The organism is Enterococcus raffinosus (genome assembly GCF_018917525.1).
Lineage (GTDB): Bacteria > Bacillota > Bacilli > Lactobacillales > Enterococcaceae > Enterococcus_A > Enterococcus_A raffinosus_A.
The window spans coordinates 1-57,671 of sequence record NZ_JAHLOS010000029.1 but is presented as its reverse complement, the minus strand read 5'-3'; the positions used below and the strand labels follow the sequence as shown (position 1 = coordinate 57,671).

The 57,671-nt window shown below is 39.9% G+C and carries 55 protein-coding genes and 3 pseudogenes (1 of these 58 running past the window's edge); 47 read left to right on the top strand and 11 right to left on the bottom strand.

Annotated elements, in window-relative coordinates; translation table 11 throughout:
* Nucleotides 1–692, bottom strand: partial view of a glycyl-radical enzyme activating protein gene (locus KQI58_RS16125; protein WP_216410059.1) — the 5' portion only. 85 nt of this gene lie to the left of the window's left edge; the window shows 692 of its 777 coding nt (coding positions 1–692); the start codon lies at nt 690–692; its stop codon lies off the left edge, out of view.
* Between the two features lie 148 nt (nt 693–840).
* Between KQI58_RS16125 and KQI58_RS16120 the strand changes: the two genes are divergently transcribed.
* The 10 genes from KQI58_RS16120 to KQI58_RS16075 all read left to right on the top strand — a co-directional run bounded on the left by KQI58_RS16120 (nt 841) and on the right by KQI58_RS16075 (nt 12,252).
* On the top strand, nt 841–1,587 hold the full coding sequence (locus KQI58_RS16120; RefSeq protein ID WP_216410058.1) for a DeoR/GlpR family DNA-binding transcription regulator: 747 nt from the start codon (nt 841–843) through the stop codon (nt 1,585–1,587).
* A 141-nt stretch (nt 1,588–1,728) separates the two neighbouring features.
* Nucleotides 1,729–4,170, top strand: a complete 2,442-nt coding sequence (locus KQI58_RS16115; RefSeq protein ID WP_216410057.1) for a glycyl radical protein — start codon at nt 1,729–1,731, stop codon at nt 4,168–4,170.
* A 297-nt stretch (nt 4,171–4,467) separates the two neighbouring features.
* Nucleotides 4,468–5,415 carry a serine hydrolase domain-containing protein gene (locus KQI58_RS16110; protein WP_216410056.1) on the top strand — a complete coding sequence of 316 codons (948 nt, stop codon included), beginning with the start codon at nt 4,468–4,470 and terminating at the stop codon, nt 5,413–5,415.
* A gap of 485 nt (nt 5,416–5,900) precedes the next feature.
* A complete protein-coding gene (locus tag KQI58_RS16105) occupies nt 5,901–7,457 on the top strand; it encodes a mucin-binding protein (RefSeq protein ID WP_216410055.1) in 1,557 nt (518 codons plus the stop codon).
* Nucleotides 7,458–7,780: 323 nt separating this feature from the next.
* Nucleotides 7,781–8,794, top strand: coding sequence for a Gfo/Idh/MocA family protein (locus KQI58_RS16100; RefSeq protein ID WP_216410054.1), 1,014 nt, complete (start codon nt 7,781–7,783; stop codon nt 8,792–8,794).
* A 29-nt stretch (nt 8,795–8,823) separates the two neighbouring features.
* On the top strand, nt 8,824–9,300 hold the full coding sequence (locus KQI58_RS16095) for a PTS sugar transporter subunit IIB (RefSeq protein WP_216410053.1): 477 nt from the start codon (nt 8,824–8,826) through the stop codon (nt 9,298–9,300).
* 110 nt (nt 9,301–9,410) lie between these two features.
* A complete protein-coding gene (locus KQI58_RS16090) occupies nt 9,411–10,172 on the top strand; it encodes a PTS mannose/fructose/sorbose/N-acetylgalactosamine transporter subunit IIC (RefSeq protein WP_016178997.1) in 762 nt (253 codons plus the stop codon).
* Between the two features lie 4 nt (nt 10,173–10,176).
* Entirely contained in the window at nt 10,177–10,992 is an 816-nt protein-coding gene (locus KQI58_RS16085) for a PTS system mannose/fructose/sorbose family transporter subunit IID (protein WP_102866220.1), read from the top strand.
* A 17-nt stretch (nt 10,993–11,009) separates the two neighbouring features.
* Nucleotides 11,010–11,411 carry a PTS sugar transporter subunit IIA gene (locus tag KQI58_RS16080; protein WP_216410052.1) on the top strand — a complete coding sequence of 134 codons (402 nt, stop codon included), beginning with the start codon at nt 11,010–11,012 and terminating at the stop codon, nt 11,409–11,411.
* Between the two features lie 31 nt (nt 11,412–11,442).
* Nucleotides 11,443–12,252, top strand: coding sequence for a MurR/RpiR family transcriptional regulator (locus tag KQI58_RS16075; protein WP_216410051.1), 810 nt, complete (start codon nt 11,443–11,445; stop codon nt 12,250–12,252).
* 375 nt (nt 12,253–12,627) lie between these two features.
* Here the strand turns inward: KQI58_RS16075 and KQI58_RS16070 are convergent, their stop codons facing one another.
* Nucleotides 12,628–13,095, bottom strand: coding sequence for an Rrf2 family transcriptional regulator (locus KQI58_RS16070; protein ID WP_216410050.1), 468 nt, complete (start codon nt 13,093–13,095; stop codon nt 12,628–12,630).
* Between the two features lie 102 nt (nt 13,096–13,197).
* Here KQI58_RS16070 and KQI58_RS16065 point away from each other — a divergent pair, with 102 nt between their 5' ends.
* From KQI58_RS16065 to KQI58_RS16045, 5 genes are all read left to right on the top strand, one after another.
* On the top strand, nt 13,198–14,043 hold the full coding sequence (locus KQI58_RS16065) for an SDR family oxidoreductase (RefSeq protein ID WP_216410049.1): 846 nt from the start codon (nt 13,198–13,200) through the stop codon (nt 14,041–14,043).
* 66 nt (nt 14,044–14,109) lie between these two features.
* Nucleotides 14,110–14,892, top strand: a complete 783-nt coding sequence (locus KQI58_RS16060; protein WP_216410048.1) for a protein-ADP-ribose hydrolase — start codon at nt 14,110–14,112, stop codon at nt 14,890–14,892.
* The gene (locus tag KQI58_RS16055; protein WP_216410047.1) at nt 14,867–15,709 is read left to right on the top strand and encodes an SIR2 family NAD-dependent protein deacylase; all 843 of its coding nucleotides are present in this window, start codon (nt 14,867–14,869) and stop codon (nt 15,707–15,709) included. The genes KQI58_RS16060 and KQI58_RS16055 overlap by 26 nt, the downstream gene beginning before the upstream one ends.
* Before the next feature lie 30 nt (nt 15,710–15,739).
* Nucleotides 15,740–16,192 carry a pyridoxamine 5'-phosphate oxidase family protein gene (locus KQI58_RS16050; RefSeq protein ID WP_216410046.1) on the top strand — a complete coding sequence of 151 codons (453 nt, stop codon included), beginning with the start codon at nt 15,740–15,742 and terminating at the stop codon, nt 16,190–16,192.
* 18 nt (nt 16,193–16,210) lie between these two features.
* Nucleotides 16,211–17,068, top strand: coding sequence for an SDR family oxidoreductase (locus tag KQI58_RS16045; protein ID WP_216410045.1), 858 nt, complete (start codon nt 16,211–16,213; stop codon nt 17,066–17,068).
* 65 nt (nt 17,069–17,133) lie between these two features.
* Here the strand turns inward: KQI58_RS16045 and KQI58_RS16040 are convergent, their stop codons facing one another.
* Nucleotides 17,134–19,473, bottom strand: a complete 2,340-nt coding sequence (locus tag KQI58_RS16040; protein WP_216410044.1) for a transcriptional antiterminator — start codon at nt 19,471–19,473, stop codon at nt 17,134–17,136.
* A gap of 286 nt (nt 19,474–19,759) precedes the next feature.
* Here KQI58_RS16040 and KQI58_RS16035 point away from each other — a divergent pair, with 286 nt between their 5' ends.
* The 11 genes and pseudogenes from KQI58_RS16035 to KQI58_RS15990 all read left to right on the top strand — a co-directional run bounded on the left by KQI58_RS16035 (nt 19,760) and on the right by KQI58_RS15990 (nt 26,718).
* Nucleotides 19,760–20,245: a PTS system mannose/fructose/N-acetylgalactosamine-transporter subunit IIB gene (locus KQI58_RS16035; RefSeq protein WP_216410043.1), complete on the top strand. Its 486-nt coding sequence runs from the start codon at nt 19,760–19,762 to the stop codon at nt 20,243–20,245.
* A gap of 103 nt (nt 20,246–20,348) precedes the next feature.
* A complete protein-coding gene (locus KQI58_RS16030) occupies nt 20,349–21,101 on the top strand; it encodes a PTS mannose/fructose/sorbose/N-acetylgalactosamine transporter subunit IIC (protein ID WP_216410042.1) in 753 nt (250 codons plus the stop codon).
* The gene (locus KQI58_RS16025) at nt 21,094–21,912 is read left to right on the top strand and encodes a PTS system mannose/fructose/sorbose family transporter subunit IID (RefSeq protein WP_216410041.1); all 819 of its coding nucleotides are present in this window, start codon (nt 21,094–21,096) and stop codon (nt 21,910–21,912) included. The genes KQI58_RS16030 and KQI58_RS16025 overlap by 8 nt, the downstream gene beginning before the upstream one ends.
* A 12-nt stretch (nt 21,913–21,924) precedes the next feature.
* Nucleotides 21,925–22,335 (top strand): PTS sugar transporter subunit IIA, encoded by a 411-nt coding sequence (locus KQI58_RS16020; RefSeq protein WP_216410040.1) that lies wholly within the window; start codon nt 21,925–21,927, stop codon nt 22,333–22,335.
* A gap of 17 nt (nt 22,336–22,352) precedes the next feature.
* Nucleotides 22,353–22,985: a ketohydroxyglutarate aldolase gene (locus tag KQI58_RS16015; RefSeq protein ID WP_216410039.1), complete on the top strand. Its 633-nt coding sequence runs from the start codon at nt 22,353–22,355 to the stop codon at nt 22,983–22,985.
* A 12-nt stretch (nt 22,986–22,997) separates the two neighbouring features.
* Entirely contained in the window at nt 22,998–23,975 is a 978-nt protein-coding gene (locus KQI58_RS16010; protein ID WP_216410038.1) for a D-isomer specific 2-hydroxyacid dehydrogenase family protein, read from the top strand.
* Between the two features lie 129 nt (nt 23,976–24,104).
* Entirely contained in the window at nt 24,105–24,488 is a 384-nt protein-coding gene (locus tag KQI58_RS16005; RefSeq protein WP_216410037.1) for a helix-turn-helix domain-containing protein, read from the top strand.
* 74 nt (nt 24,489–24,562) lie between these two features.
* A pseudogene (locus KQI58_RS22770) lies at nt 24,563–24,727 on the top strand (helix-turn-helix domain-containing protein); the annotation flags it as partial.
* Nucleotides 24,728–24,780: 53 nt separating this feature from the next.
* Nucleotides 24,781–25,329, top strand: a complete 549-nt coding sequence (locus KQI58_RS16000) for a DDE-type integrase/transposase/recombinase (protein ID WP_216410062.1) — start codon at nt 24,781–24,783, stop codon at nt 25,327–25,329.
* 18 nt (nt 25,330–25,347) lie between these two features.
* A pseudogene (gene mazE / locus KQI58_RS15995) lies at nt 25,348–25,550 on the top strand (type II toxin-antitoxin system PemI/MazE family antitoxin).
* A gap of 520 nt (nt 25,551–26,070) precedes the next feature.
* Complete coding sequence (locus KQI58_RS15990) at nt 26,071–26,718, top strand: YczE/YyaS/YitT family protein (RefSeq protein WP_216410036.1); 648 nt, start codon at nt 26,071–26,073, stop codon at nt 26,716–26,718.
* Nucleotides 26,719–26,982: 264 nt separating this feature from the next.
* Here the strand turns inward: KQI58_RS15990 and KQI58_RS15985 are convergent, their stop codons facing one another.
* On the bottom strand, nt 26,983–27,873 hold the full coding sequence (locus tag KQI58_RS15985) for a DMT family transporter (protein ID WP_216410035.1): 891 nt from the start codon (nt 27,871–27,873) through the stop codon (nt 26,983–26,985).
* 117 nt (nt 27,874–27,990) lie between these two features.
* Here KQI58_RS15985 and KQI58_RS15980 point away from each other — a divergent pair, with 117 nt between their 5' ends.
* From KQI58_RS15980 to KQI58_RS15950, 7 genes are all read left to right on the top strand, one after another.
* Nucleotides 27,991–28,872 (top strand): helix-turn-helix transcriptional regulator, encoded by an 882-nt coding sequence (locus KQI58_RS15980; protein WP_216410034.1) that lies wholly within the window; start codon nt 27,991–27,993, stop codon nt 28,870–28,872.
* Between the two features lie 324 nt (nt 28,873–29,196).
* A complete protein-coding gene (locus KQI58_RS15975; RefSeq protein WP_216410033.1) occupies nt 29,197–29,388 on the top strand; it encodes a hypothetical protein in 192 nt (63 codons plus the stop codon).
* Between the two features lie 81 nt (nt 29,389–29,469).
* Nucleotides 29,470–30,363, top strand: a complete 894-nt coding sequence (locus tag KQI58_RS15970) for a LysR family transcriptional regulator (RefSeq protein ID WP_216410032.1) — start codon at nt 29,470–29,472, stop codon at nt 30,361–30,363.
* A gap of 158 nt (nt 30,364–30,521) precedes the next feature.
* On the top strand, nt 30,522–31,274 hold the full coding sequence (locus KQI58_RS15965) for a carboxymuconolactone decarboxylase family protein (RefSeq protein ID WP_216410031.1): 753 nt from the start codon (nt 30,522–30,524) through the stop codon (nt 31,272–31,274).
* A 26-nt stretch (nt 31,275–31,300) separates the two neighbouring features.
* A complete protein-coding gene (locus KQI58_RS15960) occupies nt 31,301–32,146 on the top strand; it encodes an SDR family oxidoreductase (RefSeq protein WP_216410030.1) in 846 nt (281 codons plus the stop codon).
* Between the two features lie 3 nt (nt 32,147–32,149).
* Nucleotides 32,150–32,788: an NAD(P)H-binding protein gene (locus KQI58_RS15955; protein ID WP_253295982.1), complete on the top strand. Its 639-nt coding sequence runs from the start codon at nt 32,150–32,152 to the stop codon at nt 32,786–32,788.
* A 36-nt stretch (nt 32,789–32,824) separates the two neighbouring features.
* Complete coding sequence (locus KQI58_RS15950; RefSeq protein ID WP_216410028.1) at nt 32,825–33,856, top strand: zinc-binding dehydrogenase; 1,032 nt, start codon at nt 32,825–32,827, stop codon at nt 33,854–33,856.
* Nucleotides 33,857–33,932: 76 nt separating this feature from the next.
* Here the strand turns inward: KQI58_RS15950 and KQI58_RS15945 are convergent, their stop codons facing one another.
* Nucleotides 33,933–34,817 (bottom strand): MurR/RpiR family transcriptional regulator, encoded by an 885-nt coding sequence (locus KQI58_RS15945; protein ID WP_216410027.1) that lies wholly within the window; start codon nt 34,815–34,817, stop codon nt 33,933–33,935.
* A gap of 266 nt (nt 34,818–35,083) precedes the next feature.
* Here KQI58_RS15945 and KQI58_RS15940 point away from each other — a divergent pair, with 266 nt between their 5' ends.
* The 4 genes and pseudogenes from KQI58_RS15940 (at nt 35,084) to KQI58_RS15925 (ending at nt 40,681) form a co-directional block, all read left to right on the top strand.
* A complete protein-coding gene (locus tag KQI58_RS15940; RefSeq protein WP_216410026.1) occupies nt 35,084–36,934 on the top strand; it encodes a beta-glucoside-specific PTS transporter subunit IIABC in 1,851 nt (616 codons plus the stop codon).
* A 16-nt stretch (nt 36,935–36,950) separates the two neighbouring features.
* A pseudogene (locus tag KQI58_RS15935) lies at nt 36,951–38,417 on the top strand (6-phospho-beta-glucosidase).
* Nucleotides 38,418–38,792: 375 nt separating this feature from the next.
* A complete protein-coding gene (locus KQI58_RS15930) occupies nt 38,793–39,971 on the top strand; it encodes an MFS transporter (protein WP_216410025.1) in 1,179 nt (392 codons plus the stop codon).
* Nucleotides 39,968–40,681: a dihydrofolate reductase family protein gene (locus KQI58_RS15925; protein ID WP_216410024.1), complete on the top strand. Its 714-nt coding sequence runs from the start codon at nt 39,968–39,970 to the stop codon at nt 40,679–40,681. Before KQI58_RS15930 ends, KQI58_RS15925 begins: the two co-directional genes overlap by 4 nt.
* Before the next feature lie 86 nt (nt 40,682–40,767).
* On the opposite strand, the gene KQI58_RS15920 is transcribed toward KQI58_RS15925, so the two are convergent.
* Nucleotides 40,768–40,971: a sugar-binding domain-containing protein gene (locus tag KQI58_RS15920; protein WP_253295981.1), complete on the bottom strand. Its 204-nt coding sequence runs from the start codon at nt 40,969–40,971 to the stop codon at nt 40,768–40,770.
* A gap of 233 nt (nt 40,972–41,204) precedes the next feature.
* Here KQI58_RS15920 and KQI58_RS15915 point away from each other — a divergent pair, with 233 nt between their 5' ends.
* The 3 genes from KQI58_RS15915 to KQI58_RS15905 all read left to right on the top strand — a co-directional run bounded on the left by KQI58_RS15915 (nt 41,205) and on the right by KQI58_RS15905 (nt 46,523).
* Nucleotides 41,205–42,296, top strand: a complete 1,092-nt coding sequence (locus KQI58_RS15915; protein ID WP_216410023.1) for an AAA family ATPase — start codon at nt 41,205–41,207, stop codon at nt 42,294–42,296.
* 316 nt (nt 42,297–42,612) lie between these two features.
* Entirely contained in the window at nt 42,613–44,634 is a 2,022-nt protein-coding gene (locus KQI58_RS15910) for a S8 family peptidase (RefSeq protein ID WP_216410022.1), read from the top strand.
* 53 nt (nt 44,635–44,687) lie between these two features.
* Nucleotides 44,688–46,523 (top strand): DUF4365 domain-containing protein, encoded by a 1,836-nt coding sequence (locus KQI58_RS15905; RefSeq protein ID WP_216410021.1) that lies wholly within the window; start codon nt 44,688–44,690, stop codon nt 46,521–46,523.
* Nucleotides 46,524–46,628: 105 nt separating this feature from the next.
* On the opposite strand, the gene KQI58_RS15900 is transcribed toward KQI58_RS15905, so the two are convergent.
* A complete protein-coding gene (locus tag KQI58_RS15900) occupies nt 46,629–47,549 on the bottom strand; it encodes a sugar-binding transcriptional regulator (RefSeq protein WP_216410020.1) in 921 nt (306 codons plus the stop codon).
* A 148-nt stretch (nt 47,550–47,697) separates the two neighbouring features.
* Between KQI58_RS15900 and KQI58_RS15895 the strand changes: the two genes are divergently transcribed.
* The 3 genes from KQI58_RS15895 to KQI58_RS15885 are packed head-to-tail and all read left to right on the top strand — an operon-like array spanning nt 47,698 to nt 49,769.
* Nucleotides 47,698–48,534 carry a class II fructose-bisphosphate aldolase gene (locus tag KQI58_RS15895; protein ID WP_216410019.1) on the top strand — a complete coding sequence of 279 codons (837 nt, stop codon included), beginning with the start codon at nt 47,698–47,700 and terminating at the stop codon, nt 48,532–48,534.
* A 15-nt stretch (nt 48,535–48,549) separates the two neighbouring features.
* The gene (locus tag KQI58_RS15890) at nt 48,550–49,245 is read left to right on the top strand and encodes a triose-phosphate isomerase (RefSeq protein WP_216410018.1); all 696 of its coding nucleotides are present in this window, start codon (nt 48,550–48,552) and stop codon (nt 49,243–49,245) included.
* A 5-nt stretch (nt 49,246–49,250) separates the two neighbouring features.
* Complete coding sequence (locus tag KQI58_RS15885) at nt 49,251–49,769, top strand: YjbQ family protein (RefSeq protein ID WP_049219418.1); 519 nt, start codon at nt 49,251–49,253, stop codon at nt 49,767–49,769.
* Nucleotides 49,770–49,830: 61 nt separating this feature from the next.
* Here KQI58_RS15885 and ndk read toward each other — a convergent pair whose 3' ends face one another.
* Together ndk and KQI58_RS15875 are read right to left on the bottom strand one after the other, a co-directional pair.
* Nucleotides 49,831–50,232, bottom strand: a complete 402-nt coding sequence (ndk, locus tag KQI58_RS15880; RefSeq protein WP_216410017.1) for a nucleoside-diphosphate kinase — start codon at nt 50,230–50,232, stop codon at nt 49,831–49,833.
* A 77-nt stretch (nt 50,233–50,309) separates the two neighbouring features.
* On the bottom strand, nt 50,310–52,691 hold the full coding sequence (locus tag KQI58_RS15875; protein WP_216410016.1) for a phosphoketolase family protein: 2,382 nt from the start codon (nt 52,689–52,691) through the stop codon (nt 50,310–50,312).
* 514 nt (nt 52,692–53,205) lie between these two features.
* On the opposite strand from KQI58_RS15875, the gene KQI58_RS15870 reads away from it, so the two are divergent.
* The 3 genes from KQI58_RS15870 (at nt 53,206) to KQI58_RS15860 (ending at nt 55,304) form a co-directional block, all read left to right on the top strand.
* On the top strand, nt 53,206–53,880 hold the full coding sequence (locus KQI58_RS15870; RefSeq protein ID WP_216410015.1) for a hypothetical protein: 675 nt from the start codon (nt 53,206–53,208) through the stop codon (nt 53,878–53,880).
* Nucleotides 53,881–54,178: 298 nt separating this feature from the next.
* On the top strand, nt 54,179–54,562 hold the full coding sequence (locus KQI58_RS15865) for a hypothetical protein (protein WP_216410014.1): 384 nt from the start codon (nt 54,179–54,181) through the stop codon (nt 54,560–54,562).
* A gap of 58 nt (nt 54,563–54,620) precedes the next feature.
* Nucleotides 54,621–55,304, top strand: coding sequence for a hypothetical protein (locus KQI58_RS15860; RefSeq protein ID WP_216410013.1), 684 nt, complete (start codon nt 54,621–54,623; stop codon nt 55,302–55,304).
* Nucleotides 55,305–55,658: 354 nt separating this feature from the next.
* Here the strand turns inward: KQI58_RS15860 and KQI58_RS15855 are convergent, their stop codons facing one another.
* Nucleotides 55,659–56,663, bottom strand: coding sequence for a phosphate acyltransferase (locus KQI58_RS15855; RefSeq protein ID WP_216410012.1), 1,005 nt, complete (start codon nt 56,661–56,663; stop codon nt 55,659–55,661).
* A gap of 37 nt (nt 56,664–56,700) precedes the next feature.
* Entirely contained in the window at nt 56,701–57,078 is a 378-nt protein-coding gene (gene acpS, locus KQI58_RS15850) for a holo-ACP synthase (RefSeq protein ID WP_216410011.1), read from the bottom strand.
* A 217-nt stretch (nt 57,079–57,295) separates the two neighbouring features.
* Between acpS and KQI58_RS15845 the strand changes: the two genes are divergently transcribed.
* Nucleotides 57,296–57,538: an acyl carrier protein gene (locus KQI58_RS15845; RefSeq protein ID WP_216410010.1), complete on the top strand. Its 243-nt coding sequence runs from the start codon at nt 57,296–57,298 to the stop codon at nt 57,536–57,538.
* Nucleotides 57,539–57,671 lie beyond the last annotated feature (133 nt).

The following is a 57,671-nucleotide window of genomic DNA, read 5'->3' as shown; positions in this document are numbered from 1 at the left end:
TGCATCGTGTACTCTCGTTCAAGATAGTCGTATTTCTTTTCTCCAAACTGATGAAAAGGCAGCAGCTCGACAGTAGTGATCCCCATCTGATTAAAGAGCTGAGCAAACGCTTCAGCATTTTCTTCTCCGTCATTATAGTTCGGGATGACTGGGATTCTTACTACTAGATTCGGATGTTCGTTGTGGGCGTAGGTTAAATTATTCAAAATAGGCTTCAACGATACTCCCGTTCCTTTTTTATGTTCGTCTTCATTATGGTGCTTCACATCAAAGTATAAGATATCGACTTGTTCAATATATTTTTTAAAGACTTCGGATCTAGCGAATCCCGTTGTTTCACTGGCAGTATGAATACCCTTTTCTTTTAACTGTCTAAGCAATTCGGTGGCGAACTCTGCCTGATAAAGGACTTCGCCACCAGACAAGGTGACCCCGCCGCCAGACTCTTCATAGAACGGTTCATCCTTCATCACTTCATCAATGATTTCGTCTAAGGTTTTGTATTCACCAACTGTAGTGACAGCTTTCTTTTGGTTATCCCACATATTTTCTGGCTTGCCATCTTGTGACTCAGGATTTGAACACCAGTAGCATTTCAACGGGCAGCCTTTGAAAAATACGACGGTTCGGATACCTGGACCATCATGAATACTAAATTTTTGGATATTAAAGATACAGGCTTTGTCTTTCATGGTAAGACTCCTTTCGTTGCTCATTTGTATTTTAGCAAATAATATTGTATTCGTAAATATAATATATTACGTACGAAACTAAATAGTTATAAAATATTGTTGCGTGATAGGAAATATGGTAATCTAAAAGGGATAAAGGAGGTTGACTATGACAAGGGAAGAAGAAATTATTTCGATAGTAAGCCAAAAGAAAAAAATTGAAGTAAATGAACTTTCAGAATTACTAAACGTGTCGAAAGTAACCATTAGAAAAGATCTCGATAAATTAGAATCACGAGGCCTTTTACATCGCCAGCACGGGTTTGCTTTATTAAATAATATGGATGATATCAACTATAGATTGGCGCAAAATTACGATTTAAAACGAAAAATTGCCTTAGAAGCCAGTAAAATCGTTGATGACGGCGACGTGGTCATGATCGAATCAGGCTCTACCTGTGCGCTGTTAGCGGAAGAATTAGCTTTCAATCGAAACGATATTACGATCATTACGAATTCATGTTTTATTGCTTCTTATATCAGAAAAGCGGATTCTGTGAAGGTGATCTTAATCGGTGGCGAGTATCAAAAGGATTCTCAGGTCAATGTCGGACCATTAGTGAAGCAAGTGATCAGTGAGTTTTACGTGGATAAGCTATTTGTGGGGATCGATGGTTTTGATCTGAAGCGAGGGTTTACAGGTAGCGATATCACGAGATGCGACACAACTAGAACCTTAGCAACCGCGGCGAAGCACACGATTGTCTTAACGGATTCCAGCAAATTTACCCAAAATGGCGTTGTTTCTGAGTTTGGGTTTCATGAGATTAGCAAGGTTTTTACCGATGCTGGGATTGAAGAATCCACCCGCGATTTCTTAAATGAAAACAAGGTCGACGTCATCACTGTGAAGTAAGTATTCAAGAATTGCACAAATGTGCAGTTCTTTTTTTTGTTTTGAATATCCCTACTTCATATTGACTGATTTTACAAAAGCGTGATACGATTACTTCGAAAGAATAATATATGAGTTACGAACGAAACAGGAGGGCTAGAGATGACGATTCAAACAAAAGAACGGGAAAGTGCAAGCAGTCAACCGTATTTCGGCTATTTAACCAACCGTATGAACCAGTATCGGGAATCCGTGTTAACCAAGAAACCTTATATTTGTGCAGAACGCGCATTATTAGCTACTGAAGCCTATAAGGAAAACCAACATCAGACAAACGTCATGAAGCGTGCCTTAATGCTGAAGAATATTTTAGAAAAAATGTCGATTTACATTGAAGATGAAACCTTGATCGTCGGAAATCAAGCAGCCTCCAACAAGGATGCACCGATTTTTCCAGAATATACGATGGAATTTGTGTTAAACGAACTTGATCTATTTGAAAAACGTGATGGCGATGTCTTCTATATAACTGAAAAGACCAAAGAGGATTTACGTTCGATCGCGCCTTTCTGGGAAAACAATAATTTACGAGCAAAAGCGGGCTGCTTACTGCCTGATGAAGTTTCTGTATTTATGGAAACGGGCTTCTTCGGAATGGAAGGAAAGATGAATTCTGGCGATGCCCACCTAGCCGTGGATTATCGGACTGTTTTAGAAGTTGGCTTGGAAGGCTATCGCAAACGGACCTTGCAAGAAAAAGCGAACCTAGATCTGACAGAGCCGGAAAGCATTGATAAATACCAATTTTACAATGCAATTTTGATCGTATTAGATGCGGTTCAAACCTACGCAGAACGTTTCTCTGCCTTAGCAAAACAGCTGGCCGAAACAGCGACACCGGAAAGAAAAGCGGAGCTGTTAGAGATTAGCCGTATTTGTGCAAAAGTTCCCAATCAGCCGGCGGAAACCTTCCAAGAAGCAGTACAATCAGTTTGGTTTATTCAATTGATCTTACAAATTGAATCAAATGGTCATTCGCTTTCTTACGGACGCTTCGATCAATATATGTATCCATATTTGAAATCTGATCTAGAAAAAGGCGCCATTACTGAAGCGAAGGCAGTTGAACTGTTAACCAACCTTTGGATCAAAACACTAACCGTCAATAAAGTAAGAAGCCAAGCACATACCTTCAGCAGTGCAGGCAGTCCCTTGTATCAAAATGTGACCATTGGCGGCCAAACGCGGGATAAGAAGGATGCCGTAAATAAGTTATCTTATCTTGTCCTTCGAAGTGTTGCGCAAACAAAATTGCCGCAGCCTAACTTAACGGTTCGTTATCATTCAGGTTTAGATAATAACTTTATGAATGAATGTATCGAGGTTATGAAGCTAGGCTTTGGGATGCCTGCTTTTAACAATGATGAAATCATCATCCCTTCATTTGAAAAAATCGGTGTCACAGAAGAAGATGCCTATGATTATAGTGCAATCGGCTGTGTCGAAACGGCGGTTCCAGGTAAATGGGGCTATCGCTGTACCGGAATGAGCTACATGAACTTCCCTAAAATCTTAATGATTGCGATGAATGACGGGATTGACCCGGTTTCTGGTAAACGTTTTGTTAAAGGTTATGGTCATTTCAAAGAGATGAAGTCCTTTGAAGAGCTGCAGGACGCTTGGGATAAGACCGTACGTGAATTAACTCGCATGAGTGTCATCGTAGAAAATGCCATTGATATTGGCCTTGAACGAGAAGTCCCAGATGTTTTGTGTTCTGCACTAACAGAAGACTGTATCGGTCGAGGGAAGACATTGAAAGAAGGCGGAGCCGTTTATGACTTTATTTCAGGCCTTCAGGTTGGGATTGCCAACTTAGCGGATTCCCTGGCAGCGATTAAAAAGCTCGTTTATGAAGAGCAAAAAGTTACGCGAGAAGAACTTTGGGAAGCGTTGATGACGGATTATGCCAGTGAACGTAGTCAAGAGATCCAACAAATGATCTTAAACGAAGTTCCAAAATATGGGAACGATGATGACTATACCGATCAGCTAGTGACAAAAGCTTATGACAGCTATATCGAAGAAGTCAAAAAATATCCAAGTACCCGTTTTGGCCGCGGACCAATCGGCGGTACGCGTTATTCTGGAACGTCATCGATTTCAGCGAATGTCGGGCAAGGAAAAGGAACGATGGCTACACCGGATGGTCGTAATGCATGGGTGCCTTTAGCTGAAGGCTGCTCGCCATCGCATAATATGGATAAAAACGGTCCGACTTCCGTACTTAAATCAGTTTCTAAGCTTAGAACAGAGGAAATCATTGGCGGTGTCTTGCTCAATCAAAAAGTCAATCCTCAAACGTTAGCCAAAGAAGAAGACAAGCAAAAATTGATCATGCTGCTTCGCGCCTTCTTTAATAAATTGCACGGATACCACATTCAATACAATGTCGTCTCTAGAGAAACATTGATCGATGCGCAAAAACATCCTGAGAAGCATCGTGACTTAATCGTTCGCGTTGCCGGCTATTCTGCTTTCTTCAATGTCTTATCAAAAGCAACCCAAGATGACATTATTGAACGGACCGAGCATGTATTGTAAGAGATTCTAGTAAATCTGGGAGACATTGTCTCTCAGGTTTATTTTAGGTTTAACCGTAAATGAAAGTTATCTATTAAAAAAGGAATTCATGTTAGGTATAGCTGAAAATGATCACCGACTCAATTAATAGATTCAAAATCCTTTACATATTTACACATCACCATTCTTCATGCTATCTTTATTGAAAAATCATATAAAAACTGTTTGAAGCTTATCGGCTAAGATAATCCAATGCTTTTCTATCCATGATCACTTTATGCAGATGTCAAGACAAATAACAACTAGGAGGCTGTTCCGATGACAGGATTGGTAGAGGGATTTTTAAGGAAGACAGAGGAAAAGAAGCTGTATGTTACTGCTGCTCAGATTCGAAAAGAGGGTCAAGTTATTGATGAATGGACGAGATTTCCGGGAAAGCCAAGATTTGAAGCATATTCTATTTCGAAAACATTTGCGGCGGCAGGTGTTGGGATCGCCATCAAAGAAGGATTGATCACCTTAGACGATCGAATTGTTGATAGTTTTCCGGAAGAGAGCTACGACCTCACGAATAAAAACGCTTTAAAAATAACGGTTAGAGATTTATTGACGATGACTTCGGGTGTGAGTGAACGAATGCTTCGCAGGGCTGGATATGAGCGAAAGCATGAACGAGATTGGGTGCGTTACTTTTTTAAGCACGCGCCATTTCTTAATGAGCCGGGAACGACTTTTCTGTATAACAACGCAAACGCCTATATCTTAGGCTGTTTAATCGAAAAGAAATCGGGTCAGAATCTGCGAGAGTATTTGAGGTATCGACTTTTTGAACCTTTGGAAATTCACAATGTCGAATGGACCAGCTGTCCGATGGGGCATACAATCGCGGCCAATGCGCTGCAGCTAAGTGTGGATGAGGTTGGGAATTTTGGTCAGCTTCTACTAAATAAGGGAGTATACAAGGGGAAACGTATTTTGCCGGAGGCGTTTATTGATGACATGCTTATTCCACATTATGAAAGCACAGAGTTTGTGCCTAACGATCCTCCGGTTAAGGCAGGCTATGGTTATCAAATATGGATTGATGAGGCCAATGATCTAGTATTTATGTGGGGGATTCTCGGGCAATATTGCATTTTGATCCCTAAGAAGAATGTAGTGATTAGCGTGTTATCCTTGGAACCCACAGATGAAATGGGACACGAGCTGTATCCTTTGTCGCCGCTTCGTCAGATAATATGGGAAGAATTGGTTATGAAAGTGTGATTGGATAGGTAGGACAAACGATAGAACATGGTTTGTTCGATAGACTACCTGATCATATAACTTTAACTTGATCAATAAAAATCTAGCGTTAAATAGCAGCATACCGTTCTGGTGTATGCTGTTTTTTTGGTTGGAATGATTTTAAATCAGTAGTTTTATGACTGAAAACTATTTTGAAAAATGAAATGTGCCATAAAAATAAAAAATTATTTATTGTAACTGTCTCTTTCAGAAAAAGACTAGAAATACTCGCATTCTTGTCCTGTTTTTTTAGGTAGTTGAATGATGAAATGAAGGAATCGTTCACTTTGATTGAGAGAATAGTGCTAATCAATCTTGGAAATAAACCTGATTTCATTGATATTCAGTAAAACAAGCCGGATATTTTATTATTTTTAATAGATTATGACGTTTTCGTGATAGAAAATTATCACATAATAGCATTGGAATCGAATCCAGTAAAAATTTAGAGAGAAGGCTTATATATGAAAAAGACGACTAAACAGGAAATTGTTTCACGTATGTTGGTTTGTTCTTCCTTACTTGTGTTATCTGTACCAATGGTTACACAAACAATGGCTGCTATTCCAGCCTCAGCTGAAATAGTCAATCACTCGAACAGCCAAGAAGAACAAATGACAACTGGAGAAATTATGGCGTCAGAAACTGAAGTGGCAGAACAAAAGGCAACACCACTAGCTGAGGATAATGAGATTAATGCTAGGAAAACAGCAGTCAACGTTCATTATCTTAATTTAGACGGACGAGAATTAGCTAGCAGTATCACCATGGAAGGATTGCCAACAAATAAGGTCAATGATTCGGGAGCGTTTTCTTATGATTCTGCTTCTATAGCTCCTGAAGAGTTATCAGGATACACCTTAGTAGAGGACTATAATAATCAACTGCCTTTGATACAAAAAATGCAGCTCAAATGGACCCTTTCAGACATGGGATTGGATTCGGGAACAGTTGATGCGTGGGAGGATAAGAGTATCTTGGCAACAGAATCTCATGATGTACCCTATCCAGGATACGCTGACAAAAGATATTACTCTGATGGGACAATTGTACCTTCTTATGTCGAAGGCGCACCAGGCATTCAAGGCTATGGACAAACAGATGTCTATTATTTCTATGCTGGTAATCAACAAAAGGTAGTTTACAACGTTATCGATGATATTGATGGGAAGACATTGGAAGAAAACGTTACTTTTGATAGTGGCGCTACGAATGAGAATTTAACGATGAATCAGGCTGATTTACAAAAGATTGCAGATAATTATCTGTCCAAAGGCTATGAAAACGTTACGGTCGATTCTGTACCAAGTACTTTCGACAATAATGATTCCGAGGATCAAGCTGTCACTATTCACGTGAAACATCTATCCGAGGTTAAAGAGGAAAGCAAAGAAGTAACACGTACGATTCACTACCTATATGAAAACGGCAAAAAAGCGGCCGATGTTCATACCGATAAAGTTATCTTTAACCGCTCAGAAACGAAAAATCTAGCGACTGGCGAAGTAACCTATGGTGAATGGACCGCTCAAGATGAAGATACGACATTTGATGCTGTAACAAGCCCTAAAATTGATGGTTACACAGCAGATCAGAAAGAAATCGAAGAAGTTACAGGATTGACGGCCGAGGATGAAAATTCTGACGTAACGGTTACCTATACGAAGGAAGCAACAGAACCTTCTACTTCGGAAACAGAAACAACCACTTCCTCGTCGGAAACAACACAGACTACCCAATCCTCGACAGCAACAACCAGCACAACCACATCTTCTACGACAAGCGGCAAGGCAACAGCGAATTCTGGAGCTAAGAGCAATTCAACAACCGCAGGATCAAGAAGTTCAGGAGGAACGGCGAATCAAGCAGCCGGAACAGCCAAAACCACGTCTTCTGCAAAGACGTATCCAAGCACTGGGGAAAAGACAAGACGTTACCTTACCTGGATAGGTGGTCTAGCAGTGATTGCAGCGGCGGTCTTTGGTGTGTGGATCAATCGTTCGAAACGTAAATCAGAATAATGGACGATAAGGTGTATCTGTAAGGGAACAGCTGATTGCTTACAAAAAAACTGAACGGAGTTGCATCTATTCATTTTATCAGACTGTAGGGAGCATCCAATTACTGGATGTTTTCTACAGTCTGTTCTCACTATATAAGAAGTATCAGTCTAAAAAGCGTTTCCGACATTCAATGTGCACTCACCAAGTGTAACCTGTGTTTGTTACTGGTTTTTCGTTATCAGAAATTATTCTCCATTTCTATATTGACATAAAATAAAAACCTGCTAAACTTGTCTTATGGATAATTAATCCATAATTGAATAAAATGGAGGATAATTTTTATGGAGAAGCTGAATGTTGCAGTTATTGGTGTCGGGATTTATGGGATTCATCATGTGGATGTGTACAAGCAAAATCCATTTGTAGAGTTAACTGCTGTTTGTGATTTCAGTGCGGATATTCGAAAAATGGCGGAAGAGAAGTATGGTGTAAGGACGTATGAAACTGTCGATGAATTGTTAGCAAACGAGAAATTGGATGCGGTTTCAATCGCGACACCTGATCATCTTCATGTGGAGCCAGCGCTGGCGTGTATCAATCATGGGCTTGATGTATTGATTGAAAAGCCATTAGCCATAACGGTGGCAGATTGTACAGCAATTAAGGAGGCGGCCGAGAAAAATAATGTGCGTGTTGCGGTTGATTTTCATAAACGCTGGGACCCAGCAGCGATTTATACCTTCAATCAGTTGAATGAATCTGAAAACGGTTATCCGATTCGCGGATACATGAACATGGACGATATGATTGATGTGCCGACAAAATGGTTCAAATGGGGTAATTCCTCTGACCCAGTTGATTTTTTAGGCGTTCACTGTGTGGATCTGATGCGGTGGTATATGGGCTGTGAAGTTACCGAAGTTTATTCAGTTGGTTCAAAGAAACTCTTACCTAGCATGGGGGTCGATACGTATGACAGTGTTCAATCGATGATTGCTTTTGAGAACGGTTGCACGTGGATGCTTGAGAATTCTTGGGTTTTACCATCAGGATTTGCGAAAGCGAATGATAGTCGGACATCGATTTTGACTTCAGAAAAATACATTCGCATCAACAATCAGGATCGTGGAGTTGAAATGGTGGACAAGGAGAGATCACATACACCGAATGTCTTTTTCTTCAATGATTTCAATAATAAAGTTGTTGGTTTTGGGGCAGATCCAATCAATAGTTTCGTTGATTGCTTGATTGATGGTTCTGATTTTGTGGCAGATGTGTATGATGGACTGCAGGCAGCAAGAGTGACCGAGGCGATTCATAAGAGTTTGGAAATAGGTGACCGAGTGAAACTTTAGTCAAAAAAAGAAAAAAGGAGAGAGGAACGATGGCAAAGCAGAAAATTGTCAGAATAGACTACCGATTGATTCACGGGCAGGTTGTAGCAAAGTGGATCAAGTATTATCCCGTGAATCGGATCATCGTCGCCGATGACGAATTGAAAAATGATGCGTTCATGTGCGATATCTACAAAATGGCCGCCCCAGGAAATGAAGTGGAGATCGTCTCTTTGGCGGAATTGCAGGCAGCACTGGATAAGAAAAATGATGATGTCATGCTGATCTTCAGAGACATCAAAAACGCGAAGCAGGCATTAGATAGCGGAGTGGGTCTGTCGGAAATAAATGTTGGGGCGGTTCAGACTGGAAAGGATCGTCAATTCGTGACATCAGGTGTGGCATTGTCCAAAGAGGAGTTTGATTGTTTGCAGGAAATTCAACAAACAGGCTTGAAGGTATATATTCAGCCAATTCCTGAAAATGAAAAATTATCGTTAGAAAGTATTGCGAATAAAATCAAGTAGGCAGGATGTCCGTTCCACACTTTTAATAATTTTTCATTTTAGTGGAGTGAGATATGTGGTGAAAATCACACCTATTTTCCTGGAAAATAAAATCAGTAGGAGGAATTACTATGGATAATAGCGTAATGATGGCTGTTGCAATGGCGCTGGTTTATTGGTTAAGTCGCGGAATGATCGGGGGATATTTCGCGCTGTTTTTCATTGGAAATCCAATCTTTATCGGGATTATTTCTGGTTTGATTTACGGGGATGTCAAATCGGGGCTAATGATTGGCGGGGGGATCGCGGCTGTTTTTGCAGGGATTATCGCACCAGGAGGCAACCTGCCGACGGATCAAGGGATGGCTGCGGCCACCATGATTCCCATCGCTTTAAATACCGGCTTATCAGTGGAGCAGGCGATCGCCTTTGCTGTTCCGTTAGGTCTTTTGGGCGCGCAATTATTGAATTTACGTAAAATCATCAATGTTCCTTTGGTTCATAAGGCCGATGAATATGCTGAAAAGGTGGACACAAAGGGAATCGCTCGAGCAGCAATCTGGTATCCGGTGGCGACTTCTTTCTTATTATTGTTTTTACCCGTTTTTATCGTTGTATTGTTTGGTCAAGATGTGATGCTGAATCTTTTAGAAGTCGTTCCAGAATGGATCATGCATGGACTAGAGGTTGCCGGCGGAGTCTTACCAGCGGTTGGGTTTGCGCTAATCATTAATTCGATTGGAAAACCGCGGCTGATCCCTTATATTATTATCGGTTTTGTCTGTGTTTCTGTGTTAGGTATGAATTCTCTAGTAACTGGGATCATCGCGATTTCGATCGCCTTTATTACTGTGCTGAATCGTAAGCAGCTGTCTGAGCTAATGGGAGGGTAAGCAAATGGAAAAGAATGAAAAGAAACTGACGCGTTCGGATATTAATAAAACGATGTTTCGCTGGTATTTTTCAACAGAGATCTCCTTAAACTATGAAAGAATGCAGTCCATTTCCTTTACGTATGCGTTAATGCCTGTATTACAAAAGCTGTATGATACAAAAGACGACCTGAAGCAGGCTTTGCAGCGGCATTTGGCTTTGTACAACACGAATTGTACAGCTGGAGGATTGATCTTAGGAACGGTTCTTGCGATGGAAGAAGAAAAGGCCAATGAGGGAACCATCTCAGATGAGGCAATTATTGGGATTAAAACAGGATTGATGGGTCCGGTTGCGGCTTTTGGGGATTCATTCAGTGCAGGCACATTGCAAACACTGTGTATTTTAGCGGCGAGTACCTTGGCAGCGGGCGGGTCATTTTTTGGTTTGCTAATGCTGTTTTTAGGGAATTTTATTTTGATGTGCGAGCTTGTTTTGACGACGAATCTTACCTATATTAAAGGTCGTGAGGCCATCAAGGATGTTTTGTCCTCTCGCTTGATGACCGATGTACTGGAGGGTGCGAATATTCTTGGCATGATGATGATGGGGGCACTGACTGCTTCGATGGTCACATTGGTTACACCATTAGCAGTGACATTTGGTGAGACGAAAATGAAGATTCAAGATAATTTTGACAATCTGATCCCAGGACTCTTCGCCATTTTGGTCTTGTTTTTATTTTACTTCTTGATTGGGAAGAAAAAAGTCAGCATTTCGAAAGTTATTTTCGGAACTATTATCGTATCGATCGCGCTGTCATTCTTTGGAATCGTATAGGGAAAGGAATTGTGTCTATGAAGGGAATTTTATTAGTCAGTCATGGCGGATTGGCTGAGGGCATGAGAGAATCGCTAGAATTGTTTTCAGGAAAATTGGAGCAATTAGCTGTTTTATCGTTATCCGCAGGGCAGGACATTTCGGAGTTTAATGAGCATTTAGTTCAAAAAATTGCTTCTATTGATTCAGGAGACGGTGTGGTCGTTTTTTGTGATCTTGCCTTTGGGACGCCGGCGAATGTGGTGGCACGATTGCTGACCGATCCTAAGTATAAGGGCAAACTTCAGATCGTCACCGGAATGAATCTGCCGATGGTTTTAGAATATAGCCAATTAAGGGCGGAAACAATTGATTTTAATGATATGATTAAGGTAGGAAAAGATGGTATCATAAATTTGAATGAAAGCCTAAATCTGTGAGGAAAATATAACTGTTAAAGGAACGAACACAATGAATGCTGTTGATATGATAAACAATCATTATGACGAATTAACCAAATCTGAGCGAAAAGTGGCAGACTATATCGTCTCAAACAAAGACAAGGTCATTCACAACACGATCAGTGATTTGAAGCAACTCTTGAATGTTGGCGATGCAACGATCAATCGACTTTGTAAAAAGGTGGGCTTTTCCGGCTTTACTGATTTAAAAATCTCGATTGCTAAAAACAATGTCAAGCTGGAGCATGACAGCTTCAATAACACCGACCTGTTGAACAAAATCAAAGAAACTCTGGATAGAACCCATGAGCTAGTTGACAAAAATGACTATCGTGAAGTCGTGCGTTTAATCGAAGAGAAACGCCATATTTATATTCTTGGCAAAGGTCAAAGCGGCTTAGCGGCAACGGATTTGGAGAAACTACTTTTAAGAAACGGTGTACAATCAACAGCCCTGTTAGATTCCGATTTTCAAATCAATGCGGCAACGGTAATGACGTCAGATGATCTGCTTATCGTTTTTTCTTTAACCGGCAGAACAGCGGATCTGATTGATACGATCAACATTGCTAAAGAAAACGACGTAACAGTTATCGGTATTACCAATTATTTGCTATCTCCTATCGCGAAGCTGAGTAATGTTGTGCTGCAAAGTTCTTATGATGAGTTGTTCAATTCACCTGTACCTGGGAGAATGAGCCAAATGTATATCTCCGGATTGATCGTTGATATTTATGAAAACAATCAACACGCTTCAGAAAGCATCGAAATCAGAGAAAAAACACTCAAAAGAATCATGAGCAGACGAGTAGAGGAGTAAAGGTATTTGTTGTGACTCAATTCCTTTTCTAAAGAAGGATTTCCTACTTATGAAATTCGCAAGGTTTTCTAGGAGCTTCACAAAAGAACTGTTAGAGAATTTTAAATCGGATTTACTTGTTACTACGATTTACAATTAATTACTACTCTTACGGGAAGGCTGTAGCAAAAGTCTTTTTGTTAATCAAAATAATTCGTTTGATATTTTAAAGTAGAGAATACTATAAAAACAGTATTTCATAAATAAAAAGATGATTTCAAATTTCTTACTCGGAAATTGAAGTCATCTTTTTTTTATGAACAGTCTCATTTTTTCGTCTGAAAAAAGGGTCAAACAATATCACTGCTGAAAGAGAATTCCTGCATATTTTTTAGATTAAAGATAATCACTGATAATGGTCCTATTTTGAGGTCGTTTCTCAATTTCTAGGTTGGCGATTTTATGGATTAGAGAGTCTAAAGTGATTCCTCGCATTTCTTCTTCGACTTTCTTTTGCAATCGATCATAATTTTCTGCCAATACTTCCTGAATATTTGCTCCGACGATACAATCCGGATTTGTTTTGGGATCAACTTGAATCAGATTGGTATTTCCTTCAATGCTTTTATAAACGTCTAGTAAAGTGATTTCTGCAGGTGATTTGGCAAGAAGCGGCTTTGGTTTTCCTATCTGGGTAATGATCAAGTTTGCTTTTTTTAGTTGGCTCATAATTCTTCGGACATTCGCAGGATTTGTTTCTACACTTTTTGCGATCATATCACTTGAAAGAAAGTCCGTATCCTTATAAATCTCAATGTAAGCAAGAATATGTATGGCATCGCTGAATTGCATCGAGTATTTCATTTTTTTCGATCCTTTCAAAATTTTCTCTTGACTTATCTTATCATACTACTTATCATTATAGGTGTAAATTATAAAAATACAGCAGAAAAAGGAGTAGATAACATGAAGTATTTAGTAACTGGTGCTACAGGTGGATTCGGCGGATATGCGTTAGATTTCTTGAAGGAAATGGTTCCGATCTCTGATATTTATGCTCTTGTTCGCAGTGAAGAAAAAGGTGCTGATTTGAAAGAAAAGGGTTTTAACTTAAGGATCGGTGATTATGCGGATGCGGATTCAATGAAACAGGCATTACAGGGCATTGATCGCTTGTTGTTTGTTTCAGGAGCGCCAGGTAATCGCCAAGCAGAACATGGGAATGTGGTAAACGCAGCGAAAGAAGCTGGGGTTTCTTATATTGCTTATACAAGTTTTGCTGGAGCAGATAAAGCAACGAGTCCATTGGCTGCTGATCATATTTTTACAGAAAAGCAAATCGAAGAAGCGGGAATCGCGCATACCTTCTTACGCAATAATTGGTATTTGGAAAATGAAATGCCAATCGTTGGTGCGGCTTTGAATACTGGCAAATTTGTTTATGCCGCTGAAGAGGGCAAGACTGGTTGGGCTTTAAAACGTGAATATGCTGAAGTAGCTGCCAAAGCTGTTTCAGGAACTGAATATCCTGCTATTCTTGAATTGTCAGGGACACCAGTTAGTTATGAAGTATTAGCAGGGGCATTGAAAAAGGCTACAGGAAAAGAGCTTGAATTAGTAAAAGCCGGAGATCGCGGGTTTGTAGAAAACTTAGTTGCTAGCGGCTTGCCTCAGCCTGTGGCAGAAATGTTCTTATCTTTCCAATATGATATCAAGAACGATCAATTAGACGTTGTTTCTTCTGATTTTGAAAAAGCATTAGGTAAGCCGTTGACTAGTTTAGAAGATGGTTTAAAAGAGCTGTTAGGCTAATTGATTGCTGAAACTCCTCAGATTTTGGGGAGTTTTTTACTAATTATAAAAGGGAAGATCGTAGACATGACAGAAAATGAGATGCTCACATGGCTGATCGATTATTTCATTCAAGAAAGTCCTACCTATTCAAAGGTGGAGGTTCCACACGCGATTGCTGAAAAACAAAGCCTCTTTCGCAGTCTAATGAATGTTAGACCGCCAGAACCAATCGGGAAAGAATTTTTATGTGTACAGGATGCCTATTTGAAAACGTGTTTGTCTCGAAAACAGTTGGCTGATCTGACCGATGCCTCAGCGTATACTCCGAATTTGTATTTGTGGCAGGGGGATATTACCTTGTTAGCAGTAGATGGAATTGCAAATGCCGCAAATAATCAATTGCTAGGATGTTTTATGCCTTTACACGGCTGTATTGACAATGCGATCCATTCGGCGGCAGGCGTCCAACTAAGATTAGCGTGTTTTGAGTTGATGCAAAAGCAAGGAAAATCAGAAGAAACGGGTCAGGCAAAGGTGACTGCTGGGTACAATTTGTCAGCCGATTATGTATTTCACACAGTAGGACCGATTATTACGGGTGAAGTGACAGAAGAAGATCAGTTTCTATTGTCCCAGTGTTACAACAATGTATTGATGAAAGCTCAGGAAATGAATTTAGATACGATCGCTTTTTGCTGCATTTCCACCGGTGAATTTCATTTTCCAAATGAGTTAGCCGCAAAAATTGCGGTGAACACGGTTCAAACGTTTATTGAAGAAAATTCCAGTGAGTTGAAGGTCATTTTTAATGTTTTTAAGGATCAAGATAGGGAGATCTACCATGAACAATTACAAAAAATTCAGTGAGGTTTTGGATTTGATTGAAGAAGCAGAGGCGATTGTGGTTGGTGCTGGTTCTGGATTATCAGCTGCTTCAGGGATTACTTATTCAGGCCCAAGGTTTGAAAAATTATTTAGTGACTTTATTTCAAAGTATGGCTTTTTGGATATGTACTCTGCCGGCTTCTACCCTTTTGATTCCTTAGAAGAATATTGGGCGTATTGGAGCAAGCATATTTATTACAATCGCTACACACCGATAGCTGGTGAGCCTTATAGGTATTTACTGCAATTATTAGAGGGCACCAATTATTTTGTCATTACGACGAATGTGGATCATCAATTCCAAAAAGCGGGCTTTGATCGGGAGCGTTTGTTTTATACCCAAGGCGATTACGGGTTGCTACAATGTTCAAAAGCCTGTCATGCCAAGGTCTATGAGAACGAATCCTTGATCAAAAAAATGGTTCAGCAGCAAGCGAATTTTCGGATTCCCTCTTATCTGGTTCCTCATTGTCCAAAGTGTGGAGCGCCACAAGCGGTTCATTTGCGTGTGGATCAGTTTTTTGTCGAAGATGACGGCTGGCATGCTGCACAAAAACGCTATTTAACTTTTTTGGAAGAAAATAAAGACAAGAAGATTCTTTTTCTCGAATTAGGGGTAGGTTATAATACGCCAGTCATCATCAAGTACCCTTTTATGAAAATGACGTATCAGAATAGGCAGGCAAGGTATATCTACTTCAACCAAGAAAAACTGGTGATTCCAAAAGAGCTTGAAGCGCAGACAATCGATTTGCAGGGAGATATCAAAGAAACAGTAAGGGCAATCGTCCATATATAACTATAAATCGGATGTGAGGAGTGAGACATAATGGATCATAAGAAGATGAAATTAGAAGATTACTTGCAATTCTTGAACGAGGACATTCACTCGACTGTTTTTTCAACTGTCGATGAGGATGGGAAACCGAAATCTAGAGTCATCGATATCATGCTAGTAAAAGAGAAAAAGCTTTATTTCTTGACGGCGACGACCAAGCCGTTCTACGATCAATTAATAGAGCGCCCGTATGTTTCGATTACTGGACTGAAGGGTGAAGAATCGATGTCTTCTATCTCAATCACAGTCAATGGAGAAGTCAGAGAGATCGGTACTAATTATTTGGATGAGATTTTCGAAAAAAATCCGTATATGAATGACATCTATCAAACAGAGGAAAGCAAACATGTTTTACGGGTATTTGAACTCTATAAAGGAAATGTGTCTGTATTTGATTTAAGCAGCAAGCCGATTTATCAGGCTGTTTTTGATATCAACGAGTAAAAGAAAAGAGGAACTGAAATGAAGTATGCAGTTACTGGTGCAACAGGGAACTTAGGCAGTCGAGTAGTGAAAGAATTCAGTCGTTTGGTAGATAAAAAAGAAATACTGGCACTTGTGCACACACTATCTAAGGCTCAAGGGATAATCGATCAGGGGATCACCGTGAGAACGGGAGATTATGCCGATGTTGAGGATATGACTAAAGCATTGGAAAATGTCGATTTATTGATCTATATTCCCAGCAAAACTTACGATCTTGTTCAACGTGTGATTGAACTGGAAAACACGTTGGAAGCGATGAAAAAAGCCCAAGTAAAGAAAATTATTTTTGTTAGTTTTTTTGCTGATCAGGAAAAAAATCCATTTGTGATGTCGCCCTATTACGGCTATGCACCAAGACGATTAGCAGGTTCAGGACTTGAGTATACGATCGTGAAAAACTCGTTATACGCAGACCCATTGGTTCCATACTTGCCAGAATTAATTGAACGAAAGAACATTATTTACCCCATTGGACAAGAAAAATTATCGTTCATTTCTTTGGATGATAGTGCAGAGGCCTTGGTGCAAGTAGCTATCAAGCCGGATTTGAGAGATAAGGGACAAACGTATTTGCTAAGTCAGGAGAAAAATTATTCCATGTCCGAACTTGGTCAAATAATGAGTGAAGTGACGGGGAAAACGATTGGGTATCAGCCGGTCAGCCTACAAGAATTCGCGGATATTTATAAGGGCGATGGCGATGGTCAAGAACTTGCCTCAATGTATCAAGGCGGGGCACTAGGAATGTTAAGTAAAAGCACCACGGATTTTGAAACGATTACGGGTCATCAGCCCACAGCTATGATGGATTTTTTACGAACAAATTGGAAATAAACACAAGTAAACAGGATGAAGAGACTACTTAGAAATGGTCTCATTCATCCTGTTTTTGTGTGGAACTAGAACAGATACGTTAGCAGCATAATATCTTCATCGGTAAAATCAATGAAGGATAGATCAACTGCCTGATCAAACTGCTTTTTGATTCGTTGAAATTTCTGATCTGCTAGTCCTTTATAAGCGGGATGATCATTTTGATCAGATAGTTCGTGATCGTTGGTCATATGCTTTTCTAAAAGACAATTTCCTTGAAAAAGAAAGTCGATAATAAGTTTATTCGAAAGCGGGATAGTTAAATCGTTGATGATATTTTTCAAAAGCTTATATAAGACTTCATTGGTTTTAGCTGTATTTAGCCGTGAAAAGAGCTGATTGAACAGTTCATAGTATTCGCTGTTTGTTCGTTCGGCCCGATCATTTAAGGAATCGCCGTCTAAAAATTTCTTGTGTTCATTTTTCTTATTAATAATCGCTGAAGAGACAGAGACGACGCTCATGATGTTTCCATTTAAAATGCGCAAAATATCATAGATATGGGCCATCGTCGGCGGGTAGGTGGTAAAGGTTAAGAGCCGGATTTCCAGTAGGATCTTATTGTCTACATCATTGGAAGGATCATAATCAGTGACTAAGACTGTTCCGCCGCCGCGATCGATTGTTTTTAGATTTTTAGACATCTTTCTGACAAATGAATGAACTTCGCCCTTATCCATCGCTTCTGTTCGTCTGGAGCTCATGGAGAAAATTTCTCTCTTTCCAATCAATTCGTTAAACCGTTGAGCCAAATTTTCCGCGATTGAATTTTCTCTGGCTGAGATCAACATTGGGACTTTGACATCCGTCACTTTTTTGATCCCTAAGATGATCAGTTTCCGGATAAACGTGATCTTTGTTTCCGCTAGCCCTTTTTGATATTTACGTAAGAAACGCTCGATTTTCTTGAGAATTCCGTTTATTCCTTTAAAATTCTCCTCCTGTTTTGGAAAAGTATAGTTCTCAATTGGGAAGCTTCCTTTGAGAATGTCCGCGATCGTTTTGATAACGAAATTTTGTAAAATCGGGTCTTTGATTAACGGTGTCTCTGACAAAAAGTTGAATAAGCGTTTTTCTAAGGTATGCTGATAATCTTGTTCGTTATAAAAAATTAGGTTTGTTGGTAAGGCATTTATCAATTGTTCGATCGTCTGCTTTTCGAGAGCATGCTGGTCGGTTAACCAATTCTCGTCTTGTGTACTGTTCAAGATTTCTAGTGTGGACTGGTTGGATTGGGCAGAGAAGGTGAGTCGTTCTGGAAATTTATCCCAAAAACGTTTCTCATCTCGGGAGCCTTCGACGTTTTGGTCGACTTTCTCGGATAAATGTCTGGTTGATACAAGAATCGTTGTACCGGTAGCGTTCTCCATATTTCGATTGAAAAAAGCTTGAGAGATCGAATATAAGATCTCTTTTTTTATATAGGCAATGTTTGAACTGGCTGAAATGGCCGCAAGCGCTTGAATCACTTTTTTGGTAACCATTATTTCTCGTGAAATTTGTCTGCATTCTGTTAAGTAGATGTTTGAAATAATTTCGACCTTTTCCTTTAACGGACGTTCGCTAAATTTTGGAAAATACCCGACGTAAGGACTGATTTCATAAAATTGTTCGATGTTCTTCATCTGTGGAGGTATCAGCAAAGCCACCAATGGTTGAGCGCCTCCTTCATTTTTATAATAAAAAGAGAGTTCATCTAGTTTTAGCGAAACGTCTGACGCTGGAACGGAAGAATCTAGCTCGATAACCAAAAAGGAAGCCAGTCCGTCTTTTTTTCTTTTCAATTCTGGGAGAATATCCAGCTTATTTTGTTCAGACCAGAGGGCATAAAAGATTTTTCTTGCAGATTTAGATGTTCCTTTGCTTTTGTTTTGTTCAATCAGTTTTTCTAGAAAGAATTTTCTGCCGACGCCTTTTTCGCCTCTTAAAATGATTGTTTTCAGCTCATTACTGGGATAATAAAAGATCGGCAAGACATTTTGTACGACATTGTATAACGAACTATTTTCACCAATGTCTAAAGTGTCCAACTGAAATTCAGACGAACTCAGAACCGATGTTTCATTTAGAAAAAGGTAATTATTCAAATGATCATCTTTTTGAATAGTATGAGGCAAGGATAAATAGGGAAAATTCTTTGTCAAAATTTGAGTTGAAATGAATAAGGTTGGTCGTCCCTTTAGCTTGATCAATTGTTTTTCCTGATGCAGTTTATTCAACAGACGAGAAACATTGGAGCGGTCAATCGCTAAATCAACAGATAGAACCAACGCGCAACATTCTGAAAAATCATAGGTCCCCTGCATGATTTGCTCCTGAGTCAGCTCTTCGATGCGATGGAGTAGTTTTTCCTGCTGAGTTGCCATAATATCCTCCTAAATTTGTTGTATTTATTTTAGAATGCGCTTACACCATTTCGTGTAAAATTATACCACAAAATAATAACTAGTGTTTCTATAGTGTAGAATATTAATATGAATCCTTATTTACAGGCGTTTTAATGTGGTACACAAAAGGTTTTTTTGAGATTTTGACTTGTGGTGTTCGATATGTGATAGTGAAGATGTTCTCAACGAAAGTAATCTTGAATTTACCAGAGAGGAGACGTTTTTCAAGTAGGAGATTACAAACAATGAATAGGAGGAAACAGAAATGGAAAATTTAAAATTGACACGGATCGATTTTCGTTTGATCCATGGGCAGGTAATGACCAGATGGGTAAAGGAATACAACATTAAAGATATCGTGGTGATTGACGACAAATCTGCGAAGAGCCCAATTTTGAAAAAGATACTATTAAATGCGGCGCCATCATCGGTAAATGTTTTTGTAGAATCTATTGCAAGCGCTACCGAAAAATGGGAGAAGAATGAATTCCCTAAGAATAATTTACTTATTCTATTTAAAGATACAAAAACAGCTGCCAAAGCATGGAAAGAAGGAATTAAGTATACCTCGCTGCAAATTGGCGGAATTGAAGGCTCAGGGAACAAAAAAAATATCAATAAAAATATCGTCATGTCAGAAGAAGATGTACAGGATCTGGTTCCTCTACATGAAAATGGGGTGCGGGTCTACGGACAACCGATCCCCGAAGATGCGGAGTATGCATTTGAAAGTATTTTAAGTAAGTTTTAAAAAGGGGATGTCTGTTCAATCAAGGAAATTCTTGTCAAGAACACTTTAATTAAATGATAGATGGCATTCGAATCAGATTTAACAGAACGAAGGAGGAAAAGAGATGGTTCAAGCATTATTAATGGGATTGTTGGCTCTGCTAAATGGGATTCAGTGGCCGCTAAGTTGGTGGCTGATCCGTGAACCGATTATGGCTGGTTTTTGGGTTGGGTTAATCTATGGCGATCCGGTTCAGGGGGGAATTATTGGGGCAACAATCAACGTGGCCTATCTAGGCTGGATTAGTGCAGGTGGCGCGAATGCTTCAGACCTCTATTGGGCGGGGTTATTAGGAACATTTGTAGCAATCCAAGGGGGAATGAGCATTGAGCAATCGGCTGCTTTTGCTATTCCGATCGGGTTATTAGGAAATTATGTCCATGTAGCGTATATGACGCTGGCGTCATTTTGGCCGACTCGAATGGATAAATTAGCCGACAAGGGTGATTGGAAAGGCATTCGCAAGATTCAAATGTTTGGCGGTCCGTTCATTGTGCTCTTCTTAAGAGCGTTACCAGTCTTCTTCATTGCACTTTTTGGAAGCGAGTACATTCAAATTATTATTAATAGTTTGCCTGATTGGGCAATGAACGGTCTTGGAGCAGTCGGAAAAATCTTGCCGGCTTTAGGGATGTCGATGCTATTGAAATTTATGCTTAAAAAGGAACTTATTCCATTCTTTATCATTGGTTTCGCGATTGCGGCGTATACCGGAATGACAGACTTAATGATGTATGTCATCATCGCTGTGGCGATTGGACTATTAATGTTAAAACTTGGCTTTGCGAAAGAAGAGGGGGAAACAGAGAATGGCTAAATCATTAGATAAAAAGGATATCAAACGAGCTGCTGTCACTTGGTGGTTAACATCACACTTAACTTACAACTATCAACGACTACAGGCTGGCGGGATGACGACCGTGATGGGCCCGCTTTTGAATAAGATGTATGAAGGCGATAAGGAAGAAATTACCGATGGTTTGCAGCGGCATATGCTGTATTTCAATACAGAACCTCGCTTAGGTGCTTTTCTACCAGGAATGGTGGTCGCATTGGAAGAAGGGATTGCCAATAATCCAACCGAAGAAATTGATAAGTCGATGGTTACGGAAATTAAAACCGCGTTAATGGGACCGTTAGCGGGAATCGGTGACACGGTCGTAGCCGGATTGTTGAAGCCGATCGTTCTGAGTGTCACATTAGGTTGGGCTTCACAGGGACAAATATGGGGAGCTTTTGCCTTTGGGATCATCTTTACGTTGATGGATTTTGCGATGACATACGGCATGTTTACTCAAGGCTATAAATTAGGGATGGATTCGATTGATCGTTTCTTAGAGGGACCATTCATTAAGAAAATGACTTCCTTCTTAGGAATTGTCGGCCTGTTCTGTTTAGGCGTTATGATCGTTAAATATGTCAGTGTTCAAGCGGTGTTGGAAGTGAAGCTGGCAACGACTACTTTGTCAGTTGGAGAAACCCTGAATAAGATCGTTCCAAGTTTCTTACCACTTGCGTTTACTTTCTTAGCTTATTGGTTGCAAGTAAAAGGGCAAAGCGTAACGCGTGTGTTGCTGGTGCTCTTCGCGATCGGTTTCCTAGGCGGTGCCATCGGAGTATTAGGATAAGGAGATAAACAAATGACTAAGTTGATTATTGTTACTCATGGCCCTTTAGCGGATGCCTTTAAAGAAAGCGGCGCAATGTTTTTCGGTGATCAGGTAGATCAGATATCCACGATTGGGTTGTTTCCAACAAAAAGTCCAGAGATGTTAGAAAAAGAGATCAAAGAAGCTGTCGTACAATCTGGAACGAAGGAATGCCTCATTTTTGTTGATATTTTAGCTGGGACACCATTTAATGTCGTAGCTCTCTTGATTGAAGAGTTAAAGGAAGACTATCAGATTGAATGCTTTGCCGGGGTGAACATGCCACTGGTGATGGAAGCGTTGGCTTCAAAGGATTCTATGAATGTAACAGAACTGACGAATCACATTGGGGAAATGTCCGCTGATACCATTGTTAATCTTCGGCAGACACTAGAAATTTAAAAGGAGCGAATAGGAAAATGTTAAAAGCAGAAAACACGATGCGAATTTTTAATACAGGCATAATGGCCGTTGTCCGCGTAGAAACGATTGAAAGAGGGATCGAAGTTGCGCAAGGGTGTTTGGATGGTGGCGTAGATGTTATGGAGATCAGCTACACCAACAATAACGCTGGGGAAGTCATCCGAGCAATCAAAGAAAAATTCGGTGATAAAATCTTGATCGGTGCCGGCACTGTTTTAGAAAGTACCACTGCCCGGTTGGCAATCATGGACGGTGCGGAATTTGTCATCGCCCCCACTTATGATCAAGGTGTTCAGGAGCTGTGTAATTTGTATCAAATTCCTTACGCACCAGGCTGTACTTCTTATACAGAAATGATGGAGGCCCTGAAAAATGGCGCTTCATTTATCAAAGCCTTCCCGATTTCCAATTATTATGGTCCAAGTTTAGCGAAGGTAGTAAAAGTTCCTGTGCCTCATACGCCAATTTTAGCATCTGGTGGGGCAACGCTGGAAAATCTTCATGAATGGTTTGAAAATGGTGTGGATTGCATTGGTATTGGCGGACTCTTAACTAAAGGTACGTCAGAAGAGATTGCTCAAAATGCCCAGAAATTGACAGCTATAGCCAATGAAGTTCGAGGAAAGTAAGAGGAGAACCAAATGAAAAAAACGGCGATCGTAAACGCGAATAGTTTCGGGAAATATTATCCTGAATACATTACCCAATTAGATCAACAAATCGGTGAAACAAAACGCTTCAAATTTCCAGTAGATATCTCTCCTGAAGAGTTGGCAGCCGAGCTGAAGGATTTCTCTTTCATCATTATTGGGACCGAACCAAAACTACCTAGAAGCTTTTTCGAAAAAATGCCTAAACTTCAATTAGTCGTTCGCTTTGGGATCGGCTATGACAATGTGGATGTTATCGCGGCTAGAGAAAACGGAATTATGGTGTCCAATATTCCAGCGTACATGGAAAGAGACGATGTTGCTGAATATGCCGTGTCTTTGATCTTGTCGGCAGCGAAATTAGTCACTTACACGGCTGAAAAAGTAAAACAAGGCGAATGGGCCAAAGATCGTGGACGTTATTTGGGCCACCGCTTGAACAAAAAAACGATCGGCATTTGCGGCTTTGGAAATATCGGCACACGAGTTGCGGAGATTATGCAGGCATTTAACTGTAAGATCATCTGTTACGACCCCTATCTTTCAGCAGAAGAAGCAGAAAAACGTGGGGGAGAAAAAGTGGACTTTGACGAGTTGTTGGAACAAGCAGATGTTATCTCCCTGCATATGAATTGTACGGCTGAGAACAAAGGGATGTTCGATCAGTCGGCATTTAAGAAAATGAAAGCCAGCGCGGTTCTGGTCAACACCGCTCGCGGTGCTTTGGTGAATGAAGTAGATTTATTTGCGGCATTAGATGCTGGAGAATTTGGCAGCTACGCCACTGACGTTTTAGAAAACGAACCGCCAGTAGCTGATCATCCATTTATGACTCAAGAGAAAATCATTTTGACGCCGCATATCGGGGCGTACAACCATGAGTGTAATGAAATGATGTGTGAAAGTGTGGTTGATGATATCGCTAAAGTCAATGCGGGTGGTGAGCCGAAGCATTTATTGGAGAAATAGTTTGTCGGTCTTCGTCAAAGCGTAAACTAATTTGAATCAAAAATAGCTATTATGAAGCGTCGTTGCTCTTGCTATGCTACCCCTAACTAGGACAAAGAAATAATGAAGTCCTAGTTAGGGGTATTCCTTATGGGTAAAAGAAAAATGAAGTTCAGTGCTGAAAACCAAGTGATGTTTGTAGAAAAATATCTGAATAAAGAAAGTGGTCTAAGTCAGGTAGCTAAAGAAGCTGGCGTTGCTATAGAGACTATTAATAATTGGTGCGTCATTTATGAAAATGAGGGTCCGACTGGATTAGTCGGTACAAGAAAGAACAAGTGCTACTCCAAAGAATTGAAACGTGAAGCTGTTCTTGATTATCTGAATGGGAGAGATAGTTTAAGCTCAGTCGCTAAAAGATACGGCTTAAGAAGTAGAACACAACTTTTAGACTGGATTAAAAGATATACTACTCATGGAGACTTCAAATCAGAAAGCGGTGGAAGTAAGGTGAGTCAAAAAAATTCAATTTAGAAGAACGTATAGAAATGGTGCTCTATTGCATTGCCAACAACTATCAGTTACATTATCGGAAGGAATGAACTCTATTGAGAAAAACATATAATCGTGAATTTGAACTAAAGAACTCACAGGATCTTCTTGAGAAGAAAGTAACTACCAAGAGAATATCTTCTGAAGAATACAACATCTCTCGCCCAACAATTTCTCGATGGGTTTCAGAATATCGTCGATACGGATCTCCAAGAATCGCTTAACAGCTTTACGATGGAGGAATCTAAACCAATAAACTGTTATAGCTGTTCTCATGCGTGAAATGAATTTATGCGCAAAAGGATTTCATCGATGCAAATCTACTTATGGTAGGGCAAAGGCAATCGAAGAAATAGTAAAAGAAAATTTGTTGAATCGACAATTTGAACAGAGCCAAATTGATGCTGTTTGGGTGACGGATATTACCTACATTTCATGTAATGACGGTCCCCTCTATTTATCCACCCACATTGACTTGGCGACTCTTATTCCACGTCGCTACATGGTAGATTCAAACATAAAAAAAGAAATTGTCATCCATCCATTACAAATTTATAAAGGAGAATTGGGTACGGTCATTCATTCCGATAGAGGTAGTCAATATCAGTCTCTTAGCTATCAAGAGCTGTTGACCGACCTCCTGACCACGTCGCGTGTAATTCTTTCGTGCGTAAATAAAGTAGTTTTAGGTGCTATCATTATGAGATCCAATCATCTTAATTTGATGGTTGGATTGTTTTGTCATGAACAAAAAAGGGTAAGTCTCCTTTATAGGAGTAGCAAAAAGATACTGAAATCATGCCGTCGTAGCGTGGTAAAATAATGAAAAAGAGATGACACCATGCTTATTACAAAATCAATGTTACAGGTGAGTTCTTTAATGGTTACTTTGCCTTCAGAGGATGGAGAAAAACCTCAAGAAAACCAAAAATATATTCTGATGACGGGACGATCACGTTAGTTCCAAGGCTTGTAGATCCGTTTGACGGTGGTAATAGTGCGGAGTATTACGAAAAAGATGAATGGGGAGGGAAAACTTTTTAAGAAGAAAAATAGTTTCTCCAAAAAGATGTCCAAAATTTGTCGTAGTCGTATTTAAAAGAAGTTTAATCATAGTAATGAACTGGTGTGTGACGAACAACCAACCATGGCCTTTTTTTATATCTTCCTTAAATCGTGTTGGTGGAGACAAATTCGAATAAAACTTAGTCTGGTATGCGGTGCGTTCTGTGTGCCGCATATTTTTAGTTTTCAAAGATCAGTCCGTTGCTTGCCAATAAAGTCGGGGAGGTATCGGCTCATTTTTTAACAGCTTATATTCAAATGAATGAAGAATGTGTTAGATGGAGATACGGTTTCTTTTTTAGAAAAAAAGCGAAAAGATAAAGTTACTAAGCATGTTTTGTTTTGACAAAATGAGAATTCCTCCTTAGTATAGAGAAGAACGTATTTATACATAACACGAAAATACGCGGCGGCGATTTGTTTATTTCTACGGCTACATTGTTTGAGTAGTCATAAAAAAGCAAATTGCGGCTGTTTTTATTATGAAAGGAGTCTTGTTATGCTATCAAAAATAAAATCCTTGGTGGTTTTGTTTGTCGGAATTAGCTTGATGTCAATCGGGATCGCATTAGCGAAGCTTGCCCAATTAGGTACCTCGCCAATTTCTAGTATTCCCAATGTGATGAGTTATATCACACCACTATCAATTGGAAACTTGACGATGATTTTCATGGTCTTGATGATTTTCTTGCAAATGGCCATCTTACGTGAGGTGAATCTTCCTATTATCCTGCAAATCGTACCAGGTATCGCCTTTGGTGGGTTGATCGATGTCTTTGTGGATGTATTAACTAACTTGGGTTTGCCTGCACTTATGGGGCATTACTTGGAGCAATTGGCGTTTACATTGCTTGGAATGGTAGTGTTGTCTCTGGGTGTATTTTTTGAAGTCAATTCGCGGTCGATTTTGATGCCGGGAGAAGGACTGGTGGTCGCTCTGACCTTGCGTACGAAGAAACCCTTCGGTAAATTAAAGATGTATACAGATTTAACGATGGTGGCAGTAGCGCTAGTGATCTCGCTGCTTTATTTTCAAGGACTTGTCGGGATTCGAGAAGGAACGATCATTGCGGCACTCTTTACAGGTAGATTAGTGACCCTTTATAATCCGTTGATTCCTTGGGTGGATCGTTTTACGACAAAATAAATCGTGCTAAAAAATGAATCTATCGTTCAAAGTATCTTTGAACGATATTCTTAGTAATCGACATTTGGGTCGCCTCCTATGATTGGGTTTGGGAATTGATTTATAAGACAACCAGATGTTTTTTTGTTATGAAAGGGTACTTGGTGTTTTCACTCTCGGAAGCAAACCACTATTATAGAAACGTTTATTCATAGTAATGAGCCGTTGCGTGACGAACAACGGCTCATTGCTATGTTTTTAGATTAGAAAGGCTCGCCATTCTTTTTATAATACCTTCTGTAAAAACAAGATCGTTCCAATAACAATCACAAAACCAATCGTTGCGATGACTGTCAATGATGTATGAAAAATCGGGATGGATAGAACAGTCGCAAAGATGGGTTCGAAGGCGGTCAAAATGCTGGCCAGTGATGACGAGATATACTTCAAGCTAGACAGGTAAATGAAATAAGAAACAGCGGTTCCTAAAATGACTACGATCAAAATATGGAGCAGCGAAAAAAGCGAAAGTTCCCCGGTATAGCGGAAAAATGGCTGGATCAGATTTGCGGGCACACTTCCCAGCAGCATGCCCCAGCCTACGACTAAGAGACTGCCGTATTTTTTTAGCAGATTACGGGGCTGAACGGAATAAAAAGCTAGAGAAATTGCCGAGCCGACACCCCAAAGTAATGAGGCCGGAGTGACTGTCAATTGAGCAATATTTCCGTTAGCGACGATCATGAACACACCAATAAGTGTTATAAGCATCAGCAGCAGGGTCTGTCGATTAGGCAATCGTTTGTTTTTCATAGCTTCATAAATGATGATAAAAAATGGGCCTGTATATTGAATAATCGTAGCGAAGGAGGCACTGCTTAGCTCGATCGTCTTGAAATAGGTATATTGAACGGCATACATACCAAGAATGGAAAAAGTCAGAATTGCTATGAAATCACCTTTTTCTCGAAATGGCGCGAAGATTGAGCGCGAACCCGTAAGTTTGGCAGCAGATAATAAAAGAATTCCCGCAATAAACATCCGAGTAGAAACCAACCATTCAGCGGAAAATTGATAGTCATTAAATAGAATTTGTCCGGAAATTCCGGATATGGCCCATAGTGTGGCTGCCAGTCCCGCAAACAGGATGCCTGTGTTCTTTTCTGCTAATTTCATACAGTTCTCCTTTAACTTACCAATAGTGTTGTGATACTGTATTATAGAATGTTGTTTTCATGAGTATCTATCAGAATAAAGATTATTTTTATCATTATTGTGTAAAGGAGGATGGCAATGTATTTTGAAGTCAATGAAGCTGAGCAGGAGCAGACCGAACATCGAATCGGTGATTTTCCAATAGCGATCTATCATCGTATTCTAGACCGGACTAGAAATGATGAGCTGATGTGGCACTGGCACGAAGAGTTTCAATTAACCTTCGTTCTTTCGGGAACTTTGGAGCTGTCTGTTGGAAAAGAGACGTATCAGATCTATGAAAAGAGTGGGATCATTATTAATTCACGAAAGCTGCATCACGCGATTCCCTTAACTGAAACGGCGGAATATGTGTGCATTGATTTTTCGCCCCATTTTCTGAATGAACAATTGTATCAATCAACCATCAAGCCTTTTCAAGACAATCAGAATTTTGTCAGTTGGCTTTTGACACTTGCGCCTCATCAGCAGGTAATTTTGAAGGAAATCATGGAAGAACCACAAACCTATAACTTTCTAAAAATCTATGAACTGATTCTCAGCTGTCTAAACGAGATCGGCAATTCTCCTGCTTCCTCAGAAAAGAAGGAGGATCAGGATATTTATCAGCTGCTGAAATTTGTCCATCAAAATTTTCAACAGGATCTTACAGTGGCGGCGATCGCTCAAGTGATTCCCATAAATAAAAATAAGTGCACGAGTTTGTTTAAGGCCTACACCAGTCAATCGCCCATGAACTATACGATTGATTATCGATTGTTGAAGGCGAAGGAACGGCTTTTACAAACCGAGGAGACGATCTCTGAAATCTGTTTTGCTGTGGGATTTAATAATTTGAGCTATTTCATCGCAAGGTTTAAAAAGAAATATGGCTGCAGCCCGAAGCAGTTTCGGAAGAGGTTTGGGGGGATGTTGGAAAGAGGCTTGATTTGGAATAGAAAGGGAGATGATGATTTTTAAATCAATGTTTTGATTTGAATCTTTTCTTTTGAAAAGGTTGTTTGATACACGACGCATCCTTCCGAATCCTACTAAACAACAAAAAAATCGTTTATTAAGAAGATAAAGGACTCAATCGGAGTGATCAGGGGGAATTTGATCATTAATGACAACCTTCAACAAGAACATATCTTCAAATTAATGAAGCTAGTTATAAAGGCAAAAGGTGATTTCACAGTGGTTGTTAGTGACGGTTATCGTCTTTCTAAAAGAAAAACTTTGAGAAATCTTCCCAAATTGCTCTGATATTAGAGTTATCAGCGGAAAAATAGAGGTGGTTAAAATATGAGAGTGAGATTGACAGAAAAGATAGCGAAGGATAATTTGAATCAGCAATTAATGCGGGGAATGAAGAAGCTGATGAATGAGGGGCTCCAGATTGATTTAACGCTAGATGAACTATTGAAATTTCCGAAAGTTAACAGAAAAAGATTTCACCAATACTATAAAAGCCAAGTTGATTTTCTTCATTATTAAGAAAATATAGATATGTCTACCCTGAATCGTTGCAAGTATTTCATAAGTTTGTTTTACTTAAACAAATGGTGGTGATAAAAAATGCTCATTAAGCAAATGAGTTATCTAGTAGCTGTGATCGAAAAGAATAGTTTTACTGGAGCCGCGGAGGAGGCGTTTGTCTCACAATCAGCAATCTCTCAGCAGATTCAGGCTTTGGAGGAGGAGTTGGGTGTAGAATTGCTGCATCGACAGCATCGAAAATTCACTGTGACTCCGGCGGGTGAGTATTTTTATCGAGAGGCGAAGCGTTTGCTGCGAGACATCGAAGAGGTTGTACATGAAACCAAACGCATCGGTGAAGACGTGGATACACAGCTGAATTTAGGATATTTACGCGTATATAGCGGTCAAGAACTGCATCAGGCGATTGCCGAGTTTTCCGAAATCTATCCTGAAGTTTCGATCAATATTGTCAATGGCACCCATGAAGAACTTTATCAGGAGCTGCGGCAGAATACAGTAGATGTTGTATTGAGCGATCAACGGCGGGCTTTTTCTGATGATTATGTCAATTATCAATTGATCAAACCGAATGTGTATATCGAACTCTCCGGCAGAAATTCGCTTAGTAAAAAAGAGTCGATCGACATTCAGGAGTTGAGAAATATTCCCTGTATTTTGATTGCCGGCTCGGATCAACAAGCATATGAAGAGGATTTTTATCGTAATACGCTGGGCTTTAATGGAACATTCTTATTTGCGGAAAGTTTAGAAGAAGGACGGATGATGGTCATTGGCAATCGTGGCTTTTTACCGATTGAAGTGGCCGGAACCTTACCTGATCCAGCAGTCTCTGTTAAAAGAATCCCGTTAATGAAAAATAAACAACCGCTGATCCGAAATTATTGTGCGTTTTGGAAGAAGGAGCGGTCGAATTATTATATGGAAGAATTTGCCGAGCTGCTTCATCGGTTGTTTACTAATGAGAAATAGAACGATCAAAAACCTGGAAAAGAGGATAGCCTCTTATTCAGGTTTTTTGCATAAGTAAAACTTATCCAAGTGATTAGTAAGTTGAATTGTTCGAAGGAGTCGTTGAGCCTATACTAATCAGCGTAGAGAAGAAATGGAAACGAAAGGGGATAAATAGTATGGATATGACGCAACAGGCTCAAACGTATCATGAGAAAATGTTTCCGGGCTATGTCTCGGATTTTTTAAGGACAGATCCAGAATTTATTGAGCGGTTTGATAATTTTGCCTTTGATGAGGTGATTGCGACGGTTGATTTGGATGATTCCACACGTTTTATGGCGATTTTGTCTGCTTTGATAGGCTCTCAAAGTCTGGAGGAGTTTAAAGCGATGATTCCGGCAGCGTTGAATTTCAAGGTAACACCGGTAGAGATCAAGGAAATTGTTTATCAAAGTGTTGCTTATTTGGGAATTGGCCGGGTTTTTCCATTTCTGAAGGCGACAAATGAAATTTTTGAAGCAGAGGGGATTTCATTACCCTTAGAAGGACAGGCAACGACAACGATCGATAATCGTATGGAGCTTGGGAGCGAGACTTTAGTAGCTATTGCGGGAGAAAAAATGGAAAATCTTGCGACAAGCGGTCCGAAAGAATCGCGGCATATCAATCGATGGCTAGTGGAAAATTGCTTTGGCGACTATTATACAAGACGGGGATTGACTTTCAAACAACGGGAAATGATCACATTTTGCTTTTTACTTGCCCAAGGCGGGTGTGAGCCGCAGTTAACTTCTCATGCGGAAATAAATATGAGGATTGGCAATGACAAGGACTATTTGATCAAGATTATCTCGCAGGTATTGCCCTATATCGGCTATCCAAGAAGCTTAAATGCTTTAGCATGCGTCAATGCCGCGAAAGAACAATAACTAAAAGTAAAGATGGAGGAAATGACATGTCGAAAACGTACTTAATAACAGGTGTCAGCAGTGGCTTTGGCTATGAAATGACCAAACAGCTATTAGCAAAAGGTGAAACGGTTATCGGGACTGTGCGCAATGATAAGAATATCCGTCATTTGTTGGAGGAATATCCAGATACTTTCTTTAGGAAATTTTTGGATGTAACGGATAATCAGGCAATCAAAGTGCTTGTTGAAGAAATATATCATCATTTAGATGTCGTTGATGTGGTGATCAGTAATGCAGGATATGGACTTTTCGGAGCAGCGGAAGAATTATCCGAGGAAGACGTCGATAAAATCATCGCTACGAACTTAACTGGTTCGATTCAGTTGATTCGCTCAGTTATTCCTCATATGCGTAAACAAGGTCATGGGCGCATTATCCAAATGTCTTCTTACGGTGGACAGGTTGCGTTTGCGGGAAATTCCATGTACCACGCCACGAAATGGGGAATCGAAGGCTTCGTAGAATCTGTGGCACAGGAAGTCGCGCCTTTCAATATCGGAATGACGCTTGTAGAACCAGGCGGAGCACGGACCGAATTTCGTTACGGCTCAGCTCAAGTTGCGCAGCTGATGCCAGAGTATAATGGCAATCCAGCCCATGCCTTTTTATCCATGCTTGATCCAGAAAATGGGTTAGCCCCTGGCGATCCGGTAAAAATGGCGGAACGGATCATTGAAAGTGTCGATCTTGAACCTGCACCACTTCGGATGGTTTTGGGAACTGCCGCTTTGACGAATACCATTGCTACCTTAGAAAAACGACTTGAGGATTTCAAAACGCAAACAGAATTGGCCGCATCAACAGATTTTGCTGAAAAAATGGCGGAATAATTGATGAAAATTTTGATTTTAGGAGCAGCGGGTCAGATTTCTAGAATGCTGACAGAAAGATTATTGAAAGAAACTAACGATGACCTAATTCTTTTTGCTCGAAAAGCAGATCATCGGTTAGAGAACCCAAATCCTGACCGGGTATCAATTATCTCCGGAGATTTCAATGATCACACAAGTTTAGAAGCAGCCATGACGAATGTGGATATTGTTTATCTAAATGATATGAATTTACCTGAGGCAACAAAGAATGTTGTGTCAATAATGAAAAGATACAATATTCCTATGATCATTGGTGCTACGATTTTAGGGATTTATGATGAAGTAATCGGTGAATTTGGCAAGTGGAACGCACGAATGGTGGGGACTACTGGAACAGATCGCCATAAACGATCAGCAGAAATCATCGAAAACTCAGGATTAGCGTATACGTTATTACGATTAACCTGGCTTTATAATCAAGCGGATAATTTAATCTATACAACTAGTAAAAAAGGCGAGCCATTTATTGGTGCTCAAGTCACCAGAGAGGCTGTGACGCAGTTAATTCTTACTATTTTGAACGATCCTACAGAGTATAAAAATACTAGTCTAGGTGTCAGTGAACCAAACACAGACTTTTCCAAACCGTCATTTTACTAAGTAAAAAACATCAAAATTTGAATGGAGCGATAAAATATGAGAGCAACTGTTTTTGTAGAACCAGGAAAAATGGAGATTCACGAGGTGGAAAAACCAGAGATTCAAAACAAGGATGAAGCGATTATTCGAGTAATTCGAGCAAGTGTTTGCGGCTCTGATCTTTGGTGGTATCGTGGGATCTCTGAAAAGAAAAAGGGCTCTTTAGCTGGTCATGAAGCCATTGGTATTGTAGAACAAGTTAGCACAGATGTTACATCTATCAAGGTAGGGGATTTCGTTATCGTGCCCTTCACACATGGTTGCGGTCATTGTGTGGCATGTAAAGCCGGATTTGACGGCGATTGTTTAACAAATTCTGCTGGTGCCAGTAGTTATCAAGCAGAATATATTCGCTACACGGGAGCAAATTGGGGATTAGTAAAGGTTCCGGGACAACCAGGAGATTACTCTGATGAGCAGTTGAAATCCTTTGTAGCATTAGCAGATGTCATAGCAACAGGTTTTCATGCTGCAAAAAGTGCTGAAGTGAAGTCTGGGGATACGGTCGTTGTGATCGGTGATGGTGCGGTTGGTTTGTGTGGAGTGATCAGTGCGAAGTTATTAGGTGCGGAAAAAATCATTGTGATGAGCCGTCATGAGGATCGCCAAAAAATTGCCCTTGAATTTGGTGCTACAGACATTATTGATGTCCGCGGTGAAGAGGCTGTCGCACAAGTCATGAAACTGACCGACACGGGAGCGGATGCTGTTTTAGAATGTGTTGGAACCCAACAAGCCGTTGAAACTGCGATCAAAGTAGGACGACCAGGCGCTGTCGTTGGCAGAGTTGGTGTTCCCCATATTGATGAACTGGATACCAATTCATTGTTTTGGCGAAACATTGGATTAAGAGGAGGAATAGCTGCCGTTACGACCCATGACAAAGCCATTTTACTACAGGCTGTCTTAAATAATGAGATTGAACCAGGTAAAGTATTTAATCGTCAATTTGATTTAGATGAAGTGCAAGCTGCATACGAGGCGATGGATGAAAGAAAAGCGATCAAGTCATTATTACTGATCGGATAAAAGAGAAACTAAAAAATCAGGAATCGGCTATCAAAAGTCTTTCCTGATTTTTTTGTATCTACGTAAACAATGAGAATTATTCTTTGATATCAGTTTGATGATAAATTCGCGTCTCCTCGAGATTGATTGAATTTTTCACTTTAAAGGTATAATTTTTCATATAGTCCTTCGAGAAAAGACAGGCGTAAAGCGTGTTTAAAAGAAACAAAATGGATTCCTCTGTAGAGAAGTTGCTAATTTTTTTATACAGCCGTTCTCTAGAAGAGATACTTAGAATCGTGTCAACTTCTTGGCGAATATAATTTCCGCCATCGCTGGTCAAGCCAATTAATTTAACGCCTTGTTTTTTCATTTGGGGAATGAATCGCATGGGTTCTCGTGAGACATCATTGCCTGAATAAGAAATGATGATGGCGGCATCCTCTTGAGTGAGTCCACTGGCGGCCATACCAGTTTCGCCGCTTTGAATAACCTCAACGGACTTTCCAATGGTGAGCATTTTACGCCTAAAAATCTCCCCTAGTAGGTTATTGGGGCTGACGCCTAAAATAACGATTCGCTGGGACTTTTTAAGGATCTCCACCGCTTTTTTCAGTTGAGAAATATCGATTCGATCCGCGGTATCTTGAATGCTTTCGATTTGTACGGTGGCAATATTCGTGATGATCTCTTTATAATCGCTCGTATTGCTGAAGGGAAGATTAGGGTCAATTTCTGAATAGTGCGTTTGTTCATAGCGTAAATCTTCGATCAGTTTATTCGAAAAATCCTTCCAGCCATTAAATCCAAGGGCTTTGCCAAAACGGACCAGCGCCGATTTAGAGGAATATGTTTTTTCAGCAATTTGATTGATTGAAAACGTATGGATGTCGAGCTTGTTTTCGAGAATGAATTCAGCGATTTCTCTTCTAGTGCTATTTTGACTGACGGTGAACTCTTCAATTCTTTGCAATAATTTCATCTTCGTTGTCCTTTCCTTTTGTTTAAGTGTAAACATTCAACTCCCAGAACTCAACGAAAAGTCGACAAGCGGCAATCAAAAGTTTCTATAAGTTTCGTTCAAAAGTCGATTTGAAAGAAATTAGCTAAACTTAGTGCCAAAAAATTTCGAAAGCATTGAAAGCGGATGCACCTGCTTGTATAGTTCAGTTATCAAAGCGCGCTGAGAAAATCAAACCTATTTTTTAGTAAGAAAAATAAATTAAATCAAGGAAGGGAGCCATTAAAATGAGTGGTAAAAATACAGAGCTAGCCAAGAGTATTGTTAAGCTGGTGGGTAGCAAGGAAAATATTCGTAATCTTATTCATTGCCAGACACGTTTGAGATTTGATTTAGCGGATGAGACAAAAGTAAATATGAAGGACTTGCAGGATCTGGAGGGAATTGCGGGGGTCATTAACAGCGGCGGCCAATTCCAAGTGGTTATCGGTACCCATGTTTCAGAAGTCTATGAAGAGGTTCTGCCGTTAATCGGAAACCTTGATACAACGGATGAAGACTCAAAAAATAAAAACTTTTTGACCTTAGCAATTGAGTTCATTTCTACTTCCTTTAGTCCAATCATTCCAGCGATGAGTGGAGCCGGGATGATCAAAGCTCTTCTAGCATTATTAGTCCTATTCAATGTTGTTTCAAATGAAAGCCAAACTTATTACATTATCAATTTTATGGCGGACGCCGTTTTCTATTTCTTGCCATTTTTCTTAGCTAATACTGCTGCTCGCAAATTAAAATGTAATCCGTACTTGGCGATGGCCTTAGCTGGTGTATTGCTTCACCCGAACTTTGCGGCATTAATTACGGCGGGAGATCCGGTCAATCTCTTTTCTATGCCGGTTCGACTAGTTGGCTATGGCGCCAGTGTTATCCCGATTATGTTGATTGTCATTTGCCAATCGTTTATCGAAAAGTTCTTTAATAAGATCATTCCGAATGCGGTTAAAATTGTTTTTGTCCCAATGTTTACCATTTTAATTACTGGGATCATCGCTCTGGTTGCTGTGGGACCTTTAGGATCCTATGTAGGGGAAATGATCGCTGGCGGATTTAATGCGATTCGCGCTGTTGCTCCTTGGGCCCCAGCGGTGATTGTCGGAACGTTTTTACCGATCATGGTAATGTTTGGGATTCACACAAGTATCGGGCCGTTGGATGTTCTACAGCTGACTTCGGTTGGTTACGCCAATATTTTTGGTCCGGGGGCAATGGTATCCAATATTGCCACGGGTGTCGCGGCGTTAGTTGCTAGCACACGAACAAAGGATCAAAAGGAAAAACAAGTAGCCACTTCAGGTGGGATCACAGCCTTGATGGGCATTACTGAACCTGCGCTTTACGGGGTGGCATTGCCTAAGCGCTATCCATTGATTGGTACCATGATTGGCGGCGGTTTGGGCGGGTTATATGCCGGACTGAGCGGCGCATCACGATTCGCTACGGGTTCTTCAGGATTACCAGCTATCCCGCTTTATATTGGAGAAGATATTTCGAATGTGGTCAATATCTTGATCGCCATCGCTATTACGATGATTACAACGGCGATCGCCACGTATTTATTAAGTATTCGCTTTGAAAAAAAAGAAGCATCTAATGAGAAAACCTCGGCGTCAGTCATCGCGGTGGATTCAATCGTGATTAATAGTCCGATTACCGGAGAGATGTTGGATTTATCCGAAGTGAAGGACGAGGCATTTTCAACTGGAATGCTAGGTCAAGGCGTCGCTTTTGAGCCAAGCGAAGGAAAAGTTGTTGCACCATTTAACGGGACCGTCTCGACCTTATTCCCGACAAAACACGCGATCGGGTTGGTTTGTGAGAATGGCGTTGAGCTACTTATTCACGTAGGCTTGGACACAGTTAAATTGAATGGGAAATATTTTGAAGCCCATGTTCAACAAGGAGACAAGGTCATTCAAGGGCAAACCTTACTAACCTTTGATTTGGCTAAGTTGAGAGAAGAGGGATTTGTCACTCAAATTCCGGTTGTTGTAACGAATACAACGAATTTCAAAGAGATTACCCATGATTCCTTTGGCGTAAAAAACAGCGACAGCGCTGTGTTGACCATCCAGGTATAGGTTAGGAGAGGAAACAATGACATTAGCAAAAAACTTTCTATGAGGCGGCGCGACAGCCGCCAATCAAATCGAAGGCGGTGTGCTGGAAGGGGGCCGTGGTCTAGCGAATATTGACATGATGCCCTGTGGTCCTGACCGTAAAAAGGTCGCGGCAGGAACAATGAAGATGCTTGAATGGGATGATCAGCACTATTATCCCGCAAAAGAAGCCATCGATATGTATCATCGCTATATGGAGGATATCAAGCTTTTCGCAGAAATGGGCTTCAACGTCTATCGCATGTCACTTTCGTGGTCGCGGATCTTTCCAAACGGAGACGATGCAGAACCAAACGAAGAAGGCTTGCGTTTTTATGAAACGATCTTTAAAGAGCTTCATAAGTACGGGATTGAACCCTTAGTCACGATTGCTCATTTTGATATTCCTTTGAATTTAATCAAAAAATACGGTTCATGGAGAAATCGTAAAATCATCGATTTATATGCGAAATATGCTCGTACCGTATTGACGCGCTATAAGGCGCTGGTGAAGTACTGGCTGACAATCAATGAAATCAATATTCTGTTGCATCAACCCTTTGTCGGCGGCGGAATTGTTTTTGAAGAAGGGGACAATCAGGAAGAAATCAAGTATCAAGCCGCTCATCACCAGCTTGTTGCGAGTGCGCTGGCCACTAAGATTGCTCACGAGATTGATTCAGAAAATCAAGTAGGCTGTATGTTGGCAGGGGGAAATAATTATCCCTATACGTGTCGGCCGGAAGATTATCAAGAGGCCATCAACCGTGACCGAGAAGGCTATTTCTTTATTGATGTTCAAGCCAGAGGGAAATACCCGAATTATGCATTGAAGAAGTTTGAGCGGGAGAACTTGAAGATTGTCATGGAACCTGAAGATACTGAAATTCTGGCCTCAGCACCGGTAGATTTTGTTTCATTTTCGTATTATTCTTCTCGGACAGTTAGTGCTCATGCAGAAGATTATGAACAAACCACTGGCAATATTTTTGCGACCATCAAAAATCCTAATTTACCATCCACAGAATGGGGCTGGCAAATTGATCCCTTAGGACTGAGAAACTCCCTAAATCAGTTATATGACCGCTATCAAAAGCCACTGTTTATTGTGGAGAACGGGTTAGGGGCAGTCGACGTGCCAGATGAAAATGGCTTTGTTGAGGATGACTATCGAATTGATTATATTCGCCAGCACATCGAAGCCTTCAAAGATGCGGTGGAAATCGATGGCATTGAGTTGCTAGGATATACCACTTGGGGCTGTGTCGATTTGATCGCTGCTAGCACAGGACAAATGAGCAAGCGGTATGGGTTTGTCTATGTTGATCGCGACGATGACGGCAATGGAACCTTTGACCGCACTAGGAAAAAATCCTTCTATTGGTACAAACAAGTCATCGCCTCTAATGGTGACGATTTGACTAGTGATCGCCTTAAAATCCCAGTGGAAACAAGCATAAAATAATCTATTATAAGTACTTCTATGAGCAGGCTGATTCGTGCTGAATATAGAAGTGCTTTTTGAATTTATGAAGCGAGCCATCAAAATGAGAATAAAACGTACGCGTACGCCTTGCCATGCTTTTAAGGCATAGCCTTATGTAAAGTGGGTATTAGACGAAAGGAAGACGGCGCTGTAGGATAAAGCTATTGAGAGTATAAGCTAAATCTGATCAAAGCGGAGATAAGTGCCTTGGAGATTCAACCAGTGTTTGATGACTGATGATCGCAGGTGTGGAATATTCAAGAAAGAAGAGAAGAACATGAAAAATATATTGATACTTGGCGCAAAGGGCCAAATAGCACAGTTGGTTATCCTCCAATGTATTAAGGAGTCTATATGAATCGAATGACGAAAATGGCTTTATTATCGGTGTCCTTATTAGTTGTTTCCGCCGGTGCAATCGCGGGAAATATTCCTGCCATCGCAACAGCCTATCCGGACATTAACGAAACAATTATCGAGTTATTGACGACATTACCCTCGCTGTTTATTATTCTAACGGTTTTGATAAGTCCTAAAATAGCCAAGAAAATCGGGTACAAGAAAACCGTGCAGATAGGGATTGTTCTTGTGCTTGGCGCCGGGATTCTTCCGGTCATAACGAAATCATTTGCCGTATTGTTTTTAAGCCGTGTGCTCTTTGGGATCGGCGTAGGTTTGTTGAATCCATTGCTTTATTCATTTGCGAGCCATTTATACCATGGAGGAGAACTAGCATCCGTTATTGGTTTACAAAGTGCTTTCGAAGGAATCGGCGGGATGCTAATCACTTTTCTTGTGGGACAGCTATTAGTGATCGACTGGCGTATTTCCTTTTTGGTGTATTTTTTAGCACTTCCCGTTTTACTCCTGTTTTCTTTCTTAGTGCCAGATATCCCGAAAATAAAACCCGGCGCCCCGATAAAAAAGGCAGGCGGAAAGCTTTCTTCAAGTTTCGGCGGCTATTTGCTTCTATTAATAGTGATCGTAACAGTCTATATGTCCGTTACCGTAAAAGTCACTTCGTTATTGATGGACAAGGGGATCGGCGATGCGACAGATGGCAGCAACCTAATCGCTTTAGTCGGGCTAGGCGCCATGCTTGCAGGGATGTTTTTCGGCAGAACCTTTCTTACGTTTAAGAAAAATACGTTGGTCCTCGCGTTTATTCTTTTAGCTGCCGCGATGTTTCTTTTAGCCTTTTCCAAGACACTTTGGCTGACGGCATTGGCGGCGATCCTATGTGGCTTTGCCTTTCGAACATTTATCCCTTATGTGTTTAACGAGATCAATCAACAATCGGGCAATCCAGAGAAAAACACCGCCATTTTACTGATGGCCTTTAATTTCGGCGCAGCTCTCGCGCCAATCTCCATTGCCCTTGCTCAAAGAAAGCTGCCTTTTTTACAGGGGGCCGGCTTGTTTATTGGTGAGGGAATCCTGATTCTTGTGATGGCCATTGTTTTGGGCATAGGGAGTAAAATCGTAAACAGAACCAGAAATTTAAGTATACACAGAAAGAAGGAGATGAAATGAGTAAACCGTATATTGTTTGTCATATGTTAACCTCTATTAATGGAAAAATCAGCGGCCCGTATATGGGATCAAACTATGCCCAATCAGGCAGTCAAGCGTATGAAACAACCAACGATTCCTATCATAGCCAAGCATGGCTTTGCGGCAGGGTGACCATGGAGGAGAATTTCACCCACTATCAAAAACCGGAGTTTGATGAGAACGCACCAGTGTATCCTCGAGAAGATTTTGTCGCGGTTTCTGATGTTAAAATGTATATTGTTTCGGCTGATCCATCAGGGAAAGTCGGTTGGCAGAAAAACAATGTGAATTACGCTGGAAGACCGACGGCGCATATCATTGAGATTTTAACGGATCAGGCGAGTGATAAGTATGTTTCATTTTTGAGAAAACAGAAAATTTCTTATATTTTTGCTGGAGAAAAAACCATTGATTGTTCGTTGGCGGCTGAAAAATTAGGTGAGTTGTTTAACATTAAAACGTTAATGGTTTCTGGTGGCGGTGTGATCAATTGGTCCTTTCTGGCAGAAAAAATCGTTGATGAAGTCAGCATTGTCGTTGCCCCGGTGACCGATGGCGCGACGAATACCAATACTATCTTTGAAAACCAAAGCGAGCAAGAATCGAAGGTGCCGATCGGTTTTAAGCTGGATAAGATTGAGGTAATCGAAAAGGATACTCTTTGGTTAAGATATAAACCGATCAATTAAATAGGTTCATTGACTGAAGCTTCACTTTAAATGGTAGTCTATCTGCAAAGAATCGGTTATCTTCCATCCATTAAAAAATCGCTGAACTAAAGCAGTTCAGCGATTTCTTCGTCTATCACCAGATCAGTAATAAAATCCATCTTAAGCAGGGTTTGAACACTCTCAGCTTTTTCCTTTCCGGTAGCTGCGATGACGACTCGAGGAATTTTCTTGATATCCTGTAGTTCGATTCCCAGCAGGCGTTGGGAGAAGCCTTTTTTTAGTGGGGGCTTTCGGCGGCGATTGCTCAAATGAAATCCATCAATAAAAAATGCACGAAATTGTTTAGTTGACCTAGGACACAGAATGTTCTTGGTCTTTTTTATAGTGACTTTACTCTCTAGGTGTATTATTTATGGTTTTATTTACAAAAACAAACGGAAACGAATAGACGGTTATGGAAAACGTTTTTACTACTTTTGGAAACGAAATATTGAAAAAAAGAAACGGTTATGCTATATTTTAAATCAACGGAGGGGTTATAATGTATTCTGAAATCTTAAAAATTATTGAGGGCGGACTCTCAAATGATAGACAAAAAGTGATAAATTACTCACAAAAACTATCAGAGCATTTAATTGCTAATGGACAAAAAAATATTGGTGATAAGATTACGAAAACGATCAAAGAAAAAAATACAAATCTGACTACATTGGACGGTCTGAGTACAAAACCCTTTGATAAAGAGACAAAGGTAGATATGGTGGATATTTCGATTCCTACAGAAACAAAGGAAACGTTGATTTTTAATGAAATCGTAGAGAGTGAAATAATGGATTTTATAAATTCGTATGTTAGTAGAGACAAATTAATCCAAGCGGGAATTGATTTTAATAATCATCTACTTTTATATGGAAAGCCAGGAACAGGAAAAACATCGCTCGCTAAATATATCAGCCTCCAAACAAATTTACCACTCATAACAGTTAGATTGGATGGCGTAGTTTCATCTCTTTTAGGAAGTACCGCCAAAAATATACGGAAGGTTTTTGAATATGCTTCGCAAAGGCCTTGTGTATTATTTTTAGATGAATTTGATGTTCTAGCAAAGATTAGAGATGACAAGAATGAATTAGGAGAACTGAAGAGGGTAGTCAATAGTTTGATACAGAATATGGATAATTTCAATGATGATAGTATTCTGATTGCTGCGACGAATCACGAGAAATTATTAGACGAAGCTGTTTGGCGCAGATTTGATAAGATCATAAAGCTGGATGTTCCGGACAGTGAACTAAGAAAAGAGTTGATTATTGAGTATTCGACTGTTTTAGAAACGAATTATTCGGATGATCAAAAAAAATTATCTGAATTAGCCACTGTCACAGAAGGGTATTCACCTGCGGATATAAAAAATGTTGTCTTGTCTGCGGCAAAAAAGACATTGATACGTAATGATGAAATATTGAATTACTCTCAACTACTTTACGAGATTTTCTTGCGAGAGAATATTGGGGAAGATTCAATTGAAAAACCAATAAAATATTTGTTGACGCATAAAGTATCTCAAAAAGAAGTCGCAACCGTTTTAAATGTTTCTTTAAGAAAAGTAAGAAATTTATCAAAGGAGGATTAACATGTCAGATAAACATCCGATTATTCGTTTTCAACAACGAGAGATTGATAATGGAGGAACACCTGGAGGAGGAAGTAGTAAAAGACCAAAATGGGTTCTTTCTGGCGAAGAGTTATTTTCCCATAGCCAGGAATTGATCTCAGAATTGAAATCAATCAATCGTTCTTGGGACTTCAATCAAAAAATTGGTATCCCTAAAACGGTAAGAATAGATTTCATTGAGAAAGCGAAAGCGAAGACTCATCAAGCGAAAATCGTGGATCTTTTTTCAGTCAGTGAAAAATTAACTCAAATAGGAATGGCTTCGGAGTATTCAATGATTTTAAAAGTTCCAAATGAGTTTGATATGAATAAGATTGAACTTCGCTTGAATGATACTGAAAAGAATGACATCACGATTTCTGCGATTGATTCAATTGAAACGTTTTTACCACAGGTGGATATTCATAACAGGCAAGAAAGACATAAAATGACTTTCTTAGATTTTCGAAGTTCAGAGACCAATTCAAATGCAAAAAAATACATTCTGGATACTCTGCAGCAAAAGAATATTTCATTTAGTTTAGAAAAATACGGCAACTCAGAAATAATTATTTTCAAAGAAAGCAACCTAGATAAGCTCAAATTTGTTCGAGAACTCCCAATAAAAAGTATTGAACCCTTGGAGGAAACACTGCCTCCCTTTCCGCTTTTAAGTGTAGACTTTTCAGTGGAGGAAAATTTCATTAGTTATGAAAAAGATCGCGCTTATCCTGTTGTGGGACTTTTGGATACAGGTGTTGAAATAAATGATTTTACAAAAGATTGGGTTGTACAAGGAAAGGGCGGGTATTATACCGAGGGTGAACTCAATACAGATCATGGCACATATATCGCTTCTTTACTCATTCATGGAGATAAGCTGAATGGGTTTCATGATTCATCAGTTTCGGGATGCAGAATTGTTGATGTGTCTGTTGTGCCAAAGTTTCCAATAACAGGTCCAGAACTTGTAAGAAATATAGAAAACGCTATCACCAAGAACCCAAATGTCAATATTTGGAATCTATCTGTAAGTCTAGATGCTGAGATTCAAAATGATCGTTTTTCTGACTTTGCGGTTGAATTGGACCGTATTCAAAAAGAAAATCAGGTCTTAATTTTCAAGTCTGCTGGAAATGATGCAGCATTTTATTCAGGTGGAATCGCTGGGAAATTGAGTATTGGCGCTGATAGTGTAAGAAGTATGACTGTTGGCTCAGCAAATCGTGAATCAGATGATTTTGGATTTTCAGTGAAAGATTATCCTTCTCCTTATTCAAGGATTGGTCGAGGCCCTGCAAGCATTATCAAACCAGAAGTGGTCGATTATGGTGGAGATGTTTTCGCATTGAAATCGAATCCCTCCTCTAAAAATGAGTTTGAAGTAATTGGAGAGATTGGTTTTTCTGGGGATTGTGTGGAGGAAAGACAAGTTGGAACAAGCTTTTCTACACCTAAGGTTGCTAAAAAAGCAGCTGAATTAACCATGCTTCTGCAAGAAGAGTTTGATCCATTGTTAATTAAAGCGCTTTTGATTCACTCAGCTGGATATGCTGAATCTCCGATAATTAAATGGGAAGAAAAGCTGAAAAAACTTGGTTATGGGAAACCCAAATCTGCGGATATTATTTTAGAAGAAGATGATTATTCAGCGACCTTATTGCTACGGGGAAATCTCGCCAAAGGTAAAAATATCAATATTATGGATTTCCCATTTCCGAAAAATTTAGTTAAGGACGGGAAATTCAGAGGACGAATAAAAGCTACTCTAGTCTATGATCCACATCTGATCAGTGGATTAGGGGCAGAGTATTGTCAATCTAATTTAAATCTAAAATTAGGGACATTTTCAAAAAAATTCGATAGAGAGGACAGTCATAGACGATTTAATCCGATTGGGCGAGAGGATAGTAAAAATTTGTTAAACACTGATCTATATGCTAAAAACAAAATGAAACAAAATGTTACGTATGGAGTTGAACGGCTGCAAATTAAATACGGGGATAAGTACTATCCAGTAAAAAAATACGATAGTGATTTGAGCGAATTGAGGCCAGCTAATGAAGAGCTTTTAAATTCTGATCGAAATTGGTTCCTATTTTTAGAAGGGCAATATAGGGACTTCGTTACAAAATATTATCAAGCGATCAATAAAGTTCCGAGTATCGACTATTGTCTAATTATTTCAATTATTGATCCCGAAGAGGCGTTGGATGTTTATACTGACACAATTAGAAGTCTTGACCAATACAATTTTGTTCATGAAAATATCATCTCCGAAGTTGATATTCATATTGATAGAGGAGTCGACTTATAAATTTTTGAAACATACGTGAGAATATAGAATTTTTTTGGAAAGGCGGAAAATTTGTGTGTGTAAATAGAACTCCTTCACAACAAACAGGTGAGGGAGCCGAGCCACTATTAAAATCTCGTTTGTCAAAATACGGTTCTGTAAACGAATATAATAATGATTATGGTTTTGATTTTTCATGCGCCATTATATCAAACAATAGCTATACAGGGCAGGAGTTCTATGCTCAATGTAAGGGCACGGAGAAAATTGCTGAAGATAAAGATTTCGTATCGTTGCAACTCAAAACATCAACCGTTCGATTATGGTTTAAAAAAAGGTATCTGACTTTTCTGTTCTATGTTGATCTTGATAAAGAGGATATTTACTGGGTAGCTCCTTTTGAGCAGCTGTCTGAAAAAATAAAGTCTATCGCAGATAATCAAAAAACGATTGTAATAAGGGTTCCAAAAAGCAATCTCCTTGATCGAAAAGAAGAGCGACTTCCGGTAGCGTTTCTTAAGAGCATGGAGACTTTTGATAAATATCTTTTAAACGGCACCCTACTCAAAATTAATGAAGATTTAGCTTTATTTACTGAGAACGATCTCTTTTCTGAGGAACTTACGATCAACGAGGATGAATTGGAAATAATAATCGATTATAGAAATGTCCGTTTGGTGGCTGCCTATCCAAAACATAATCTCTTTTCAAATAAAGGGCAAGGAAATTGTTTAATACAATTTAGCAGACATCTAAAAAAAGCAGAAAATGATTTGACTTTTACTCATGAGCAAATATTGACCATACTTTCTTCTGGAAAAGAGACTGATTTTCGGTTAGGAATGAGAAAATATGTAGGGCTTTATTTAGAAAGATACAATCAGTATTTTGCAGATTTTGGAAACAGTAGGATTTATCTATATCCGCACGAGGTGAGTGATCTATGTAAGGTAATGGATGTATTTATACCAAAATATATTGCAAAGATCACTGACTTTATGAAAAGAATTGACGCGCGTTCTTTTGAACCTTATGGTCATAGTCACATGAGCTATAAATTTATGCAGCTTGATGTACCAGTATGGGAAGCAATCAGAGACTATGTACAAACATACCAAACAGATTATGGCAAATATGAAGACGGGTATGTGTTTACACCAGTAAGTGATATTAATTATATTGGGATAGATGATGAAAAAGGAAGGCAGTTATGTGAGGTTCGCGGACACTACACTCAATCAAAATATAATTCTGAGAATTTAGTTGTAGATGTTGTATGGAGGTGTCTAGATAGTTCAAATTATGGCGGAGCTAATCCAACCTATACCGTTTCTGAGACGTATTCTTACTTTATCAATAAGTTGCTTCCTAAGTTTCTTGTGAATGCTACTGTTACAACGAAAAAATCTTTTTTTCGCTCTAAAAAAGAACTAGTCTATCATCCCAAAACGAAGATTGAAATTGAAAGAATGGTTGGCGTACGCAACTATAAACTTCCGATGAGCTCCAGCGATCGTTCTGAAATATCGAATGTTTTCTTCCAATTATCCGAGTTTTTAAAAAACATGAAATTTTATCCTATCAAGTCTGAGGCACTCAGAAACCTGATGTCACAGTTTGATCATATAGTACGTGAGCAATTATCAAGCTGTAGTGATTATTCTAAGCAATGGTATCGAACTACAAGGGAAGATCTATTTAAATCAATAGCAAAAATAGAACAAGAAAATCAGGAAGCAAGTGATGGATATTTTTTAGCATATATATTTAGAAAGTTTCAGTCAATTATCTGTGAATTTCCAGAAGCATTTGGAAGAGGAAAGCTATCAGAACTTGAAATATTACATGATTTTTCCCAAGTGATTGCCGACTATAATGAACATAAGCTAATTGAATTGTTAACAAATTAAGAGGTTAGAGCTATTCTGATGTATCAATAGATATTAGTTGTTTAAAATAGCGACTATAGGAAGCCGTCAATCAACACAAAATATTATAGAACCGAAATCGCTGAACTAAAGCAGTTCAGCGATTTCTTCGTCTATCACCAGATCCGTAATAAAATTCATCTTAAGCAGAGTGTGGACGCTCTCGGCTTTTTCCTTTCCGGTAGCTACGATGACGACTCGAGGAATTTTCTTGATGTCCTGTAGTTCGATTCCCAGCAGGCGTTGGGAGAAGCCTTTTTTTAACGGGGTGCCGTCTACAGTAAAAATCGTACTGCCGATATCGCCGATGGCGTGTTCGCTTTTCAGCAGCGCTGCTTCTTCTTCGGAAATGTATTTCAATTTTTTATAGGTGGCGGAACGAATAGGGTCGCTGACACCTAGGATCGCAAGGTCGACTTTTTTTCCTTCGTCGATGATTTCTTTGATTAGCTCTGACTTAAGCAGGGTTTCCTTCACCTCTAAGGTATCGGCAATCGCGGGTGCGTAAAAGTAGGAGACCTCGCTATTATATTTTTCAGATAAGACAAAGGCTAAGTGATTGGAGTGAAAACGGACCTCTGAAAGACCGATACCGCCAATTAGCGGCGTGATTTTCAAATGGTTCAAATTTAATAAATTCGCGTGCTCAACGTATTCATAAAGTGTGGAGCCCCAGCCGATTCCTAATTTATGGATGCTTTTTAGCATGGGCTCGATCAGGTCGGCGCAGAGTTTTCCGGCGGCGGCTTTTTTATCTTTTTGGGATTTTGCCGCGATTTTTACATTGTTTAGCTGATATTTTTCCATCAGCCTTTCTTGCAGCTTCAGCAGGTGCAGCTCATTGTGCTGAATGGTGATCTTGACGATGCCTTTTTCTTTGGCTTCGTGAAGCAGTGAAGCCACCGTTGGCCGCGAAATATTCAGCTTTTTGGCGATTTCACTTTGGGTGGCTTCTTCTTCGTAATAGAGAAGCGCTGTCTTCAGCATCAAATTTTCTCGATCAAGCATTTGTATCCCTCCTCGTAACATATGTTCCTACAAAATTATTTTTATACCAAATGATATCCGCGGATTCCGTTGACTTTTCCTCTTAATGATACTACAATTTTTACAAAAGTAAATAGTGTTTTACAAATGTAAAAAGGAGAGGATTCATTTGTTAGTCAATTCCAAGGAAATGCTGTTACAGGCCAGTAAAGAAGGCTATGCTGTACCTGCTACGAACTTTATCGATCTAGATTCGGCCCGGACATTTGTTACGGTGGCGGAAAAATTAAATAAACCCTTGATGCTGCCATTTGCCCAAGCTCACAAAGACTTGATCTCATTAGAAGAGGCGGCATTAATCGGGAAATACTTGGCGAATAAGGCTTCTGTACCGATTGTCTTGCATTTGGACCATGGCGAAGATTTTGATTTTATCAAACAGGCGATTGATTTGGGCTTTACCTCTGTCATGATTGATGCCTCTAAGGAAAGTCTGGAAAATAATATTGAAATTACTAAAAAAGTAGTGGATTATGCCCACCCAAGAAACGTAACAGTAGAAGCGGAATTGGGGCATGTTGGTGCCGGCACCAATTATGAAAATCACGAAACCACCGATTCTATTTACACAGAGGTCAAGGATGTTCAGACCTTTATCGAGAATACGAATGTCGACTCGCTGGCGATCTCGATTGGAACCGCTCACGGAGCCTACAAGGGAACACCGGTATTGAATTTTGAACGTTTAGCGGAAATTAAACAGATCACAGATGTTCCATTGGTTTTACATGGCGGCTCTTCTTCTGGCAACGCGAATCTAAACCGCTGTGCCATCAGCGGCATTGCTAAAATCAATATTTTCACGGATTTCCTAAATGCGGCTTATCAGAAAAATATGAATGGGCAACCAAAGGATTATTTAGAAATGAAACAGTTTTCGAACGAGGCGATGGCCGAAACACTAGAGGCGTGCTATAAGGTTTTCGCGACGAAAAGCGTGAATTAAAAGGGGGAACAACGAATGTCTACTAAAATCAAGTCGCCATTTTTCGTATTTAATCCGAAATCTTATTTATACGGCGAAGAATTACTGAAATTGGCGAAACGTGCGGATGAAATGGCAGCGAAATATCCGGAATGTTCGATCTTAGTCACCGTTCCTTTTGCGGATATCGCCGCAGTGAAGCAGGCGACAGAAAAGGTCATCGTCACCGCCCAGCATATGGATGGGATTTATCCAGGTAGAGGGATCGGACATGTCTTACCGGAATCGATTTATCATGCGGGGGCACGGGCTGTTTTCTTAAATCATGCCGAGCGCCCAATGACTGTCGCTGCGTTAGCTCAGGCTATCAAACGGGCCAAGGAGCTAGGCATTGAAACGATTGTTTGTGCTGATTCTATTCCGGAAGCCCAGGCGGTGGCAATGATGGGGGCGGACGTCATTTTGTGTGAACCGACCGAACTGATCGGAACCGGAAAAACAAGTGATAGTAGCTATATTGAACAAACCAATCAGGCAATTAAAGCGATTGACGAGAACATTTTAGTGATGCAGGCCGCTGGAATCAGCACCGCAGACGATGTTTATCGCACGATGGAACTTGGTGCGGACGGGACTGGTTGTACCAGCGGGATCACAAACGCGGAATCACCGGCAGAGATGCTGACGGATATGATCGAGGCACTGGCAAAAGCATATAAGGAAAGAGGTTAAGCAAAATGGCTGTAAAGCATGAACAATTATCACTGGATACTCAAGCGGGGAAGGTGACGTATCTAGATATTACTCTTCAATTAAGAAAAGCGATCAAAAATTCAGGCATTCAAGACGGCCTATGTGCCATTACGACTCCTCATACGACGTGTTCAGTCATTTTTGAAGAATACGTTCACGACAAGGATTGGAAGGGTGACGAATTTTTACAGGTTGATCAAAATCGCATTTTAGACAAATTAATTCCACGACAATACACCGAGTCTGATTATTTATATCCTGGTCCAGCCCATGTGGAATTTCTCAAAGACTTAGCCGCCAAGGACCCCAATTATCTGCCTGATCCAGTCTCGATTTTAAACGCGGACGCCCACATTAAGGGCTCGTTCTTCGGAGCCAGCGAAACGGTCATTATCAAGGATGGCGAACCATTGATCGGTTCAGTTGGGTATTTGTATTTTGTTGATTGGGATCAAAATCGCGAACGCACGCGTACCTGCAATTTAATGATTATGGGTGAATAAGAAAAGAAGTACAATCGGAGTGAAATAACTCAGGATTGTACTTCTTTTTTTAACTATTTATTTAGTTAGGAAAAAATCGCTGAATCTCGATCGCCGCGGCTTCTGGAGAATCAGAAGCGTGAATAATATTTTCACTGCCGTTTAGCGCGAAATCTCCGCGAATCGTTCCTGGCGCAGCTTCCAAGGCATTGGTTGTGCCAATCATGGTTCGAATGATCCGAATGACTTCTTTTTGCTCAACAATCATGACAACGACTGGGCCTGAGGTCATATAGGCCAGCAGGTCATCAAAGAAGGGCTTGTCCTTTAGGTGAGCATAATGGGCCTTAACTAATGGGACATCGAGGGTTCTTTGCTGCATTTCCTTGATGACCAAGCCACGATCCTCAAGGCGCTGGATAATTCGTCCAATTAGTTTTCGCTTAACGCCATCTGGTTTAATGATTACGACAGTTTGCTCCACGTTTTTCACCTCTTTTTCATCGTTAAAATTTTAAGCAAAAAGCCAAGATGTGACACCTTGGCTTTTTGTAAGGATTCTTATGATTGGTGCTGTAGTTGTTTCAGAGCTTCCCATTTCCAATTTTCAACTTCTGGAATATCCGTTCCATTTTCACGAATAAAGTCGTGGTGGAATTGAAGGGTTTCATCCATTTTAGCTGAGAATGCTGCTGCATCCAAGCCATATGCTGCGTTTGCCGCATCTTGCGCCAAATGGAAGCGATCCATTTCGCTAAAGACACGCATATCAAATGGGGTAGTAATATCGCCATTTTCACGGTAGCCATGAATATGAATATTGTGGTTATGACGATCAAAGAAGATATCCCGCACCATTCCTTCATAGCCGTGGAAGGCGAAGACGATTGGTTTATCCGCAGTAAAGATGGCATCGAAGGCTTCATCAGACAAGCCTCTAGGATCAACATCTGGATGGCGCAGCTTCAAAAGATCCACGACATTAACAAAGCGGATTTTTAGTTCTGGGAAGTTCTTATTCAATAGCGAAACTGCTGCTAATGCTTCTAGATTTGGTTCGGTACCAGCCGCAGCGATCACCACGTCAGGTTCTTCACCGTTGTCGGTACTTGCCCAATCAATCACCTTCAAGCCTTCTTCTACCAGCTCTTCTGCCTCAGCGGCTGAGTAGAATTGTGGGCGAGGGTGTTTACTTGAAACGATTAGGTTGATGACTTGTTCATCCTGCATCGCTTTATCCATGACCGCCATCAAGCTATTGGCATCGGCTGGTAAATATTCGCGGATAAATTCAGGCTTTTTCTCTGCTAAATGGGTCAAAATACCGGGATCTTGGTGAGTATAGCCATTATGATCCTGTTGGAAAACAGTCGAAGTGGCAATCACATTCAGAGCCGGATATTTTTTGCGCCATGAGTGCGCACTGGCTTTACGCATCCATTTAAAATGCTGTGTCAACATTGAATCGACCACCCGAAGGAAGGATTCGTAACTAGCAAAGAACCCGTGGCGGCCAGTCAATACATAGCCTTCTAAAAACCCTTCGGCCTGATGCTCAGATAATTGGCCATCGATAACGCGGCCAACAGAAGATTGCCATTCATCTGTTGCATTCTTTGGTTCTAACCATTGGCGGTCAGTGACTTCAAAGACTTTATTTAAGCGATTTGATTTTGTTTCATCAGGACCAAAAATACGGAAGTTTGTCGGATTTTCGGTGATCATGTCACGGGCTTGTTGTCCGAAGACGATCATATCCTGCGCCATTACCGCACCTGGTGTCGAAGTATCAATGGCATGCTGCTTCCAATCAGGCATTTTCATTGGTTTTGGTTCAATCCCGCCATTGGTAATCGGATTTTTTGCCATGCGTTTGTCGCCTTCTGGAGAAACCACTCGTAATTCTTGCTTGATTTTTCCTTTTTCATCGAAAAGTTCCTCTGGACGATACGATTTCAACCAATTCACTAATTTGTCGATGTGCTCCATGTGTTCAGAATCCACTGGAATTGGGACTTGGTGAGCACGGAAGGTACCCGCGATTTGTTCGCCGTCCCAAGTTTCAGGGCCAGTCCAACCTTTTGGTGTGCGGAACAAAATAACTGGCCAAGCTGGCATTGTCGCATCTTCGGCTTTGCCTTTGCGTGCTTCAGCTTGAATTTCTTTAATATCCTCAATTACAGCATCTAAGGTTTTCGCCATCATTTCGTGAACTTCCTGCGGATCGGTTCCTTCAACAAAATAAGGATTCCAGCCCAAGCCTTCAAAATAATTCGCCAAATCTTCGTTGCTCTTGCGAGAGAGAATAGTTGGATTAGAGATTTTTCCGCCATTTAGATAAAGAATCGGCAATACAGCCCCATCATTTACAGGATTAATAAAGACATTTGAGAACCAACCGCCGGCTAATGGACCAGTTTCTGCTTCGCCATCGCCTACAACTGTCGCCGCAATCACATCAGGATTATCTAAAATCGCGCCAGTAGCATGTGACAGGGCATAACCTAGTTCGCCGCCTTCATGGATCGAGCCAGGTGTTTCTGGCGCAGCATGAGAGGCGATGCCGCCAGGAAAAGAAAACATCTTGCATAGCTGTTTCAAGCCGTTTTCGTCTTCGGTAATTTCAGGATAAATCTCGGTGTAGCTTCCATCTAAGTAAGAGTTGGCCACCATTACCTGACCACCGTGGCCCGGACCTTCGATATAAAACATATTTAGATCATATTTGTTAATCGTCCGGTTTAAATGCGCGTATAAAAAGTTTTGACCAGAAATCGTTCCCCAGTGTCCGATTGGATGAGTTTTTACATCTTCTTTTTGAATCGGACGGCGTAATAACGGATTGTCCTTTAAATACATTTGAGCTACCGAAATATAATTGGCTGCTCGCCACCATGCGTCTACTTTTTCTAAATACTCTGTTGAATCAAAATTGGTTGTCATCGAAAAGCTCCTTTGTGGTAAAATTTACTTTTATAGTTCTAGTACAATATACCTTTATCTTGTGATTTTGTAAACGATAAATTTCAATTTTCTTTTTCTAACTGGAAAATAGTGAGCGAGAAGGTGACGGATCAAAAGTCAGAAATGTGTAAATAGCAACGTTTAGAAGGGCGGTATCTGATTGGATAATCGTTAAAAAATTTTTTATTTTAGAGATTAGTGTTGATTTTATCGGGTTGTCTTGCAACCTCTTTGATCTAAACGGAAGGGTAATGACACATGATATGAACCAGAATCTCTGATGAATAAAAAGAATGGAAAGAGAATACGAACAAAATTTTGAATGTTCAAATTTTCACAATATTGTTGACAATCTTTTTTTATTATGGAATAATGCGAAATTAGATTGATGGTGCGTCTTGAAAAAATACGAACTCGGCCGAGTGAATTCTTTTTTTTAAAGATGTTTGTGATTTTTTTCACCCGTTTTTTATCAAAGAAAGGATGATCGAGTATGAAGGAAAGAAGACTGCAAACCCCGTTCTATTGTGTTAATTCTCAGGTGCTTTGGAAGGATGAAGAGGCCATCAAAAATGCTGTGCTGGTTGATCAAAAGGTCTCACAGCTAGGAATGGATGCCATCTTTACCGTGTGCAGCGAGGATGTCGCCAAAGTGAAAAACGTGATTCATCGCGTCAAACTCGCGATTGATTTTACAGACGCTAAACCTGAAAATTTGAAAAAGCTGAGAGCAGAAGGTGCTGAGGTCATTATTTTTGATGATCTTGAAACGATTTTCAACATAAAAAATATTTTAGAGATAGTCAAAGAACTGAATTATTCCGTCTTAGTAAGAACCGAGAGGCCCTTTGACATTCCTGAAAATGTCTTAAAGGATATTGATATTATCAAATGGAATTTTAGCGATGATCTGGAGGATTCGACTGTGAATGCGCGTTTAAGCACAGAGCAAAAAGACTTTTTAGTGTCATTTAAACATGCGAATCCCCATATCGCCATTATTTATGGAGCAAGGAAGAATATCTCCAGTAATTTGGTCCTAAACACCTTACTGTCAGGCTTGGATGGCTTTGGTGAACTGGGCGGCTATCGAACAACGACTGAAAAACGTTCAGAGATGCTGCATGCGATGAATGATTATAAAAACGTCTTGGATTTCATCAAGTAAATCGAGAAGAATGCTGGTATCAAAGCGTTTGTGAACGGTTCAAAACGAGAATTTTTGTCAAAAGTCCGTCATTTGGTGGGCTTTTTTCTTATTTTTTGAAAAAGATATGGGTACTTTTTTCTAACGAGTATTATTTTATGATAGCAGGCTGCACGTTGCTATCATGTTTAACCGCTAAAGATTTTTATATTTTAGTTGCCATCAAATTTTTGGTGTGTAAATCTCTTGGAAATAGGCGTATGTTGTTGGTGTAGATATCTCAACAAAGAATCATTCTAAATGAAAGGGGGAAAACCATTTGCACGAGTATGGCATCACGAATAAAAAACTGTTTACGCTGTCACGGAAAACAGTCGAAAAACGAATTCGCAAGTTTTATCATGAGACAAAAGATGGCACGGCCACCATCGAAATGTTGATTGCATTACAAGTTCGGGCAGAACTCTGCGAATCAGAATTTAAGAGTGTGTTACGCGGATTAGCGAACTACATTTTCTTAAAAACTCGCTCGACTGCCGCGATGCGTCGCTATTATATTTATTTTACTGATTATTTCGGAAAGAAAGAATGGCAATTATTATCTGCAAAATTATTCCCAGCGCAAACCTATGTCGCTGAAGAAACTGAGCAATTATCGAATCAAATCATTGAAGAACCATTAACCGGATTCGCGGAATCATGACGATGATTCCCAGTCTAAGCGAAGAAAAAATGAAAAACGAAAGAAAGGAAACTAAAAAATGAAAACGATTACGTTAGATGCGGAATTTGCCGACGACATTGGCAAATCCCATCATTTCAAATTTAAACATTTTGATCCGACAAAAACCGCGGATCAAGTCAAAACAGCATTAACCAAATTAACCAAGATCGGCCTGTTTGAAAAAGACGGCGTCGCTCTATTCAAGGAAGTCTTGCGGGCAAAAATGATCGTAAAAGAAGTCCGGACGATCTTTGATGATAAAGAAGAAACTGAGAAACTAGCTAGCGATCCAATGAGTATCACGATGGAAGCAGCTGGCGGAGCACAACCTGTTGTTGCGTCACCTCCTGTGAAGGATGAACCCCAGCCAAAGTCTGTCAAGAAATCTGGAGAAATCCGCTTCCCAGAGGATTTCACCATCACCGAAGAACAACCAAAACCGGGTTGGTTGATCAAAACAATCCAGCTGCCAGTGGGTGTGAAACCGCAGGATATCAGTGAAAATCAAGCCATGATGATGATCATGTCCTGTCTGCCGGCAGGTGTCACCGTGGAGGACCTCGCAGTAGATGAGCAAGCAACGCCAGTGAAGCTGATTATTACGGCGAAATATGAGGAGGAAGCAGAAGAATCAATAGCCTCCGCAAACAAGGAATCTCCGCAGAAAAAACCTAAGAAGAAACGGAAGCGACTACTCAATCGTATGCGCAAACGAGAGTAAACAGCCAAGTTTCCGCCTCATCAAAAAAATCCAACGTTGGGATGAGGCGGATTAGTTTGTGATTGAAAAGATGATAGCAATTTTTAAGCCCGCAAAAGCTGCGGGCTATTCGTCGTGTTATGTTAATTTTGTGGTGAATTCAATAATCAGAATTTTGTGAGTAAAAGAGGTAAGCCCATTGATTTTTGCTGAAAAAGACGAAGAGCGTTTAGAACAAGGAACAACTGATATCTATTTTTTAGTATACGACTGCTTGTGAACCCTCTGGTGGTTCCTTCGAATCAACTTTTTTTCTGCAGAAACATCAAGCATTTTATCAAAACAAGTAATTTTGGACTATCAAATAGTAATTGTCTAGAGTAATGTTTGTGCGCGAACAACTGCCATGATAGTTACACCATAAATATCATCGACACTAGATCCGCGAGACAAGTCGCTAATTGTCTTTTTAAAACCTTGTAGAAATGGACCATAGGCCTTTGCGTTTGCAAATCTTTGTATGGATTTGTATAAAATATTTCCGGTATTTAGGTCAGGAACGATTAAAATATTCGCATTCCCCGCAACTTCACTTTCTTGAGGGACTTTCTTTTTCGCAACTTCTGGAACGATTGCTGCGTCCAATTGGAACTCACCATCAATTTTTAATTGTGAATTTTTTTTCTTCGCTATATTTAAAGCTTCAACTACAGCTTTTGTATCTTCGCTTACTGCACTACCCATTGTTGAATAGGAAAGCATTGCTACTCTAGGTTCCCACCCTAATAATGCCTGTGTTGTATCGGCAGTAGTTAAAGCAATATCAGCTAGTTCTTCTGGATTTGGAGATTGACAAACCCCACCATCAGATAGAACAATTAAGTTTCCTTCTGGTCCATTGAAATGTGGAATTTCCATCAGAAAAAGGCTAGAAACAGTACTTACCTTTTCTTGGAGCCCAACGATAACTTGGCTTGCTAATATAACATCGGAGGTTGTGTTCGTAATCCCGGCAACCATGGCATCAGCGTCTCCTTTATGCACCATCATTGCAGCAAAATATAAGGGCTTTTTAAGGACCCGATTTAATTTTTTTATTGAGAAGATTTGATTCTCTTTATAGAATTCCTCAGCATAATGAGAATTCAGTTCTAGATTCTCGTTTGAGACTAATTTCATCCCTGAAATATCTACATTTGCCTCTTTAGCAGCAGTTATGATTTCTTCTACCGAACCAACTAGTATTGGTTCAGCAATTTTATTATCTAATGCAAGTTTTGCTGCTTGCAAGATTTTTGAATCGGTCGCTTCAGGAAAAACCACTTTCTTAGGATTTGCGGCTGCCTTTTTTTCTAATTCATTTATAATTGTTTTTACCATTTTGATCAGTCCCTTTTCTACTATTAGTGGTGAATTGTTAGTAAGAATGAGCAATAGCAAAGGCAAGAACGTAATCACCATCTGATGAAAATGAAATTTTAAATTCTTCTATGCCCATTGTTTTTCCCACTTCTCTTATTCTTCCAGAAACTTGTACATATGGAATTCCAGCTTCATTATTAAGTATTTCGATATCTCGAAGGTTAACGTGATTTCCAACTATAGATAGCGTTTTAAATATCGCTTCTTTGCCTGCAAATCGAGTCGCATAATAATGGTTTGAGTTTGAAGAAAAAGTGGCTTGCTTGTGCTCTTCTCTTGTATACGTTTTAGCTAGGAAAATACTATGTTTATTTTCAAGAATGCGATTCACTCTTTTGATATCCAACAAATCTGTTCCTATTCCAATAATCATTTTCAGAACCTCCTCTTATTCAGTAGACTAGCACGAAAATAGTCATTTTAAATACACAGAAAAGGGGATACTGTTTAAATTAGACACTTCGATTGAAAACGTTTACTTTATACACTTTAAAGGAATCTGTTCATTAATATAAGAGAGGGGATTAGTATACTAAAGTCAATAAGAGACAGCTTAAGTTTCTTAACTTAATTACAGGAGATGATTGAAGATGGAAATTAAAGAAGAAGTTACAGAGATGATTATTGATGCTGCTACAAAAACATTTAATGCGGATAAAAGTAAGTTTAATTCGCAAACAAATCTAGAGAAAGATTTTGATGCAAAATCAATCAATTTTGTACAAATCATTGGGGAATTAGAAGATGAGTACGAAGTAGAAATTGATTTCATGGCTTTCAAAAATGCAGAAACGATTGAAAAAGAGGCTGATTATGTTGCGGAATTATTGTAAAAACTAATTTGATAAGTCTAGTGGTAATAAGTCAAGAGTAAAGTAACACGTTTTCTACCCTAAAGAACTGAAAGAAGGTGCACTCAAAAAAGCCTAGCCTAATGAAGCGTTTTCACAGGCTGAGTTCAAAGAG

Coding starts and splice junctions, on each gene's coding strand:
- KQI58_RS16120 (WP_216410058.1), top strand. CDS start 841: ATGACAAGGGAAGAAGAAATTATTTCGATAGTAAGCCAAAAGAAAAAA.
- KQI58_RS16115 (WP_216410057.1), top strand. CDS start 1,729: ATGACGATTCAAACAAAAGAACGGGAAAGTGCAAGCAGTCAACCGTAT.
- KQI58_RS16110 (WP_216410056.1), top strand. CDS start 4,468: ATGACAGGATTGGTAGAGGGATTTTTAAGGAAGACAGAGGAAAAGAAG.
- KQI58_RS16105 (WP_216410055.1), top strand. CDS start 5,901: ATGAAAAAGACGACTAAACAGGAAATTGTTTCACGTATGTTGGTTTGT.
- KQI58_RS16100 (WP_216410054.1), top strand. CDS start 7,781: ATGGAGAAGCTGAATGTTGCAGTTATTGGTGTCGGGATTTATGGGATT.
- KQI58_RS16095 (WP_216410053.1), top strand. CDS start 8,824: ATGGCAAAGCAGAAAATTGTCAGAATAGACTACCGATTGATTCACGGG.
- KQI58_RS16090 (WP_016178997.1), top strand. CDS start 9,411: ATGGATAATAGCGTAATGATGGCTGTTGCAATGGCGCTGGTTTATTGG.
- KQI58_RS16085 (WP_102866220.1), top strand. CDS start 10,177: ATGGAAAAGAATGAAAAGAAACTGACGCGTTCGGATATTAATAAAACG.
- KQI58_RS16080 (WP_216410052.1), top strand. CDS start 11,010: ATGAAGGGAATTTTATTAGTCAGTCATGGCGGATTGGCTGAGGGCATG.
- KQI58_RS16075 (WP_216410051.1), top strand. CDS start 11,443: ATGAATGCTGTTGATATGATAAACAATCATTATGACGAATTAACCAAA.
- KQI58_RS16070 (WP_216410050.1), bottom strand. CDS start 13,095: ATGAAATACTCGATGCAATTCAGCGATGCCATACATATTCTTGCTTAC.
- KQI58_RS16065 (WP_216410049.1), top strand. CDS start 13,198: ATGAAGTATTTAGTAACTGGTGCTACAGGTGGATTCGGCGGATATGCG.
- KQI58_RS16060 (WP_216410048.1), top strand. CDS start 14,110: ATGACAGAAAATGAGATGCTCACATGGCTGATCGATTATTTCATTCAA.
- KQI58_RS16055 (WP_216410047.1), top strand. CDS start 14,867: ATGAACAATTACAAAAAATTCAGTGAGGTTTTGGATTTGATTGAAGAA.
- KQI58_RS16050 (WP_216410046.1), top strand. CDS start 15,740: ATGGATCATAAGAAGATGAAATTAGAAGATTACTTGCAATTCTTGAAC.
- KQI58_RS16045 (WP_216410045.1), top strand. CDS start 16,211: ATGAAGTATGCAGTTACTGGTGCAACAGGGAACTTAGGCAGTCGAGTA.
- KQI58_RS16040 (WP_216410044.1), bottom strand. CDS start 19,473: ATGGCAACTCAGCAGGAAAAACTACTCCATCGCATCGAAGAGCTGACT.
- KQI58_RS16035 (WP_216410043.1), top strand. CDS start 19,760: ATGGAAAATTTAAAATTGACACGGATCGATTTTCGTTTGATCCATGGG.
- KQI58_RS16030 (WP_216410042.1), top strand. CDS start 20,349: ATGGTTCAAGCATTATTAATGGGATTGTTGGCTCTGCTAAATGGGATT.
- KQI58_RS16025 (WP_216410041.1), top strand. CDS start 21,094: ATGGCTAAATCATTAGATAAAAAGGATATCAAACGAGCTGCTGTCACT.
- KQI58_RS16020 (WP_216410040.1), top strand. CDS start 21,925: ATGACTAAGTTGATTATTGTTACTCATGGCCCTTTAGCGGATGCCTTT.
- KQI58_RS16015 (WP_216410039.1), top strand. CDS start 22,353: ATGTTAAAAGCAGAAAACACGATGCGAATTTTTAATACAGGCATAATG.
- KQI58_RS16010 (WP_216410038.1), top strand. CDS start 22,998: ATGAAAAAAACGGCGATCGTAAACGCGAATAGTTTCGGGAAATATTAT.
- KQI58_RS16005 (WP_216410037.1), top strand. CDS start 24,105: ATGGGTAAAAGAAAAATGAAGTTCAGTGCTGAAAACCAAGTGATGTTT.
- KQI58_RS16000 (WP_216410062.1), top strand. CDS start 24,781: ATGCGTGAAATGAATTTATGCGCAAAAGGATTTCATCGATGCAAATCT.
- KQI58_RS15990 (WP_216410036.1), top strand. CDS start 26,071: ATGCTATCAAAAATAAAATCCTTGGTGGTTTTGTTTGTCGGAATTAGC.
- KQI58_RS15985 (WP_216410035.1), bottom strand. CDS start 27,873: ATGAAATTAGCAGAAAAGAACACAGGCATCCTGTTTGCGGGACTGGCA.
- KQI58_RS15980 (WP_216410034.1), top strand. CDS start 27,991: ATGTATTTTGAAGTCAATGAAGCTGAGCAGGAGCAGACCGAACATCGA.
- KQI58_RS15975 (WP_216410033.1), top strand. CDS start 29,197: ATGAGAGTGAGATTGACAGAAAAGATAGCGAAGGATAATTTGAATCAG.
- KQI58_RS15970 (WP_216410032.1), top strand. CDS start 29,470: ATGCTCATTAAGCAAATGAGTTATCTAGTAGCTGTGATCGAAAAGAAT.
- KQI58_RS15965 (WP_216410031.1), top strand. CDS start 30,522: ATGGATATGACGCAACAGGCTCAAACGTATCATGAGAAAATGTTTCCG.
- KQI58_RS15960 (WP_216410030.1), top strand. CDS start 31,301: ATGTCGAAAACGTACTTAATAACAGGTGTCAGCAGTGGCTTTGGCTAT.
- KQI58_RS15955 (WP_253295982.1), top strand. CDS start 32,150: ATGAAAATTTTGATTTTAGGAGCAGCGGGTCAGATTTCTAGAATGCTG.
- KQI58_RS15950 (WP_216410028.1), top strand. CDS start 32,825: ATGAGAGCAACTGTTTTTGTAGAACCAGGAAAAATGGAGATTCACGAG.
- KQI58_RS15945 (WP_216410027.1), bottom strand. CDS start 34,817: ATGAAATTATTGCAAAGAATTGAAGAGTTCACCGTCAGTCAAAATAGC.
- KQI58_RS15940 (WP_216410026.1), top strand. CDS start 35,084: ATGAGTGGTAAAAATACAGAGCTAGCCAAGAGTATTGTTAAGCTGGTG.
- KQI58_RS15930 (WP_216410025.1), top strand. CDS start 38,793: ATGAATCGAATGACGAAAATGGCTTTATTATCGGTGTCCTTATTAGTT.
- KQI58_RS15925 (WP_216410024.1), top strand. CDS start 39,968: ATGAGTAAACCGTATATTGTTTGTCATATGTTAACCTCTATTAATGGA.
- KQI58_RS15915 (WP_216410023.1), top strand. CDS start 41,205: ATGTATTCTGAAATCTTAAAAATTATTGAGGGCGGACTCTCAAATGAT.
- KQI58_RS15910 (WP_216410022.1), top strand. CDS start 42,613: ATGATTTTAAAAGTTCCAAATGAGTTTGATATGAATAAGATTGAACTT.
- KQI58_RS15900 (WP_216410020.1), bottom strand. CDS start 47,549: ATGCTTGATCGAGAAAATTTGATGCTGAAGACAGCGCTTCTCTATTAC.
- KQI58_RS15890 (WP_216410018.1), top strand. CDS start 48,550: ATGTCTACTAAAATCAAGTCGCCATTTTTCGTATTTAATCCGAAATCT.
- KQI58_RS15885 (WP_049219418.1), top strand. CDS start 49,251: ATGGCTGTAAAGCATGAACAATTATCACTGGATACTCAAGCGGGGAAG.
- KQI58_RS15875 (WP_216410016.1), bottom strand. CDS start 52,691: ATGACAACCAATTTTGATTCAACAGAGTATTTAGAAAAAGTAGACGCA.
- KQI58_RS15870 (WP_216410015.1), top strand. CDS start 53,206: ATGAAGGAAAGAAGACTGCAAACCCCGTTCTATTGTGTTAATTCTCAG.
- KQI58_RS15860 (WP_216410013.1), top strand. CDS start 54,621: ATGAAAACGATTACGTTAGATGCGGAATTTGCCGACGACATTGGCAAA.
- KQI58_RS15855 (WP_216410012.1), bottom strand. CDS start 56,663: ATGGTAAAAACAATTATAAATGAATTAGAAAAAAAGGCAGCCGCAAAT.
- acpS (WP_216410011.1), bottom strand. CDS start 57,078: ATGATTATTGGAATAGGAACAGATTTGTTGGATATCAAAAGAGTGAAT.
- KQI58_RS15845 (WP_216410010.1), top strand. CDS start 57,296: ATGGAAATTAAAGAAGAAGTTACAGAGATGATTATTGATGCTGCTACA.